Origin of the sequence: Streptomyces sp. NPDC006487 (genome assembly GCF_042870555.1) — a bacterium.
Lineage (GTDB): Bacteria > Actinomycetota > Actinomycetes > Streptomycetales > Streptomycetaceae > Streptomyces.
Genome location: NZ_JBIAHN010000020.1, coordinates 112066 through 167424 on the forward strand (window position 1 = coordinate 112066; position 55359 = coordinate 167424).

General features: G+C 72.0%; 55 protein-coding genes (2 of these 55 cut by a window edge). 28 read left to right on the forward strand and 27 right to left on the reverse strand.

Annotated features, from left to right (window positions below; genetic code table 11):
- On the reverse strand, nt 1-149 hold the 5' end (the start) of the coding sequence (locus ACFYM0_RS31645) for an acetyl-CoA acetyltransferase (RefSeq protein ID WP_388507284.1). The gene continues 1084 nt to the left of window position 1, outside the view; the window shows 149 of its 1233 coding nt (coding positions 1-149); the start codon lies at nt 147-149; the stop codon falls past the left edge of the window.
- Nucleotides 150-288: 139 nt separating this feature from the next.
- On the opposite strand from ACFYM0_RS31645, the gene ACFYM0_RS31650 reads away from it, so the two are divergent.
- Together ACFYM0_RS31650 and ACFYM0_RS31655 are read left to right on the forward strand one after the other, a co-directional pair.
- A complete protein-coding gene (locus tag ACFYM0_RS31650; protein ID WP_388507286.1) occupies nt 289-1527 on the forward strand; it encodes an acyl-CoA dehydrogenase family protein in 1239 nt (412 codons plus the stop codon).
- Nucleotides 1527-2000: a nitroreductase family deazaflavin-dependent oxidoreductase gene (locus ACFYM0_RS31655; RefSeq protein ID WP_388507287.1), complete on the forward strand. Its 474-nt coding sequence runs from the start codon at nt 1527-1529 to the stop codon at nt 1998-2000. Before ACFYM0_RS31650 ends, ACFYM0_RS31655 begins: the two co-directional genes overlap by 1 nt.
- Before the next feature lie 83 nt (nt 2001-2083).
- Here ACFYM0_RS31655 and ACFYM0_RS31660 read toward each other — a convergent pair whose 3' ends face one another.
- On the reverse strand, nt 2084-2731 hold the full coding sequence (locus ACFYM0_RS31660; protein WP_250742709.1) for a TetR family transcriptional regulator: 648 nt from the start codon (nt 2729-2731) through the stop codon (nt 2084-2086).
- Nucleotides 2732-3032: 301 nt separating this feature from the next.
- Here ACFYM0_RS31660 and ACFYM0_RS31665 point away from each other — a divergent pair, with 301 nt between their 5' ends.
- Nucleotides 3033-3833 (forward strand): VOC family protein, encoded by an 801-nt coding sequence (locus ACFYM0_RS31665; RefSeq protein ID WP_388507290.1) that lies wholly within the window; start codon nt 3033-3035, stop codon nt 3831-3833.
- 63 nt (nt 3834-3896) lie between these two features.
- On the opposite strand, the gene ACFYM0_RS31670 is transcribed toward ACFYM0_RS31665, so the two are convergent.
- Nucleotides 3897-5555, reverse strand: a complete 1659-nt coding sequence (locus ACFYM0_RS31670) for a hypothetical protein (RefSeq protein ID WP_388507293.1) — start codon at nt 5553-5555, stop codon at nt 3897-3899.
- 381 nt (nt 5556-5936) lie between these two features.
- Between ACFYM0_RS31670 and ACFYM0_RS31675 the strand changes: the two genes are divergently transcribed.
- Both ACFYM0_RS31675 and ACFYM0_RS31680 read left to right on the forward strand, forming a co-directional pair.
- Nucleotides 5937-8366 (forward strand): PQQ-binding-like beta-propeller repeat protein, encoded by a 2430-nt coding sequence (locus ACFYM0_RS31675; protein WP_388507296.1) that lies wholly within the window; start codon nt 5937-5939, stop codon nt 8364-8366.
- A 101-nt stretch (nt 8367-8467) separates the two neighbouring features.
- Complete coding sequence (locus ACFYM0_RS31680) at nt 8468-8962, forward strand: peptidylprolyl isomerase (RefSeq protein WP_388507299.1); 495 nt, start codon at nt 8468-8470, stop codon at nt 8960-8962.
- Between the two features lie 64 nt (nt 8963-9026).
- Here ACFYM0_RS31680 and ACFYM0_RS31685 read toward each other — a convergent pair whose 3' ends face one another.
- Both ACFYM0_RS31685 and ACFYM0_RS31690 read right to left on the reverse strand, forming a co-directional pair.
- A complete protein-coding gene (locus tag ACFYM0_RS31685; RefSeq protein ID WP_388507301.1) occupies nt 9027-9305 on the reverse strand; it encodes a hypothetical protein in 279 nt (92 codons plus the stop codon).
- 76 nt (nt 9306-9381) lie between these two features.
- Nucleotides 9382-9750 carry a putative quinol monooxygenase gene (locus ACFYM0_RS31690; RefSeq protein WP_388507303.1) on the reverse strand — a complete coding sequence of 123 codons (369 nt, stop codon included), beginning with the start codon at nt 9748-9750 and terminating at the stop codon, nt 9382-9384.
- A gap of 119 nt (nt 9751-9869) precedes the next feature.
- Here ACFYM0_RS31690 and ACFYM0_RS31695 point away from each other — a divergent pair, with 119 nt between their 5' ends.
- Nucleotides 9870-10487: a hypothetical protein gene (locus tag ACFYM0_RS31695; RefSeq protein WP_388507305.1), complete on the forward strand. Its 618-nt coding sequence runs from the start codon at nt 9870-9872 to the stop codon at nt 10485-10487.
- Nucleotides 10488-10579: 92 nt separating this feature from the next.
- Here the strand turns inward: ACFYM0_RS31695 and ACFYM0_RS31700 are convergent, their stop codons facing one another.
- The 3 genes from ACFYM0_RS31700 to ACFYM0_RS31710 are packed head-to-tail and all read right to left on the reverse strand — an operon-like array spanning nt 10580 to nt 13041.
- Nucleotides 10580-11383, reverse strand: coding sequence for an enoyl-CoA hydratase/isomerase family protein (locus ACFYM0_RS31700; RefSeq protein ID WP_388507307.1), 804 nt, complete (start codon nt 11381-11383; stop codon nt 10580-10582).
- A complete protein-coding gene (locus ACFYM0_RS31705) occupies nt 11380-11868 on the reverse strand; it encodes a Zn-ribbon domain-containing OB-fold protein (protein ID WP_388507413.1) in 489 nt (162 codons plus the stop codon). The genes ACFYM0_RS31700 and ACFYM0_RS31705 overlap by 4 nt, the downstream gene beginning before the upstream one ends.
- A 21-nt stretch (nt 11869-11889) precedes the next feature.
- Nucleotides 11890-13041, reverse strand: coding sequence for a lipid-transfer protein (locus ACFYM0_RS31710; RefSeq protein WP_243339290.1), 1152 nt, complete (start codon nt 13039-13041; stop codon nt 11890-11892).
- A 94-nt stretch (nt 13042-13135) separates the two neighbouring features.
- Between ACFYM0_RS31710 and ACFYM0_RS31715 the strand changes: the two genes are divergently transcribed.
- Nucleotides 13136-14860, forward strand: coding sequence for a FadD3 family acyl-CoA ligase (locus ACFYM0_RS31715; protein ID WP_388507310.1), 1725 nt, complete (start codon nt 13136-13138; stop codon nt 14858-14860).
- A 20-nt stretch (nt 14861-14880) separates the two neighbouring features.
- Here the strand turns inward: ACFYM0_RS31715 and ACFYM0_RS31720 are convergent, their stop codons facing one another.
- Entirely contained in the window at nt 14881-15636 is a 756-nt protein-coding gene (locus ACFYM0_RS31720) for an MBL fold metallo-hydrolase (RefSeq protein ID WP_388507313.1), read from the reverse strand.
- A 143-nt stretch (nt 15637-15779) separates the two neighbouring features.
- On the reverse strand, nt 15780-16775 hold the full coding sequence (locus ACFYM0_RS31725) for a GlxA family transcriptional regulator (protein ID WP_388507315.1): 996 nt from the start codon (nt 16773-16775) through the stop codon (nt 15780-15782).
- Nucleotides 16776-17000: 225 nt separating this feature from the next.
- Here ACFYM0_RS31725 and ACFYM0_RS31730 point away from each other — a divergent pair, with 225 nt between their 5' ends.
- Together ACFYM0_RS31730 and ACFYM0_RS31735 are read left to right on the forward strand one after the other, a co-directional pair.
- On the forward strand, nt 17001-17507 hold the full coding sequence (locus tag ACFYM0_RS31730) for a hypothetical protein (protein WP_388507318.1): 507 nt from the start codon (nt 17001-17003) through the stop codon (nt 17505-17507).
- Nucleotides 17508-17652: 145 nt separating this feature from the next.
- Nucleotides 17653-18147: a DinB family protein gene (locus ACFYM0_RS31735; protein ID WP_388507415.1), complete on the forward strand. Its 495-nt coding sequence runs from the start codon at nt 17653-17655 to the stop codon at nt 18145-18147.
- A 98-nt stretch (nt 18148-18245) separates the two neighbouring features.
- Here the strand turns inward: ACFYM0_RS31735 and ACFYM0_RS31740 are convergent, their stop codons facing one another.
- Nucleotides 18246-18722 carry a carboxymuconolactone decarboxylase family protein gene (locus ACFYM0_RS31740; protein ID WP_388507320.1) on the reverse strand — a complete coding sequence of 159 codons (477 nt, stop codon included), beginning with the start codon at nt 18720-18722 and terminating at the stop codon, nt 18246-18248.
- A gap of 203 nt (nt 18723-18925) precedes the next feature.
- Between ACFYM0_RS31740 and sigJ the strand changes: the two genes are divergently transcribed.
- Nucleotides 18926-19867, forward strand: coding sequence for an RNA polymerase sigma factor SigJ (gene sigJ / locus ACFYM0_RS31745; RefSeq protein ID WP_388507322.1), 942 nt, complete (start codon nt 18926-18928; stop codon nt 19865-19867).
- Nucleotides 19868-19885: 18 nt separating this feature from the next.
- On the opposite strand, the gene ACFYM0_RS31750 is transcribed toward sigJ, so the two are convergent.
- Nucleotides 19886-20614, reverse strand: coding sequence for a class I SAM-dependent methyltransferase (locus tag ACFYM0_RS31750; RefSeq protein ID WP_388507325.1), 729 nt, complete (start codon nt 20612-20614; stop codon nt 19886-19888).
- A gap of 160 nt (nt 20615-20774) precedes the next feature.
- Between ACFYM0_RS31750 and ACFYM0_RS31755 the strand changes: the two genes are divergently transcribed.
- On the forward strand, nt 20775-21554 hold the full coding sequence (locus ACFYM0_RS31755; RefSeq protein ID WP_388507328.1) for an IclR family transcriptional regulator: 780 nt from the start codon (nt 20775-20777) through the stop codon (nt 21552-21554).
- 221 nt (nt 21555-21775) lie between these two features.
- Here the strand turns inward: ACFYM0_RS31755 and ACFYM0_RS31760 are convergent, their stop codons facing one another.
- On the reverse strand, nt 21776-21973 hold the full coding sequence (locus tag ACFYM0_RS31760) for a hypothetical protein (protein ID WP_327253338.1): 198 nt from the start codon (nt 21971-21973) through the stop codon (nt 21776-21778).
- 186 nt (nt 21974-22159) lie between these two features.
- Nucleotides 22160-25357, reverse strand: coding sequence for a BTAD domain-containing putative transcriptional regulator (locus ACFYM0_RS31765; RefSeq protein WP_388507331.1), 3198 nt, complete (start codon nt 25355-25357; stop codon nt 22160-22162).
- A 175-nt stretch (nt 25358-25532) separates the two neighbouring features.
- On the opposite strand from ACFYM0_RS31765, the gene ACFYM0_RS31770 reads away from it, so the two are divergent.
- Nucleotides 25533-26753, forward strand: a complete 1221-nt coding sequence (locus tag ACFYM0_RS31770; protein WP_388507334.1) for an amidohydrolase family protein — start codon at nt 25533-25535, stop codon at nt 26751-26753.
- Between the two features lie 109 nt (nt 26754-26862).
- Here ACFYM0_RS31770 and ACFYM0_RS31775 read toward each other — a convergent pair whose 3' ends face one another.
- Complete coding sequence (locus ACFYM0_RS31775; RefSeq protein WP_388507337.1) at nt 26863-27954, reverse strand: alpha/beta fold hydrolase; 1092 nt, start codon at nt 27952-27954, stop codon at nt 26863-26865.
- Between the two features lie 366 nt (nt 27955-28320).
- On the opposite strand from ACFYM0_RS31775, the gene ACFYM0_RS31780 reads away from it, so the two are divergent.
- A complete protein-coding gene (locus ACFYM0_RS31780) occupies nt 28321-28962 on the forward strand; it encodes a trypsin-like serine peptidase (protein WP_388507339.1) in 642 nt (213 codons plus the stop codon).
- Nucleotides 28959-29342: a DUF6086 family protein gene (locus tag ACFYM0_RS31785; protein ID WP_388507341.1), complete on the forward strand. Its 384-nt coding sequence runs from the start codon at nt 28959-28961 to the stop codon at nt 29340-29342. The genes ACFYM0_RS31780 and ACFYM0_RS31785 overlap by 4 nt, the downstream gene beginning before the upstream one ends.
- A gap of 2 nt (nt 29343-29344) precedes the next feature.
- Here ACFYM0_RS31785 and ACFYM0_RS31790 read toward each other — a convergent pair whose 3' ends face one another.
- From ACFYM0_RS31790 to ACFYM0_RS31820, 7 genes are all read right to left on the reverse strand, one after another.
- Nucleotides 29345-29785, reverse strand: coding sequence for an NUDIX hydrolase (locus ACFYM0_RS31790; RefSeq protein WP_388507343.1), 441 nt, complete (start codon nt 29783-29785; stop codon nt 29345-29347).
- 115 nt (nt 29786-29900) lie between these two features.
- Nucleotides 29901-30446 carry a GNAT family N-acetyltransferase gene (locus tag ACFYM0_RS31795; protein WP_388507345.1) on the reverse strand — a complete coding sequence of 182 codons (546 nt, stop codon included), beginning with the start codon at nt 30444-30446 and terminating at the stop codon, nt 29901-29903.
- A gap of 56 nt (nt 30447-30502) precedes the next feature.
- A complete protein-coding gene (locus tag ACFYM0_RS31800) occupies nt 30503-31156 on the reverse strand; it encodes a DNA alkylation repair protein (protein ID WP_388507418.1) in 654 nt (217 codons plus the stop codon).
- Nucleotides 31157-31457: 301 nt separating this feature from the next.
- Nucleotides 31458-32696 carry an ABC transporter permease gene (locus ACFYM0_RS31805; protein WP_388507348.1) on the reverse strand — a complete coding sequence of 413 codons (1239 nt, stop codon included), beginning with the start codon at nt 32694-32696 and terminating at the stop codon, nt 31458-31460.
- A complete protein-coding gene (locus tag ACFYM0_RS31810; protein ID WP_388507350.1) occupies nt 32696-33472 on the reverse strand; it encodes an ABC transporter ATP-binding protein in 777 nt (258 codons plus the stop codon). Before ACFYM0_RS31810 ends, ACFYM0_RS31805 begins: the two co-directional genes overlap by 1 nt.
- Entirely contained in the window at nt 33469-34680 is a 1212-nt protein-coding gene (locus ACFYM0_RS31815) for a peptidoglycan-binding protein (RefSeq protein ID WP_388507351.1), read from the reverse strand. Before ACFYM0_RS31815 ends, ACFYM0_RS31810 begins: the two co-directional genes overlap by 4 nt.
- Entirely contained in the window at nt 34677-35201 is a 525-nt protein-coding gene (locus ACFYM0_RS31820) for a hypothetical protein (RefSeq protein ID WP_388507353.1), read from the reverse strand. Before ACFYM0_RS31820 ends, ACFYM0_RS31815 begins: the two co-directional genes overlap by 4 nt.
- Before the next feature lie 90 nt (nt 35202-35291).
- Between ACFYM0_RS31820 and ACFYM0_RS31825 the strand changes: the two genes are divergently transcribed.
- The 3 genes from ACFYM0_RS31825 to ACFYM0_RS31835 are packed head-to-tail and all read left to right on the forward strand — an operon-like array spanning nt 35292 to nt 38161.
- Nucleotides 35292-35981, forward strand: a complete 690-nt coding sequence (locus ACFYM0_RS31825) for a response regulator transcription factor (protein WP_388507355.1) — start codon at nt 35292-35294, stop codon at nt 35979-35981.
- Nucleotides 35978-37228 (forward strand): sensor histidine kinase, encoded by a 1251-nt coding sequence (locus ACFYM0_RS31830; protein ID WP_388507357.1) that lies wholly within the window; start codon nt 35978-35980, stop codon nt 37226-37228. Before ACFYM0_RS31825 ends, ACFYM0_RS31830 begins: the two co-directional genes overlap by 4 nt.
- Nucleotides 37229-37270: 42 nt before the next feature.
- The gene (locus ACFYM0_RS31835) at nt 37271-38161 is read left to right on the forward strand and encodes a hypothetical protein (RefSeq protein WP_388507360.1); all 891 of its coding nucleotides are present in this window, start codon (nt 37271-37273) and stop codon (nt 38159-38161) included.
- On the opposite strand, the gene ACFYM0_RS31840 is transcribed toward ACFYM0_RS31835, so the two are convergent.
- Nucleotides 38133-38792 carry a hypothetical protein gene (locus tag ACFYM0_RS31840; protein WP_388507362.1) on the reverse strand — a complete coding sequence of 220 codons (660 nt, stop codon included), beginning with the start codon at nt 38790-38792 and terminating at the stop codon, nt 38133-38135. The two genes, ACFYM0_RS31835 and ACFYM0_RS31840, sit on opposite strands and share 29 nt — an antisense overlap.
- Nucleotides 38793-38851: 59 nt before the next feature.
- Between ACFYM0_RS31840 and ACFYM0_RS31845 the strand changes: the two genes are divergently transcribed.
- The 9 genes from ACFYM0_RS31845 (at nt 38852) to ACFYM0_RS31885 (ending at nt 51514) form a co-directional block, all read left to right on the forward strand.
- Nucleotides 38852-40048 (forward strand): FG-GAP-like repeat-containing protein, encoded by a 1197-nt coding sequence (locus ACFYM0_RS31845; protein ID WP_388507365.1) that lies wholly within the window; start codon nt 38852-38854, stop codon nt 40046-40048.
- Nucleotides 40049-40370: 322 nt separating this feature from the next.
- Nucleotides 40371-41600 carry an FG-GAP-like repeat-containing protein gene (locus ACFYM0_RS31850; RefSeq protein WP_388507368.1) on the forward strand — a complete coding sequence of 410 codons (1230 nt, stop codon included), beginning with the start codon at nt 40371-40373 and terminating at the stop codon, nt 41598-41600.
- A 117-nt stretch (nt 41601-41717) separates the two neighbouring features.
- Entirely contained in the window at nt 41718-42959 is a 1242-nt protein-coding gene (locus ACFYM0_RS31855) for an FG-GAP-like repeat-containing protein (protein ID WP_388507371.1), read from the forward strand.
- Nucleotides 42960-43224: 265 nt separating this feature from the next.
- Nucleotides 43225-44172 carry an LLM class F420-dependent oxidoreductase gene (locus ACFYM0_RS31860; protein ID WP_388507373.1) on the forward strand — a complete coding sequence of 316 codons (948 nt, stop codon included), beginning with the start codon at nt 43225-43227 and terminating at the stop codon, nt 44170-44172.
- 31 nt (nt 44173-44203) lie between these two features.
- Nucleotides 44204-44989 carry an SDR family NAD(P)-dependent oxidoreductase gene (locus ACFYM0_RS31865; protein ID WP_388507375.1) on the forward strand — a complete coding sequence of 262 codons (786 nt, stop codon included), beginning with the start codon at nt 44204-44206 and terminating at the stop codon, nt 44987-44989.
- 127 nt (nt 44990-45116) lie between these two features.
- Nucleotides 45117-46238, forward strand: a complete 1122-nt coding sequence (locus ACFYM0_RS31870) for an LLM class flavin-dependent oxidoreductase (protein WP_388507378.1) — start codon at nt 45117-45119, stop codon at nt 46236-46238.
- A 202-nt stretch (nt 46239-46440) separates the two neighbouring features.
- Nucleotides 46441-48180: an amidohydrolase family protein gene (locus tag ACFYM0_RS31875; RefSeq protein ID WP_388507421.1), complete on the forward strand. Its 1740-nt coding sequence runs from the start codon at nt 46441-46443 to the stop codon at nt 48178-48180.
- Nucleotides 48177-49673, forward strand: coding sequence for an aldehyde dehydrogenase family protein (locus ACFYM0_RS31880; RefSeq protein ID WP_388507380.1), 1497 nt, complete (start codon nt 48177-48179; stop codon nt 49671-49673). The genes ACFYM0_RS31875 and ACFYM0_RS31880 overlap by 4 nt, the downstream gene beginning before the upstream one ends.
- A 263-nt stretch (nt 49674-49936) precedes the next feature.
- Nucleotides 49937-51514, forward strand: a complete 1578-nt coding sequence (locus ACFYM0_RS31885) for an APC family permease (protein WP_388507383.1) — start codon at nt 49937-49939, stop codon at nt 51512-51514.
- A 35-nt stretch (nt 51515-51549) separates the two neighbouring features.
- Here ACFYM0_RS31885 and ACFYM0_RS31890 read toward each other — a convergent pair whose 3' ends face one another.
- Nucleotides 51550-51726 carry a hypothetical protein gene (locus ACFYM0_RS31890; protein WP_388507386.1) on the reverse strand — a complete coding sequence of 59 codons (177 nt, stop codon included), beginning with the start codon at nt 51724-51726 and terminating at the stop codon, nt 51550-51552.
- A 126-nt stretch (nt 51727-51852) separates the two neighbouring features.
- On the opposite strand from ACFYM0_RS31890, the gene ACFYM0_RS31895 reads away from it, so the two are divergent.
- Both ACFYM0_RS31895 and ACFYM0_RS31900 read left to right on the forward strand, forming a co-directional pair.
- On the forward strand, nt 51853-52149 hold the full coding sequence (locus ACFYM0_RS31895; RefSeq protein WP_388507389.1) for a hypothetical protein: 297 nt from the start codon (nt 51853-51855) through the stop codon (nt 52147-52149).
- Nucleotides 52150-52223: 74 nt separating this feature from the next.
- On the forward strand, nt 52224-53012 hold the full coding sequence (locus ACFYM0_RS31900) for a DUF4239 domain-containing protein (RefSeq protein ID WP_388507390.1): 789 nt from the start codon (nt 52224-52226) through the stop codon (nt 53010-53012).
- A 130-nt stretch (nt 53013-53142) separates the two neighbouring features.
- On the opposite strand, the gene ACFYM0_RS31905 is transcribed toward ACFYM0_RS31900, so the two are convergent.
- The 3 genes from ACFYM0_RS31905 to ACFYM0_RS31915 form a co-directional block, all read right to left on the reverse strand.
- On the reverse strand, nt 53143-54042 hold the full coding sequence (locus ACFYM0_RS31905; RefSeq protein WP_388507423.1) for a sigma-70 family RNA polymerase sigma factor: 900 nt from the start codon (nt 54040-54042) through the stop codon (nt 53143-53145).
- Between the two features lie 239 nt (nt 54043-54281).
- Complete coding sequence (locus tag ACFYM0_RS31910; RefSeq protein ID WP_388507393.1) at nt 54282-54869, reverse strand: hypothetical protein; 588 nt, start codon at nt 54867-54869, stop codon at nt 54282-54284.
- 24 nt (nt 54870-54893) lie between these two features.
- Nucleotides 54894-55359 carry the 3' portion of a LysE family translocator gene (locus ACFYM0_RS31915; RefSeq protein ID WP_388507395.1) on the reverse strand. The gene runs 173 nt beyond the window's last position, so 466 of the gene's 639 nt are visible here — the last part of the coding sequence; the start codon falls outside the window, past its right edge — the gene reads right to left on this strand; the stop codon is at nt 54894-54896.

The following is a 55359-nucleotide window of genomic DNA, read 5'->3' on the forward strand; positions in this document are numbered from 1 at the left end:
AGGGCGTACGGGGTGGGGCCGTCCACCCGGCCGCAGTCCGAGAGGGCTACGCCGACGACGGCGACCCGGCGGGGCCGGGCCTGAGGGCCGGCGGCGGTGGTGGTGGCGGCGGTGGCGGTGGCGGAGAGGGGTCCAGGCGTGGCAGGCATGGAGCCGACGGTACAACTGACGTACCGTCAGATGCTAGGGGTGCCCCGCCTCCGCCCTCTTCGGAAGGTCCGCCCCCTGTGCTTATGGCGCCGCCCGCCCTAACATGACGGCCCGTCAGATACGGGGAGGAGCCCGACGATGGATGCCGCCTTCACCGCGGAGCAGGACGAGATGCGACGTACCCTGCGCGAGATCCTGGGCAAACGCTGCGGCCCGGACGAGGTCAAGGCCGCCGTCCGCACCGACGCCGGACACGACCGGGAGCTCTGGCAACAGCTCGCCCGGCAGATCGGACTGCCGGGCATCGCCGTGGCCGAGGAGTACGGGGGCGTCGGCTGCGCCCCCGCCGACCTGGTCCTGGCCTGCGAGGAGACCGGGCGGGTGCTGCTGCCCTCGCCGCTGCTGGCCACCGCCGTGCTCGCCGTGCCGCTGGTCACCGCCCTGGGGACCGGCGCCCAGCGCTCCGCCCTGCTCCCGCCGCTCGCGGCGGGCGGGCTCACCGCCGCGCTCGCCGTACCCGGCCCCGCGCTGGCCACCGCCCTCGCGCTGACCGGGGACAACGCCCCGGGCGAATGGGCCGGCGGCGGCCGGGCCGGCGGGGTGCAGGCCCGCGCCGTGGACGGCGGCTGGCGGCTGTACGGGGAGGTCGCCCAGGTGCTCGACGGGCACAGCGCCTCGCTGCTGCTGGTCGCCGCGCACACGGGAGGCTTCGCCCGCAGCCGCACCCTGCTGTTCCTCGTACGGGAGGACGCGCCGGGCCTCGTGCGGGCGCGGCAGACCACCCTGGACGAGACCCGCCCGCAAGGCCGTATCCAACTCCGCGATGTCGAAGCCGAGTTGCTGGGAGGCGAAGACGCCGACGTGGCCGGAGCGCTCGCCGCCACCGGGCGCGGCGCCGCGTCCGTCCTGGCCGCCGAGGCGGTTGGCGCGGCCGGGCAGGCGCTCGCCCGCACGGTGGAGTACGTACGGCAGCGCGAGCAGTTCGGCCGGGCCATAGGCTCGTTCCAGGCGGTCAAGCACCGCCTCGCCGACCTCTACGTACAGGTCCAGGCGGCCCGCTCGGCCGCCTACTACGCCGCCTGGGACCCGGAGCAGGGCGGACTCGCCCTGGCCCAGGCCCTGGAAGCGCTGCGGATCACCGCCGGCGAGGCCATCCAGCTGCACGGCGGCATCGGCTTCACCTGGGAGCACGACGCGCACCTCTACTTCAAGCGGGCGGCCGCCGACGAACTGCTCTTCGGCCCCGTCCACCGGCTGCGCGCCCATGCCGCGGAAGCCGCCGGGCTGTTCGCCCCCGCGACCACCGCCTCGGCACCCGCCCCCGCACCCGCAGCAGCCCCCGCCCCCGCCCCACGGAACGAGAAGGTGGCCGTCTGATGGCGCCCGGAGTCAAGCTGATGCAGAAGGTCTCCTCGACCATGCTGTTCGCCAAGATCGCACCGCACTTCATCCCCGCCATGGACAAGGCGGTGCACAAGCTGACCCGCGGCAAGGTCATCCTCAGCGCCCAGATGCTCCCCGGTGTGATCCTGACCGCCAAGGGAGCCAAGACCGGCGAACCGCGCACCACCCCGCTCGCGTGCATGCCGGAGCAGGGCGGGGCGAGCTGGATCCTGATCGGCTCGAACTTCGGCCGCCCCGGACACCCGGCATGGACCGGGAACCTGCTCAAGAACCCTGACGCGGACGTGAGTTGGAAAGGTCAGGACATCGCCGTGCGTGCCCGCCTGCTGGCGGGTGAGGAACGCGCGGCGGCGTGGCAGGCGGTGCTGAAGTTCTGGCCGCCGTACGCGGCCTACCAGGCGCGCATCGAGCGCGAGATCCGGTTGTTCCGCCTGGAGCGTCGCTGATCGAGGCGGACATGCCGTAAGGCGTGAGGGCGGCGGCGCGAACGGCCGCCGAAGGCGCGGCGGACCCCCTGAGGGTCCGCCGCTTACTTCGTGGGCTTCTTGCCCGTGATGCCGAGGTGGACGAGGAGCGCCAGGTTCGGCTTCAGTTCCGCCTGCTTGACGCCCCAGGTCTGGAAGCCCTTCTGGTGCGAGGCGACCGCCGCGAGCATGGCGACGAGCGAACCGGCCATGGCCGCGGGGCTCACGTCCTTGTCGACCTTGCCCTTGGCCTGGAGCTCCTTCATCGACTCCGTGAGGGAGTTGGTGACGGAGTTGAGGATCTTCATGCGGATCTTGTAGAACCGCTTGTCGCCCTCGGCCGCGCCGAGGTCGACGACCCGCAGGATCGCGTCGTTGCGCCGCCAGAACTCCAGGAAGCCGTCCACGAGTTCCTCGGCCGCCGCCCATCCCGCCTTGCCGACCCACGCGCGCCCCTCGACCAGCGAGGTCAGTTGCGCACCCTCGTTGGCCATGCGCTCCGCGATCTCCAGGACGGCACCTTCGACGTCCGGGAAGTACTGGTAGAAGGTCGCGGGGGAGGTACCGGCCTTGCGGGCGACGTCGATCACTTTGACGTCGCGGTACGGCGAGGAGCTGAGCATCTCGCTGAGGCAGTCGAGCAGCTTCTGCCTCGTCGCCTGACCGCGCCGGCCGGCAACGCGGCCGTCGACGGTGCGTACTTGTCCTGTCATGCCGTCAGCTTACCGAGGGGTGATCGGCGCGCGATTCGGCCGCCTGCAAATGGGGTTACGGGACGCCTGGCCTGGGCGTAAGCCCCTCCAGACCCGTCATCGCGACGGATTCCGGCCGGGCGGGCGCCGCGGGCGCGCCGTCCGGGTTCGGGCCCTATCCCCCGAATAGTCTTATCAACAGGCTGTGGACAAGTTTTCGGGCACATCATGATCCGGAGGACATGGCTGGGCGAGCGGGGCGGAACGTGCGCGGAGGGTGCACACCCTTGCACACCCCCGCACAACGGAAGGAACCGGGCTCATGGCAGCATTCGCGGAAGGCTCACCCTGCTGGGTCGACGCCTCCCTGCCGGACGTGGAAGCCGGCAAGCGCTTCTACGGTGAGCTCTTCGGGTGGACCTTCGCCGACAGCGCGGGAGCCGAGTACGGCCACTACACCCAGGCCTACAGCCGCGGCCGCAACGTCGCCGCCCTCGCCCCCAAGCCCGACGGCCGGATGCCGACCGTTTGGGGGATCTACCTCTACACCACCGACGCGTACGCCTGCGCCCAGCGCATCCGCGCCGCGGGCGGCCAGCTGGTGATGGACCCGATGCCGGTCGGCCCCTACGGGACCGCCGCGATGGCCGCCGACCCGGGCGGGGCCGTCTTCGGGCTGTGGCAGCCCGGCACCCACCACGGCTTCGACGCCCAGAACGAGCCCTACACGTACTGCTGGTCCGAGGTGTACACCCGGGCCCGCGACGCCGTGGACGTCTTCTACGCCAAGGTCTTCGGCTACGTCCCCGAGGACCAGAACGACGACGCGTCGGGCATCGAGTACCGCGTCTGGTCCCCGCCCGGCAAAGCGCCCGGCTCGGAGACCGCCGTCCTGGGGCGCAGCCTCATCACGGACGCCTTCCCGGAGATCATGCCCGCGCACTTCCTCGCGTACTTCGCCGTCCCGGACTGCGACCAGTCCGTGGCGATGGTGCAGCGCCTCGGCGGCCGGGTGACCGCGGACCCCTTCGACACCCCGTACGGGCGCATCGCGGTGGTCGCGGACAACCAGGGCGCGGTCTTCGGCCTGCTCTCGGAGCCGCGGACGAGGACGGGCGGCTAGGGGCGAGGGGCGAGGGGCTGGGGGCGAGAAGCGAGGGGCGGGGGCGAGAAGCGAGGGGCGGGGCTACGGGTTGACGGTGACCTGCTCCCGCCGGCTCTTGGCGTTGAAGTGGTTGCCGTCGACATCGCTGTAGCGGGCGATCCAGGTGCCGGTCCCGGCGGCGGTGAAGGTGTGGGCGAAGGTGCCGTCCGCGGCGGTCTTCGCGTAGCCCTGGTAGACGTGGTCCCGCCTGCCGGCGGGCTGGAAGTAGAAGAGCACCATCCGGTCGCCGTAGGCCTTCGCCGGGCTCTCGTGCCGCAGGGTGCCCTTGAGCGTGAAGGGCCGGCCCTTGCGCACCGGCTCCGGCTCCGCGCCGAACCCCGTGAACTCCGTCTCCGTCCGGGTCAGCCGGACCGGCTCGGTGACGGAACCCTCGATGCGCGGCGCGGCCGCGTACCGGAGCCGCCAGTAGCCGTCCGTCTCGCCCGGCAGGGTCTGGTCGAACCGGTCGGAGCCGGATTCGACGGTGAAGGCCGTGCGCGTGGTCCAGTCCGTCCTGCCGTCGGCCGAGTACTGCACCTCGACACCGGTGACGGTCCGGCTGAGGGGCTTGTGGGCGAGGGCCCCGGTGAACGTCACGCGCCGGGCGGCGTCGATCGTGGCCGTGACGTCCGTGAAGTATCCGCCCTCGACGACCTCGGCCTCCGTGTCGGCGACCGCGTACTGCAGCCACGGGGACCTGCCGCCCGCCCACGTGGTTTTCACCGGGCGGTCGTGGACCATCCGCAGCTGCCGCTCGAACCGGCCGTCCGCATCCGTCCCGGGCTCACCGGTGAGGTCCGCGAGCATCGGCGTGCCCTCCGGGACGGGCTTGCGCGTGCCGTCCCCGGCGATCCTGACGGCCTGCCCCGTGATCTTGGCCGTCGATCCGTAGCGGGCCTTGATCTTCCGGGACCCGGGGTCGAGGACGATCTCGGCCTTCCGGCGGACCGAGCGCGCGGTGTCGCTGCCGCCCCCGGCGCGCAGGTCCGGGGTGTCCAGGACGTCGACGCGCACCTCGGTGTGGTTCTCCGTACCGCGGAAGGCGAACGGGACGGACAGGTGGCCCCGCGCGTCCGTGGTCGCCTCCTGCGAGGTGCGCTCACCGGAGAGGCGGACCTTGGTGTTCTTCAGCGGGGCGCTCGCCCCGGTCCGCGGGTCGAAGGTGGTGACGTCCGCCGACACGGTGGTCTCGAGATCGTCCAGGGACACCCCGTCCGCCGCGTCGACCTTGCCGACCACCGCGCGCAGCCGGTAGTCGAAGTCCCCGCAGACGACGGGCCCGGCCTCGGGGCCGACTTCGAGCGCGTAGATCCCGAGGCCGGCCGGCTTGAGCGGCTCCGAGACCAGCTGGAAGCCGGGGAGGATGCCGTCCGGGTCGGTCACCTTGCGGAACGTGCCGACCGAGGCGACGCGCAGTCCCGTCTTCCCGTCCCGCAGGTGGACGACGAGGCCGTCGGGGACGCCCGTCCCGTCCGACTCGCTGGAGACGACGAGGGAGCCGTCCTGCCGGGCGGACATCTCCGGCGGACAGGGAGCGGACGCGGCCTGCGCCGATACGCCCTGCACCGGCCCCGCCGTGGATGCGTCCTGCGCCGTTCCCCGTACGACGGCGGCCTGCGCCGCCCCCGGTATGGCCTGCGCCGCCTCCGCAACGGCCAGGCCCCCGAGCACGGTTGTGGTGACGACGATGGCTGAAGTCAAACGGTGACGCACGGATCCCCCCGGACAACGACGAGCTGAACGGCTACTAGACCCGCGACACCCCCCATGGGTTGTACGCCTCCCCCCGCGGGCGGGGGCCGGACGGTCGGCGGACACCGGCCGGACCCCGCCCGCGGGAGCGTCCGTGCACACCGCGTACGGGCTCCGCCCGCCGTGCCGGGGCCGGACCAGGCGCGGGCCTGACAGAATCGGGGGTGCGCGACCCGGGCGGCCCCCGGGGGTGAGACGCTGCTCGGGGCAGGGACCCGCGGCGGCTCGCGCGCATCCGGTGACGTGACGGCGATGACGGCGCTGCCACCGGCGATGGCTGGAAGAGCGGGGACCGCGAGGGACCCCGTACGGGGATGGGTGTGGAGGCGAGTGGTGGAGCAGCTGACGCAGCACGACCCGAGACGGATCGGCCCCTTCGAGGTGCTGGGACGGCTCGGCGCCGGCGGCATGGGGCTGGTCTATCTCGCCCGGTCGGCGTCCGGACGCCGGGTGGCGATCAAGACGGTGCGCACCGAGCTCGCCGAGGACCAGCTGTTCCGCGTCCGCTTCACCCGTGAGGTGGAGGCGGCCCGCGCCGTCTCCGGCTTCTACACCGCGGCCGTCGTCGACGCCGACCCGCGCGCGGCCGTGCCGTGGCTGGCGACCGCCTACGTACCGGCGCCCTCCCTGGAGGAGATCGTCCACGAGTGCGGGCCCATGCCCGCCCAGGCCGTACGGTGGCTCGCCGCGGGCATCGCCGAGGCGCTGCAGTCCATCCACGGGGCGGGCCTGGTCCACCGCGACCTGAAGCCCTCCAACGTGCTCGTCGTCGAGGACGGCCCGCGCGTGATCGACTTCGGTATCGCCAGCGGGGTCTCCAACACCCGTCTGACCATGACGAACGTCGCCGTCGGCACCCCCGCCTACATGTCGCCGGAACAGGCGAAGGACTCGCGCAGCGTCAAGGGCGCCAGCGACGTGTTCTCGCTCGGCTCCACGCTGGTCTTCGCCGCCACCGGGCACCCGCCGTACCACGGGGCGAACCCGGTGGAGACGGTCTTCATGCTGCTGCGCGAGGGCCCCAACCTGGAGGGGCTCCCCGACGAGCTCCGCCCGCTGATCGACTCCTGCATGCAGATGGACGCCACGCAGCGGCCGACCCCGGCCGACCTGCAGGCGCAGCTCGCCCCGCACCTCTTCGAGGGCGGCGACGAGAGCGGTACCGCCTCGGCGTGGCTGCCCGAGCGGGCCGTCGCGATGATCGAGGCCCGCCGGGCCGGCCACCGCAACGCCGCCGCGGCGGCAGCGGCGGCCGCGGCCGCCGTGCCGAAGCCGGCGATTCCCCGGGCGGGCATCTCCGCGCCCATCGAGAGCGTCGGGCCCGCGTCCGGTCCCGCCACGCACCGCCGCCAGCGCGGCGGAGCCGACCCCTGGACCGACCCGCGGACCGGCCAGGCCGTCCCGCAGCGGCCCGAGCACCCCCCGATGGCGCCCTCCGGCGAGCCCGTGCGGCTCGGCGGCTCCCCGGTGCCGATCGGCCCGGGCCCGCAGGCCTCCGCCTCGGCCCCGGCCGCCCACGCGGCCGCCGCGGACTCGGCGACCGGCTGGATCCGGCCGCCCGCCGGCACCCCGGTGACGGGCCCCGCGCCCTCCGTCCTCGTACCGAACCCCGGCCCGGCCCCCGACAGCGGCCGCTGGCGGCCCTGGCGGTTCCGGATGTCGAACGAGGTCTGGGGCACCCCGACCGTCGCCGGCGAGCTGCTCTACGTGACCTCCTTCGAGGTGCACGCCCTGGACGTGGCCAGTGGCCGCCGCCAGTTCAAGACCCGCGACGTGGCCTGGTCCATGGCCGTCTCCGACGGGCGCATCCACGCCTCCGACGGCCCTTCCCTCTACGCCCTGGACGCCGGCGACGGCTCCGAGCGCTGGAGGCTGTCCGCCGATGCCTGGGTGTACGCCCTGCGCGCCGACCGGGGCACCGTCGTCACCGCCACGCGCGGAGGCGGCGTACAGGCCTGGGAGTCGTCCAGCGGGCACAAGCTGTGGGAGCTGACCGGCGCGCAGAGCGAGTTCGAGACCGCCGAGGCGGCCCCCGTCCTGCACGACGGCACGGTCTACGTGTGGCAGGACGCCCGGCTGCGCGCCCTGGACGCACGCTCCGGCCGCGAGTCCTGGTCGTACCCGGTCGGAGACGCCGCCTCCTGCGGGAACGTGCCCGTACGGGTCACTCCCGCTCCCGACGGCAACGTCTACGTCGCCGCGGGCACCCGGGTGATCTCCATCGACCGGGCCTCGGGCCGGGTCCGCTGGCACTTCGAGGCGCCCGCCGTGTTCCTCGCGCCCCCCGCCTTCGCCCCCGGATCGGCCGTCACGGGCGGCGGGGTCTACCTCGCGGACTACCTGGGCACCGTCTACGCCCTGGACGCGGCCAACGGCAAGGACCGCTGGCGCATCGCCACCGAGCCCCGGCAGGCCGCCGACCCTGTCCTCGTCGCCGCGGGCAACGTCCACCTGGCCGCGGGCAGCGCCGTGTACACGCTCGACGCGGTCACCGGTACCCCGAAGTGGCGGTTCGCGGCGGGCGGCGAGATCACCGGTTCCCCGGCGGTCGCGGACGGCCGGGTCCACTTCGGATCGGCCGACCACTGCCTCTACACCCTCGACGCGGCGGGCGGCCAGCTCCGCTGGAAGCTGGCCACGGGCGGGGAGATCACCGGAGCCCCCGTGGCCGAGGCGGGTGTGGTCTACGCGTGCAGCAAGGACCGCTGCGTCTACGCGCTGGACGCCGCCAAGGGCACGGGGACCCGTACGGGAGGCTGACCCGGCTCAGCCGCCTCCTGAGCTGGGGCTGAGCCGTTCGGGGGCCCGGTCGCGGCCCCCTCGGGGTCGCGCACCGCACCGGGAGTGACAGGATGGACCCCATGAGCAACGTATTCTTCGACATCAACATCGACGGCAAGCCCGCCGGTCGCATCGTCTTCAACCTCTTCGACGAGGTCGTCCCGCAGACCGCCCGGAACTTCCGCGAGCTGTGCACGGGCCAGAACGGCTTCGGCTACGCCGGCTCCGGCTTCCACCGCGTCATCCCCCAGTTCATGCTGCAGGGCGGTGACTTCACCAACCACAACGGCACGGGTGGCAAGAGCATCTACGGCGAGAAGTTCGCCGACGAGAACTTCACCCTGAAGCACGACCGTCCGTACCTGCTGTCGATGGCGAACGCCGGCCGCAACACCAACGGCTCGCAGTTCTTCATCACCACCGTCGTCACCGGCTGGCTCGACGGCAAGCACGTCGTCTTCGGTGAGGTCACCGAGGGCAAGGAGATCGTCGACGCGATCGAGAAGCTCGGCTCCCCCTCGGGCTCCACCAAGGGCAAGATCGAGATCGCGGCGTCCGGCGTCGTCGAGGCCTGATCCCCACCCCGCCCGCAACGGCTGGCCGGCCCCGCCCCCTCAGGGGGTCGGGGCCGCCGTCATGTCAGGGGGGCGGGAGCGGCGGCACGGCCTGACCGGCAGCCATGAGCAGCCGGGAGCGCAGCACGATCGCGACCAGCGCGAGCACGGCGGCGAAGAGGAACGGCAGCAGCAGCGAGCCCAGCAGGGCGGCCCTGTCATCGGTGATCCCGGCGGAGGAGAAGAGCTCCTCGATGCGGTAGTCGCGTCCGTGACGGCCGTCGTACCAGGCACGGAAGGGGCTCCAGACGGCGGCCGTCGCTCCGATCAGACCCAAGATCGAGCCGAGTACGTTGCGGATCATGCCCGGCCCTCCGGGGGAGTGGGTCTGGATCTCGATCCCGACGCTACGCCCGCCCCCGGAGACCCGCATGCGGAGGCTAGGAAGGCAGAGCCGGGGGGAACACCCGCAGCACCGGTGCCCCGGCCAGCAGGGCCGCCGTGCGGGAGAGGGCCTCCGTCAGGTGCGGGGAGGCCAGGTGTGCCTCCCAGGACGCGGCGTCCGCCCACTCCTCCAGGACGACCCAGGCACCCGGAGCGGTGGGGTCCTCGTACGCGCGGTAGGAGACGTTGCCCGCCTCGGCCCGGGTCGGCGCGACCAGGGACAGGGCCTGTGCGCGGACCTCCGCCTCCAGACCGGGACGTGCCTGGAGGCGGGCGATGGCCGTGATGACGCCGGGACCGGCGGGGTCCGTGGCGCCGGTGGTGCCGGTGGCGCCGGCCGTGGTGGCCGTGGTGTCGTCGGTCATGGTGTGTCCCCCCGGGGAGTGGCCCGGTCGTGGTCCGGGCGCTTGGCGGCCACCGTACCCCCGCGTGTCGTGGCGCCTGGTAGCGTGCCGCCCGTTGTTCGAGGGGGAGGAATTCGGTCATGGTGGTCACGGGGCGACGGGTCAGGCTCACGGCGGTACTGGTGGGCGTGGTGCTCGCGTTGACGGGGTTCTCGTCGACGGGCGGCAGCGGAAAGAGCAAGAGCAAGAGCAGCGGGGGCGGGTGCTCCAGCTCCAAGAGCAAGTCGAAGACGAAGACGAAGAGTTACGGCAGCACCGGCGGCAGCGGCAGCGGCAGCGGCTCCTCGGCCACGGCCACGCCCACCCCGTCCCGGCCGCTCGCGCACGCAGAGGTCGTCACCTGCGCCGGCCCGTCCGTCGCGAAGGCCACCGTCAAGATCACCTCCGACGCGACGGCCGGGTACACCTTCCGCGTCCCGCTGGTCTTCGAAGGGGCGTCCGGCCGGGTCGACTCCGGCTCCGTGGACCTCGCCCTCAAGGCGGGCGAGAGCCGTACCGTCGACCTGCCGATGACGAGCGCGGCCAGGGCGGGCGAGGTCCAGCGCTGCACGGTGGGCACGATCCAGACCCTCTCCACCGCGTCCTCCTCCCCGACCTCGGCCTCCACCTCCGGCACCACGGGATCCGTCACCGGCGGCAGCACGGGCGGCAAGACCACGAGCAAGCCGAAGCCCAGGTCGACGAGGAAGACCCGCTAGCGGCGGGCGGCCGGCGAGGCCACCGGGGCCCGTGGGGCCTGCGGGGCCTGCGGGGGCCCGTGAAAGCGGCCCCCGCCCGGCCTCCCCTGACCTCAGCGGATCCGGGGCTCCGGTCCCGCCCCGCGCCGGCCGGCGAACAGCTCCGCCTGCCGTTCGGGCGGCAGGTTCCCCAGTGCCACCAGCCCCGGAGCCTGCGCCAGTGCCTGCTGGAGGGTGGCCTGCTTCGCCGCCCACAGGGACCGTACGGTGCCCTGCACGGCCTCCGTCGGGAAGCCGGCCAGCGTCTCGGCCGCCCGCAGGGCCGCCGGGAGGAGCTCCTCGGGCTCCGCGAGCTCCGAGACCAGGCCGATCTCGTACGCCCGCCGCGCGGAGAGCCGTTCCGCCGTGCCCATCAGGGACATCCGGGCGGCCTCGCCGAAGGGCATGCGCTGCGCCATGTAGATCGCCTCGTAGGCGCTGACCATCCCGTAGCTGGTGTGCGGGTCGAAGTAGGTCGCGGAAGCGGAGGAGACGATGAACTCCGACTCGCCCAGCAGGTAGAACGCTCCGCCGCAGGCCATGCCGTTGACGGCGGCGACCACCGGCTTCCACAGGTCGTTCGCCTTGGGCCCGATGGCGACGAGCGGGTCGTCCACCGAGTACGGCGAAGAGGGCTGCGGCACCTCCGCGCCCCGGTCGATGCCCGTACAGAAGGCCGCCTGCCCGGCGCCCGTCAGCACGATCGCCCGTACCTCGTCCTCGTAGCGCAACTCCCGCCACACCCGCGCCAGTTCCGCCGCAGTGGCCAGGTCGATCGCGTTGTGCTTGCGCTCCCGGTCCAGGGTGACGACCGCGACCCCGGTGGTCTTGTCCCGATCCACCCGCAGTCCGGGGGCCGGGTCGGCCGTCGCCGTCACGACTTCTCCAGCACCCAGCGCGGCACCGCCATCCCGCCCGTCTCGGTGAAGACCACCTGGACGCGTGCGCCGATGCGCAGCCGTGCCGGGTCCATCGAGTCCAGCGGGGCGCCGGGGGAGGTGACGAGGTTTCCGACGAGGCGGATCTGCGGGGCGTCGGCCAGTTCCACGAGGATCACGTTGTACGGGGCCTGCGCGGCGTACGCGGGCAGCAGCGGCGGGTGCGGCCGTACGTACGACCAGATCCGGCCGCGGCCGCTCATCAGGCGCCATTCGGAGTCGAAGGACCGGCAGTGCGGGCAGCAGGGGCGGGGCGGGAAGCGCAGTTTCCCGCAGGCGGGGGCCGCACAGGCCTGGACGCGGAGTTCGCCCTGGGCGGCGTACTCCCAGAAGGGGGCGCCGTCCCCGTCGGGGACGGGGAGGAGGAGCTCCTCCGGCGTGGTCGCCGGGGCCGCGGGTGGCGCGGGCGTCGTGGTGGGCTGCATCGTCATGGACTCGTCGGCTCCTCAGGCTCGCAGCAGGATGGCGGACGTCGGGACACCCTCGCCCGCGGTCACCAGGCAGGTCGCGGCGTCGGGCACCTGGGCGGTGGAGATGCCGCGAAGCTGCTTGACGCCCTCGTTGATCAGGTTGAAGCCGTGCACGTAGGCCTCGCTGAGGCCGCCGCCGCCGGTGTTGATGGGGAGCCGGCCGCCGATCTCCAGGGCGCCGCCCTCGGTGAAGGAGGCGCCTTCGCCGCGCCCGCAGAAGCCGTAGCCCTCCAGGGAGAGCGGGATCAGGGGGGTGAAGGCGTCGTAGATCTGGGCGACGTCCACGTCCTGGGGGCCGAAGTCGGCCTGCTTCCACAAGTGTCGGGCGGCGGTCCAGGCCGGGCCGGACAGCGGGTCGTCGTTCCAGTAGTTGACCATGCCGTGGTGCTGGGAGGGCAGGCCCTGGGCGACGGAATGGACGTAGACGGGCTTCTGCCGGCAGTCGCGGGCGCGCTCGGCGCTCACGATGACGCAGGCCAGCGCGCCGTCGGTCTCCAGGCAGTTGTCGAAGAGGCAGAGCGGGTCGCTGATCATGCGGGCGGTCATGTACATCTCGCGGGTCAGCGGGCGTTCGTACATCATCGCGGCCGGGTTCTCGTTGGCCCGGTTGCGGCAGGCCATCGCGACGTTGAAGAGGTGGTCGCGGGTGGCGCCGTACTCGTGCATGTAGCGGCGGGCCAGCATGCCGATCTCGTCGGCGGGGCGCAGCAGGCCGAAGGGGCGGGTCCACTGGCCGGGGGTGGGGAGCTGGACGGCCGTGTTCTTCCACGGCCGCGGCCCGGAGCCGCGCTTGCGCGAACGCCAGGCCACGCCGACGCTCGCCTGGCCGGTGGCGACGGCGGCGGCCAGATGGCCGACGGTGGCGCAGGAGCCGCCGCCGCCGTAGCCGATCTTGGAGAAGAAGGTGACGTCGCCGGCGCCGATGGCCTTGGCGACCTCGACCTCGTCGGTCTCCTCCATGGTGTACGAGGAGAACGCGTCGACCTCGGACGGGTCTATGCCCGCGTCGTCGAGCGCCGCGAGAATGGCCCGGCAGGCCAGTTCCTTTTCGGACTGCGGCAGTTGTTTGGCAAAGGCGGTCTGCCCGATGCCGACTATCGCCGTAGCGTCCTTGAGCGTTGCCGCCATCGCCACCTCCGGGGTGCACCAGTACTGACAGCCGCGAAGGCTACAGCTAATCTGACGGATAGTCAGCTACTGGTGTCGTAGTGAGGGGCGGACGATGACCGAGGACACACGCGGGGTCGCTGGCGCGACGGAGAACGGACCGGTCCCCGGGCCCCGGCCCGGACCGACCCGGCCCGGCGGCGGGGTCGTCGGCGCCGAGGCCGCCGGCGGCGAGGCCGCACGGCGCGGGGATCTGGCGTGGGTCAGCATCGGGGGCCTCGTCCGGGACGCCGCCGCGCGGTACGCCGACCGCGAGGCCGTCGTCGACGGGCGGGTCCGGATCGACTACGCGCAGCTCGGCGAGCGCGTCGAACGGGCCGCCGCCGCCTGCATGGCAGCCGGGGTGGAACCGGGGGACCGGGTCGCCGTCTGGGCGCCCAACACCCTCGAATGGATCGTCTCGGCCCTCGGCGCCGTCTCCGCCGGAGCCGTCCTCGTTCCCCTCAACACCCGTTTCAAGGGCTCCGAAGCCGCCTACGTCCTCCAGCGCAGCCGCGCCCGGCTCCTCTTCGTCACCGGCACCTTCCTCGGCACCTCCTACGTCGCCTCCCTGCGCCGCGCCGCCGCCGAGGGCGAGGGCTCCGGGCCGCTGCCGGGCCTGCCGCACCTGGAGCAGGTCGTCGTCCTGTCGGACGACGCCCCGGACTCCTTCCGCACCTGGAAGGAGTTCCTGACCGGCGGGGACTCCGTATCCGCCGAGGCCGTCCGCGCCCGTACGGACGCGATCCCCGCCACCGCCCCCTCGGACATCATCTTCACCTCGGGCACCACCGGCAGCCCCAAGGGCGCCGTGATCTCCCACGCCCAGTCCCTGCGCTGCTACGAGGTCTGGAGCGAGCTCGCCGGACTGCGCGAGGGTGACCGCTACCTGATCGTGAACCCCTTCTTCCACACCTTCGGCTACAAGGCCGGGGTCATCGCCTGTCTGATGCGCGGGGCCACGATGGTCCCCCAGCCCGTCTTCAACGTGGACACCGTCCTCGCCAACATCGCCGCCGAGCGGATCTCCGTACTCCCCGGCCCGCCCACCCTCCACCAGTCCCTCCTCGACCACCCCCAGCGCGACCACCACGACCTCTCCGCCCTGCGCCTGGTCGTCACCGGCGCGGCCGTGGTCCCGCTCCAGCTCGTGGAACGGCTCCGCGGCGAGCTGCACATCGGCACGGTCCTCACCGCGTACGGGCTCTCCGAGGCCAGCGGCATCGTCACCATGTGCCGCCGCGGCGACGAGGCGGAGATCATCGCGTCGACCTCGGGCCGGGCCATCCCCGGTACGGAGGTCAGGATCGTGGACCCGGACGGCGCGGCCCGGCCCACGGGCCGGGCCGGCGAAGTGTGGGTGCGGGGCCACAACGTCATGCGCGGCTACTTCGAGGACCCGGCCGAAACCGCCGAGGCCATCACGCCCGAGGGCTGGCTCCGCACCGGGGACGTCGGCGTGCTCGACGCCGCCGGGAACCTGCGCATCACCGACCGGATCAAGGACATGTTCATCGTCGGCGGGTTCAACGCCTACCCGGCCGAGATCGAGCAACTGCTCGGCCTGCACCCGGACATCGCCGATGTCGCCGTGGTCGGCATCCCCGACCCGCGGCTGGGCGAGGTCGGCAAGGCGTACGCGGTCCGCCGCCCCGGAGCGGTCCTCACGTCGGACGACCTGATCGCCTGGTCCCGCCGGGAGATGGCCAACTACAAGGTGCCGCGCGAGGTGGAGTTCGTCTCCGAACTCCCGCGCAACGCGAGCGGAAAGGTCCTCAAACGCGAACTCCGCACCCGCTGAGGGCGACGGCGGGGCCCGGGTCAGATCGTCTCCTCGGCACGGGTGGCGATCCGGCCCGCTGCTTCGCGCTTCGACAGGCGGGCGTGCTCCCGGTCGGCCCAGCGGCGGACCCGGTCGGGGTCCAGGGGGGCGCCGTGGCCCACGTGGAGCCTGGTCGGGTCGAGGGCGAGCATTCCGCGGAGGCTGGTGAGGTTGCGCCGCGGGTCGTCGTGGAAGGGGGGATTGGCCGGCTTGCCCGGGATGAGACCCATGAAGGAGTTCGCCACCAGGTCACCGGCGACGAGGTCTCCGTCGTCGGTGAGGACGGAGACCGACCCGGCGGTGTGTCCCGGGGTGGGCATGATGCGGGCGGAGACCCCGAAGTCCTCGAGGGGGGTCCGACCGCGGATCAGGATGTCGGGGTCGAGGGGTTCGGCCTGGGCGTGCAGGTCTTTGCTCCGGTCCATGACGCGGCCCATCGGACCGGTGGGCAGGTACGGTTCGCGGACCCGGCCGCTGCGGTACGGCCCGAGGTCGGCGATGTGGCCGGCGACGGGCGCGCCCGTGAGCCGGTGCAGTTCGGCGGCGGAGCCGAAGTGGTCGATGTGGCCGTGGGTGATGACGATCAGGGAGACCTCGCGGGGGTCCACTCCGTGCTCGGTGACCCGGTCGTAGATCTTCCGGCCGCTGCCGGGCGTCCCGGCGTCGACGATCACGGGCCGTCGGCCCAGGAGCAGGTAGGCGTTGATGGCCGTTCGTCCCATGACGGGGATGGGGATGACCTTCGTACGGGACATGGCGTCCTCCATGAGGTGGCAGGCGGCAGGCGGCAGGCAGCGGGCGACAGGTGACTGCGGGCATGCCGGGGATCCGCCGGGCCGCCGGCGGATGGTGCGGGGCGGATATGGGGGTGGGGACGGAACGCGGGGGTGTGCCGGGGCTACCGGAACCGGCGCCGGTATTCGGCGGGAGTGGTCCCCAGCCGGCGCTGGAAGGAGCGGTGCAAGGTCTCCACCGAGCCGAGGCCGCTGGCCGCGGCGACCTCCGGCAGGCTGCCGTCGCTCTCCTCCAGCAGCCGCCGGGCGGCTTCCAGGCGGGCGGATTCCACATAGGCGGCGGGCGTACCGTTCGTACGCAGCCGGAACAGCCGGGAGAAGTGCCGCACGCTCAGGTGCAGCCGTGCGGCCAGGGCCTCCGCGGTGAGGTCCTCGGTGAGGTGGTCGGCGATCCACAGGCGCAGGTCGTCGATCCGGTCCCCCGAAGTGACCGGGGCGGACAGCGGAACGCTGAACTGGCTCTGCCCGCCCGAGCGTTTGACGTACATGACCATCATGCGTGCGGTGGCCAGGGCGAGGGCCTGGCCGTGGTCCTCGGCGACCATCGCCAGCGCCATGTCCAGCCCCGAAGTGACACCGGCGCAGGTCCACACGCTCCCGGACCGGATGAAGATCGGGTCCGGATCCACGGCCACCCGGGGATGGTCGGCGGCCAGCCGTGCGGCGGTGAGCCAGTGGGTCGTGGCGGACAGCCCGTCGAGCAGGCCCGCCGCGGCCAGCAGGTGCGCACCCGCGCAGATCGACCCGGTCCTGCGCGCCGGCGGGGCCGCTTCGCGCAGCCAGGCGGTGACCTCGCCGTCGATCACCGGTTCCACCCCGTCGCCCACCAGCTCGACCGCACCGGCCACGAGCAGGGTGTCGACCCGGCCGTGCACCTCGTCGAGGGACAGGTCCGCCAGCAGCCGGACGCCGCTGGAGGTGGTCACCGGTCCACCGTCGGCCGTGGCGATCCGGACGAGATAGCCGGGGCGGGTGACGCCGGCGACGCGTGTGGCGACCGAGAACACCTCGGCCGGTCCGGTGACGTCCATCAGTTCGGTACCGGCGAAGGCCACGATGACGACTCTGTGCGGTACGGGCGGTACGGGCGGTACGGGCATGCGCCGATCATTTCCCCCCGCATCGATGGCCGCAATGACGAGCTTCTGTCAGATCCGGCCACGCCGTGAGGCCGCGGAGATCCCGCCCGGCGGCTCCCGTCCCGGGCTGCTCCGATCGGTCGGATCTTCCGGTGGGTCGCGCAGGGGCGCCGGGGGCGGCCGCGGAGCCGCGGCTATGAATGCGTGGTCTGACCATCCATGGGCATCGACCTCAGGAGTCACACGATGCGTTCCCTCAGAGCAGCCTGTCTCGGCACGGCCACGGCACTGGTCGCCCTTCTCTGCGCCCCCGTCGCGTCGGCCGTCGCGGCGGACACCGGTTCCGACCACGACAAGGGCAAGGACCGGGTCATCACCCTCACCGGAAAGCTCGCGGAGCAGTCGCGCTTCCCCGTCAACCCCGGCGGCCCGGCCGCCCAGGGCGACCGGACCGTCTTCCGCTCGCTCCTCTTCGACAAGGACGGCAATCAGGTCGGTGAGACCGGCGGTACCTGCACGACCACCCGGGTCTCCGACGGCGGCGCGGAGGCGTGCGTCGTGACCTACACCCTCCCGGGCGGTCAGATCGCCGCACAGGGGATGGTCTTCGGCCACCTCGTCCCGGGGCCTCCCCCTTCGTTCGACAACGCGATCACCGGCGGCACCGGGAAGTACGACCGCGCTCGCGGCTCGATCCACGCCGACACGGTCGCGCCGGGCGAGCGGCGCTTCACGATCGACCTCCAGCGCTGACCGAACCCGCTCGGGCCCGGCAAGACGCCCGCGAGGACCTGGACCTGCCGGGGCTGCCACAGCCTTTGCAGGTCCCGCGCCTGATGGCCAAACCCTCGGGATATCGCCGCCCCCGGCTTCGGGTGCTTGCTACCGTCCCCGCGTGATGGCTTGCACGGAATGCGATTTCGAATACAGGCTCGACCTGGCTCCGACGATGCCGACCCTCATCAGGAGCACCGCGGAGGCGTACGCGCAGGTGCTGCGCGGGGACGCGTCGGCCCTTCGGCGACGTCCGGCCGACGATGTGTGGGCGCCTCTCGAGTACGCCTGCCACGTGCGCGACGTACTGCTCGTCCAACGGGAACGCCTTCTGGCCGCCCGCCGCTGCGACACCCCGGTCGCCGAGCCCATGGGGCGCGACGAGCGCGTCGATCACGACGGCTACGCCGACCAGAATCCCGACGACGTCTCCCGCCAACTCAAGGACGCCGCCTCACTGTTCGCCCATGCGCTGGACCGGCTGTCGCCCTCCGACTGGGAGCGCACGCTGATCTACACCTACCCCGAACCCGCGGAGCGCTCACTGCGCTGGCTCGCACTGCACACGGTGCACGAGCTGCACCACCACCTGGCCGACATCCTCGACCAGCCGAAATAGCCGCCGCCCACTGAGGCACCCCGCTCCCCATCAGCGCACGACAGGCCCGCGGCCGGCCCGCCAGTCGTCGAAGCGGTCAGCCCGTGCGGCGCGCGGGGTCAGTGCTGGAGCTGGCCGGGCTGGTAGTCGCCGGCCGGGGTCTGGACGATGACGTTGCCGCGGTTGAAGGCGTTGATGAGCGCGATCTGCGTGACCAGGGCGGCGAGTTGCTCGTCGTCGAAGTACTTGGTGGCGTTCGCCCAGACCTCGTCGCTGACCCCGCCGGCCGCGTCGGCGATGCGGGTGGCCTCCTCGGTCAGGAGCAGGGCCGCGCGCTCCGCGTCGGTGTACACGGTGGCCTCGCGCCAGGCGGCGACCAGGTTGAGGCGTACCGCGCTCTCGCCGGCGGCCGCCGCGTCCTTGGTGTGCATGTCGATGCATCCGGCGCAGCCGTTGATCTGGCTGGCGCGGAGCATCACCAGTTCGCGGGTGGCGGCGGGCAGGGTCGACTCCCCGAGCGCCTTGCTCGCGGCGATGATGTGCTTCCACGCCTTGACGGCGACCGGGTCGGCGAAGAGGTTCAGGCGAGCGGTCATGGCGTATTCCTTTGCTGGCGGCCGTTGTTCGTGGCGTGTACGGGTATGTGGTCTTCGTTGTTCTCCCTCTAAGACACGGCACCTCCGCATGCTGTGACAGAGGGTGGATGTGACCTGGGTCACGGATGGTTTTCATGATCGATAAGGCCGGAGTCCTCGGATAGCCTGCGGGGCGGCGCGCAGTGAATCGGGGGAGGGTTCTCGTGCACGAATCAACGGGTGTGACGGATGTGGCGGACGCGGTGGCGTACCGGCCGCTGCTGTTCTCCATCGCCTACGGGATGACCGGGTCGGTGGGTGACGCGGAGGACATCGTCCAGGACGCGTACCTCGGACTCACCAGAGCCCATCGGGCCGGGACCGAGATCGCCGCCCCGAAGGCGTACCTGGCCACCTCGGTGACGCGGCTCGGGATCAACCACCTGGGTTCGGCGCGAGTGCGGCGGGAGACGTACGTCGGGGAGTGGCTGCCCGAGCCCGTCGTCGTGTCGGAAGACCGGCCGGGGCCGGCCGAGCACGCCGAGCTGGCCGACTCCCTGTCGATGGCCTTCCTCGTCCTGCTGGAGGCCCTGTCCCCGGTGGAGCGCGCGGTGTTCATGCTGCGCGAGGTGTTCGGGTACGCGTACCCGGAGGTGGCCCGCGCCACCGGCAAGTCCGAGGCGAACTGCCGGCAGATCTTCGCCCGGGCCCGGAAGCGCATCGCCGCCGGTGCGAAGGCGGCCGACGGCCCGCCTCCCCCGGCCCGGCGGGCGGAGGGCGAGGAGCTCGCCCGTACGTTCTTCGAGGCCGCCGCGGGCGGCGAGATGGACGCCCTGCTCGACCTGCTCGCGCCCGACGTCGTCTACCGCGGGGACGGCGGCGGCAAGGTGCGGGCGGTCTCGAAGTCGGTGACCGACCCGCATCGCGTGGGACGGCTGCTCATCGGCGGACTGCGCCGGCTCCGCTCGCTCGGCGCCTCGCTGCGGCCGGCCGTGGTCAACGGCCGGCCGGGAGCCCTGATCGTCGACGCCGAGGGGCGGGTGGCCAGCGTGGTCGAGCTGGACATCCTCGACGGCGTGGTGCGGGCGGTCCACGCCGTGTGGAACCCCGACAAGCTCGGCCACCTCGGGCCGGTCTCCGGCATCGGCCGCCTGCCCGAGAAGTAGGAGCGGAGGGCTCGGGGCTCAGCCCGCCTTGCGCGCCAGCACCAGCCGCCAGCTCGGCGTCCCGTCCGGCCTGCGGCCGAAGTGGTCCAGGGGGAGCGTCTCCACGGTGAAGCCGGCCGCGCGCAGGTCGGTGCGTACGCCGCCCAGCGGGAAGGTGCGGTAGTACATGACGAACGGCGGCCGCCAGACGGCATTGCGCACCCGCATCACCGCGTCGAAGCCGGTCAGGGCCCACCACGCCGGGCGGCTCGGCGGGATCGGGGCGCCGATCGGGAAGGCGAACACGCCGCCGGGGCGCAGGGCCGCGTGCACCCCGGAGAAGACGGCGGGACGCTCGGCCGGGAGGAAGTGGCCGAAGGCGCCGAAGCTGACCGCCAGGTCGTACGAGTCCCCGAGCGCGGCGGGCAGGGCCCGCGCGTCGGCCCGCAGGAGGTCCACCCGCTCCTCGGGATGGGCCAGCCCGGCCTCGGCGAGCATGCCCGAGCTCAGGTCCACTCCGGTCACCCGCCCCCGGCACAGCCGCCGCAGCATGCCGAGGCCGGCGCCCGTACCGCAGCACACGTCGAGTCCGGTGTCGAAGGGGCCCTCGTGGCGGGCGAGCGTCTCCTCGACCGCGTCGAGCATGCGGTCGGGGGTGCGGAAGGGGGTCTGGTCGAACTTCGGGGCCAGCAGGTCGTAGCCCCGCTCGATGGAGGACAGGGCCTGTTCGGCCAGTTCGCGGAGGGTCGGGCCCTGGGAGGTGAACACACGGTCAGCCTATTGACCGAGAGGGCGGGCGGGTGGCATTTCAGGCCCTTCGGCCCCGGGCAAAACGGGCATCCGGTGACGTAGGGTGAATCGATACGTTTTGCCAATCCTTGGGGATTCCGTGGGCAGTGCCCTACGAAGTGAGGTGCCGGGTCGGAGCGTGCGGCAAGGCGCCGGCCGGAGCTCCGCGACCACCGGCAGCAGCGCCCTCGAGAAGACCCTGCGGGTCACGGAGGCGCTGACCGCGTTCGGCGGGCCGCACCGGCTCGCGGAGCTGTCGGCCGCCGCCGGGGTCCCCAAGTCCAGCACCTACCGGATCCTGGTCTCCCTCGTCGAGCAGGGCTACGCCGTCACCGACGGCGAGGGCAGCTACGGGGTGGGCCTGCGGCTGCGCACCCTGGCCGCCGAGATCTCCACGGACCGGCCCGAGGGGATCGTCGAGCTGCTCGAGTTCCTCCGGAAGTGCACCGGACAGGCCGTCCACCTGGCACTGCGCAGCGGCAACGCGCTCACGTACATCCGCAAGATCGAGGGCGCCGGGTCCTGCCGGACCACCTCCCGCGTCGGTGCGCGCATCCCCCTGCACGCCACCGCGATCGGCAAGGCCGTCCTCGCGCACCTGCCGCCCGAGGAGGCCGAGGGCATCCTGCGGGCCACCGGGATGCCCGCCCTGACCCGGTGGACCCTCACCGGCCGGGAGGGCCTCGCGGCCGACCTCCGGACGGTCCGGGAGCGCGGCTACGCCGTCGACGACGAGGAGTACGAGCCCTCGGTCCGCTGCCTGGGAGTGCCGGTCTTCGACCGCGACGGGGTGCCGGTGGGCGGCGTGAGCCTGACCGCCGCCACGTCCCTGATCACGCGGGCGGAGCTGGAGCGGTTCTCGCCGGCCCTGCGGGAGGCGGCGCGGGGCGTGCAGCGGCTACTCCGGCTCGGCGGCTGATCCCTGCCCCTGCCTTCGCCCCCCCCCGCACACACATGCACGCGCACGTACGGCGGCCGCGGTGGTCCCCCTCCTGGCCACCGCGGCCGCCGTTCCCCCGTGCACCCCGCTGATCCCCCCGTGGCCAGCGGCCCCCCGTGGTACGTCCTGCGGTACGGCCCGGATCCCCCGATTCCCCCGTGTTCCCGGGCCGTACGCGTCTGCGAGGCCTACACCCCCACCTACAGGCCGCCACCGGCCGCGTGATTGTCCATCGTCACGATGTCCTCGCCCGCGGCGTGGTTGTCGAGCGGTTTGAGCGGCTTGATCGGCTCGCCCGCCGCGTGGTTGTCCATCGGTGTGATGTCGACATCCGAAGGCTGGGTGTCGAGCGGTGTGATGTTGCCGTCGGTCGGCAGGACGTTCTCGTTCGTCGTCATCGGATCTCCTGATGGTGGGTAGGACCCGTTCGGCAATTCCCCCGCGGATCGCCGAACGGGTGGTCCTGCAGTCAACTCCGGTGCCCCCCCGGCACGTCGAGTCGATGAACCCCATCCTGGCGGATGGTGATAAACGAACGATGAACGCCTCGTTCAGCGCCACGGGGCGGGGCGCGGGGCCGCAGCTCAGGCGGCGATCTCCGCCGCCAGCAGCGCCCGGACCTCGGCCAGTTCCGGCGACCCCAGCTGTGTGAACACCACCTCGGCGTCCCGCCAGCACACTCGGGCCCGGTCCCGCTGCCCCAGCTGGCGCAGCGCCCTGCCGAGCACGGTCAGCACCCTGGCGCGATTCCACTCGCCGCCGATCCCCCGCAGGGCGATGGCCTGTTCGGCGTGCGAGGCCGCCTGGGTGGGCCGGCGCGCCGCGAGGTGGACCATGGCGAGACGGAAGTGTGTCACGCCCTCCCACAAGGGCTGCCGGTTTTCGTGGAACAGCGCGAGCGCGTCGCTGAGCTGGGAGTGCGCCTCGGAGAGCCGCTCGGCTTTCGTGAGGGCGATGCCCAGCGCGTAGCGGCCGTTGGCCAGGCGCAGGGTGAGCCCCATGCGGTCGTAGATGGCGATGCCCTGCTGGGCGAGTTCGATGGCGCTGGCGAGCCGGCCCTGCTCCACGTGGATGCGGGAGAGGTTGCACAGGGCGCTGGCCTCGCCGACGTGGTTGGAGTCGGCACGGAAGTTCGCGATGGCTTCCAGCAGGTAGCGCTCGCCGTCGTCGTAGCGGCCCTCGTAGATGGCGATGATGCCGCGGTCGTTGGGCGCCCAGCAGCTGGGAAGCAGGTCCCCGGCGGCGCGGGCGAGCACCATGGCCCGGCTGGCCTCGGCATCGGCCTCGGCGAACCGGCCCGCGACCAGGTGGGTGTTGGTGAGGGTGGTGCGGGCACGCCCCTCGGCGTACGGGTCCTTCGCGGCCTCGGCGGCGTCGCGCAGCGCGGTCGCGGCCGACTCGTACTGCTTGGAGTTGGCGCCCGACTCGGCGAGGTCCTTGGCCGCCCACAGCAGGTCCACGGCCCGGCGCAGCACGTCCTCGCGCCCGGTCGTGCGGACGGAGGCCTGCCGTACGCACGCCAGCAGTGGGTCTGCCTCGGCGTACAGCCAGTCCTGGGCGGAATGCGGCTCGGTGAAGACCAGGCCGGGGTGGCGGGTGGCCGACAGATGGGCCACGAGCCGGTCGCCGGGCCGCTCCAGGCCGTACACCCCGGCGGCGGTGGCCAGGTAGAAGTCCAGCACCCGGTCGAGGGCGGCGTCGCGCGCGCTCGGCGGCTGCTCGTCGCGCTCCGCGCAGGCACGCGCGTAGAGGCGTACGAGGTCGTGGAAGCGGTAGCGGCCGGGCGCGGCCGATTCGAGGAGGGAGCAGTCCACTAAGGCTTCGAGCAGGTCCTCGGTGTCGTGCTCCGGCCGGTCGAGTACGGCCGCTGCGGCCGCGAGGGAGATGTCCGGCCCGTCGGGCAGCCCCAGCAGGCGGAACGCGCGCTGCTGCGCGGGCTCCAACTGCCCGTAGCCCAGCTCGAAGGTGGCCTTGACGGCGAGGTCGCCGGCCTGGAGCTCGTCCAGGCGGCGGCGCTCGTCGGCGAGCTTCGCGGCGAGCACGGAGACGGTCCAGGTGCGGCGCGCGGCCAGCCGGGAGGCGGCGATGCGGATGGCCAGCGGCAGGAACCCGCAGGCGCCGACCACGTCGAGGGCGGCCTGGCGCTCGGCGCCGACCCGCTCGGCCCCGACGATCCGGGTGAACAGCTGGAGCGCCTCGTCGGGGCTCATCACGTCGAGGTCGACGAGGTGAGCGCCGGCCAGGCCGGCCATCCGGACCCGGCTGGTGACGAGGGCGGCGCACCCCGCGGTGCCCGGCAGCAGCGGGCGGACCTGGGCCGCGTCGCGGGCGTTGTCGAGGAGGACCAGGACGCGGCGGCCGTCGAGGGTGGAGCGGTAGAGCGCGGCCCGTTCGGCGGGGGAGTCGGGGATGGAGGAGTCGGGGGTGCCGAGGGCGCGCAGGAAGGAGCCGAGGACGGCCTCGGGTTCGGCGGGGCGGGCCTCGGTGCCCTGGAGGTCGACGTAGAGCTGCCCGTCGGGGAAGTGCGGGCGGGCGGCGTGCGCGACGTGCACGGCGAGGGTGGTCTTGCCGACGCCGCCGATGCCGGCGAGGGCGGAGACCGCCATCACCTGGCCCTCGGCGCCCGCGAGGACCTGCCCCAGGTCCCGGACGAAGCTGGACCGGCCGGTGAAGTCGGAGACGGTGGCGGGCAATTGGGCGGGCCTCACGTGTACGGGCTCGGCGGCCGGCGCGGGATCTTCGGCGCGGGCCAGTTCGGAATCGGCCCGCAGGATGCGCCGTTGGAGCTCGGCGAGTTCGGGGCGCGGGTCGACGCCGAGTTCGTCGGCGAGGAGCCGGCGGGTGTCGGCGTACACGGCGAGGGCTTCGGCCTGGCGGCCGCTGCGGTACAGGGCGAGCATCAGCAGCTCGCGCAGCCGCTCCCGCAGCGGGTGGGCGGCGGTGAGCGCGGTGAGTTCGGAGACGGCCTCGGCGTGGTGCCCGAGATCCAGGTCCAGGTCGAGGCGGGTCTCCAGCAGCTGGAGGCGCCACTCGGCGAGCCTGGTGCGTTCGGTGTCGGCGTGCGGCCCGGGTACGCCGGCCAGCGGTTCGCCGTCCCATACGTCCAGGGCGCGGGCCAGCAGCGTACGGGCGAGCGCGCGGTCGCCCTTGCCTGCGGGGGCGCCGGGGGCACCCTTCGCGGCGCCGGCGCCGGCGCCGCCCCTGCCGCTGTCGCCCTTCGCCTGCCCGGCGCGGGCGGCCTCGGCGTCGGCGGCGAGGGCGCGCGCGATGCCCAGGTCGAGGGCCTCGGGGTGGGGCAGGCGGATCGCGTAGCCGCCGGACTCGCTGACGAGGAGCCCTGGTTCGAGGACCTTGCGCAGGCGGGAGGCGTACGTACGGATGGTCGCGAGGGCCTGCTGCGGCGGGTCCTCGCCCCAGATGGCGTCGATGAGCTCGGGCGCGGTCGCGGTGCGCCCCTCGCGGAGCAGGAGCACGGCGAGCAGCGCCCGCTGCTGCGGGGTACCGGAGCTCAGTGCCTCGCCGCCGCGCCAGGCCCGGATGGGCCCGAGCACGGAGAACCGGTTGCCTCCGGTGGCGTCGGCGGCGTCGACCGAGGCGTCGGCGGAGGGCGGCGGCGGGGTCCCGGTGTCGGTGGTCGTGGTGGTCGCGGCGGTGGCGGTGGCTTCGGTCCCGGGTTCCGCGGCGGACGCTGCTTCGACTCCGGTTCCCGCGGCGGCGGCAATGGCGGTGTCACCGGACTCGGGGTGGTTCCGCTGGTGCGGGATGGCCGGTGTGCCGTCCATCTGGTCTCCCCCCTGCCTTCCCTAGGTGTAAGGGCCAGTCTGCCCTGTGTTGCGCGTACACGTCAGTCCGTAACGGACCCAGTCCTTACGGATCCGGACCCCCGTCCCCGCGGATCCGGCATCCCGCCCCGCCCAACTAGCTGACGGTTCGTCAGATTGACGCTACCGTGAGGGCATGGAGACCTTCCCGAAGATCATCTCGGTGGACGACCACACGGTTGAGCCCCCCAACGTCTGGCGGGACCGGCTCCCGTCCAAGTACCACGACGTCGGCCCCCGCGTCGTCCGCGCCCCCCTGAAGGAAATGACCTTCCTCGGAGGCAAGTTCGCCCCCGTGATGGGGGCCAAGGGCGACGACGGACCGATAGGCGACTGGTGGGTGTACGAGGACCTGCACAGACCCCTCACCCGACTCGACACGGCCGTCGGCTACGACCGCGACGAGATCAAGCTCGAAGTCATCACGTACGAGCAGATGCGCCCGGGCTCCTTCTCGGTTCCCGACCGGCTCGCCGACATGGACGTCAACCACGTCCAGTCCGCCCTCTGCTTCCCGACCTTCCCGCGCTTTTGCGGCCAGACCTTCACCGAGGCCAAGGACCGCGAGCTCGGCCTGCTCGGCGTGCGCGCGTACAACGACTGGATGGTGGAGGAGTGGTGCGGCCCGGACGCGCGCGGCCGTCTCATCCCGCTCACCCTCGTCCCGCTGTGGGACGCCCGGCTTGCCGCCGCCGAAGTGCGCCGCAACGCCGCGCGCGGCGTCCGCGCGGTCGCCTTCTCCGAGATCCCGCCCCACCTCGGGCTCCCGTCCATCCACACGGACGAGTGGGACCCCTTCCTGGAGGCGTGCAACGAGACCGGCACGGTCATCGCCATGCACATCGGCTCCTCCTCGCGCATGCCCTCCACCTCGGCGGACGCCCCGCCGGCCGTCGGCTCCACCATCACCTTCGCCAACTGCTGCTTCTCGATGGTGGACTGGCTGATGAGCGGCAAGTTCGAGCGCTTCCCGAACCTCAAGATCATGTACGCGGAGGGTCAGATCGGCTGGATCCCGTACATCCTCGAGCGCGCGAACGTGGTCTGGGAGGAGAACCGCGGCTGGGGCGGCGTCGCCGAGAAGGTGCTGCGCCCGCCGTCGGAGCTCTTCGCGGAGCACGTCTTCGGCTGTTTCTTCGACGACGCCTTCGGCCTGAAGAACCTCGACTCCATCGGAGTCGCCAACGTCCTCTACGAGACCGACTACCCCCACTCCGATTCCACGTGGCCCAAATCCCGCGAGGTCGGCGAGTCCCAGATGGGCCACCTGGCGCCGGACGTGGTGGACCGCATCGTCCGCGGCAACGCGATCGACCTCCTGGGACTGACCCCGGAAGGCCTCTGGCCGGGGGCGTAGCGGCCCGGGCCCGCCAGAGCCCGCCAGTGCCAGTGGACAGCCCCGGCCGGAGTCGCTCCGGCCGGGGCTGCTCATCGAGGCGGGAACCTGGAAGGCGGTGCCGTGCCCTCTACGCGCTGCAGGGGCGCCCGCTGGTGACCGCCGGACGGACATGGGCCAGGAGCAGGTCCAGGAAGCGGTCCGGGCGGCTGAACGAGGCGAAGTGACCGCAGTCCTCGATGAGGGCGAACCGCTTCACCGGGGCCTCGACCTCGTCGAAGAAGGCCTTGGCCGCGGCCACCGGAGTGAGTACGTCCTGCTCGCCCTGGAAGACGAAGAACGGGATCTCGAAGCGCGTGCCGTCGGCCCGGTCGTCGAGCTCCGCCGTCCCCTCGGTGATCCGCTCCGAGAACTTCTGCCCGCGGAAGTAGTCCCGCAGATCGCGCAGCGAGTGCAGCGGTGACAGCCACATCGACCCCAGGACCACCTTCTTGAGCGTGGCCAGCGTCAGCGGGTCGCTCTGCGCGCTGATCTTGGCGTACGCCGCCTGCTGCTGCGGGGTCCAGGCGTGCGGGTCGGCTCCGATGGCCTCGACCTGTGCGAGCAGTTTCGCCTTCCCGGCGGCGCGCAGCCGCTCCCGCAGGGCGTCGTGGGCGGAGGTGTCCCGGCCGCCGGTGTGGATGTTCTGGTCGGTGCCCACGTACGCGGAGTACAGCTCGGGGTGGTTGCGGGCCAGCCGCAGTCCGAAGGCGCTGCCGTAGGAGTTGGCCAGGAGCACCACCCGCTCGGCGCCGAGCAGTTCCCGGGCGTGGCGGGTGACCTCCAGGGCGTCCTCGTAGAGCCGCTCGAAGGTGGCCTCGCCCTGGCCCTGCGGGCCGCCGTGCCCGAAGGTCTTGCCGGCGCCGCGCATGTCCCAGCGGACGATCGTGAAGTGCCGTTCCCAACTGCGGGTGCGCGAGGTGTGGATGGAGTTGGCGGCGCCGGGGCCGCCGTGGATCTCGACGACGACGGGATTGGCCCGGTCGTCGCCGCGGACCGAGATCCACTGGTCGATGCCGCCGATGCGGACGAAGCCCTGCTCGTCGATGCCGTGCGCGGCCTCGATCCGCAGGGTCTTGGCGGCCTGTGCGCGGCGCAGGGCGCGGTGGGCCAGGAGGGGGAGGAGAGCGGCCACGGGGGTGGCGAGGGCGGTGGCGGCGACGGTGGCAACGGTGGCGATCATTTTGCGTCCTCCGTAAACTGTTTCCAGTGGATACAGAAGAGTGTGGAGGGTGCCCGGAGCGGTGTCAATAGCCGACGGCGGGGGTCCCCCTTGCGGGGGTTGCCGCGAGCAGGGCATGCTTCGCCGGAGCAAATTGGGGGAGGGTTGTCTGTGATGGACAAGCGGGCCGTGGTGACCGCGGTGTTGTGTGCGGCGGCGGCGCTGGGTGCGTCCGCGGCCATGACGAAGGTGGTCCCGGCCGGCGACGGCAAGGCGGCCGCGCACGTGAACGCGACGCCTTCGACGAGCTCCCCCACCAGCCGTCCATCGCAGTCGCAAACGCCAGAACGGGCTCGGCCCTCCGGTGGGGCGACCCCCGGACCGTCCGTGTCAGCCCCCGCGACTGGCGGGCCCGCGGCGTTCGCCGGGGCGCTGTTCGAGGGCGATGTGACCGGCAACCACTTCTGTACGGCGACCGTCGTGCACAGTCCCGGGCGGAACCTCATCGTCACCGCGGGCCACTGCCTGCTCGCCGGCCGGGCCGGCGAAGGCGGAGCCACCTTCGCACCCGCGTACGCCGACGGGCGGGCCCCGTACGGCACCTGGAAGATCGCGGAGGTCTTCGAGGACCCGCGCTGGGCGGACGGGACGAACGACGACTACGACCTCGCCTTCGCCCGCCTCGCCCCCGACGCCTCGGGCCGCAACATCGAGGACGTCACCGGCGCCGCCGTCCTCGACACCACGGGCCGCACGGACGAGCAGGTCACGGTGACGGGCTACCCCTCGGACCGCAAGGTCCCGCGCACCTGCCTGTCCCGCGCGGTACGGCTCAGCGCCACGGAACAGCGCTTCGACTGCGCGGACTTCCCCGGCGGCACGAGCGGCAGCTCATGGATCGCGGCCGACGGAAAGATCATCGGGGTCCTGACCGGCGGGGACACCGACGACGTCTCGACGAGCACGATCCTGAACGACTACGCGGCGCAGCTGTACGCCCGGGCGACGGGTGGCGGGTCCGGCCGGTGAGCCAGTACTACGACCTCGGCGACGAAACCCTCTGGAACCCCTCGAACGGCGCCGCCCGCCTCTTCCACCGCCAAGTAGCCCTCTTCGAGGCCGAACTCGGCGTCCCGTCGGGCATCGGCCCGATGGAGAACGACGAGTGCCAGATCGACCCGGCCGCCCTCGGCCCCTTCGCCGAAGCCCTCATCACCCGCCACGGACTCACCGGCCACGCCGTGATCCGCGCCCTCTCCGAGGGCTTCGTGGCCGCCGTGCTGGTGCTGGCGGAACGGGCGGGGGCGCGGGTGAAGTGGCCGGTGAGCCCGAGGAATTCCTACGAGTCCACGGCCGCGGACCTGCTGCGCGCGGCCGCCGGGGAGCTGTCCCGGCGGATGCCGCGCTGAGCTCAGGCCAGCAGCCCCAAGTGCACGGGCTCGGCGGGGGCTTCGCCGAGAAGCTCCGCGAGGCGCGGGGGCCACAGCGGCTCCCCGAGGGTGGCGAGGTTGCGCGGGGACAGCCACCGCCAGTGGGCCTCGGGGTACTCCGGCACCGGATCGCGGTGCGGGCCGGTGGTCACGTAGATGTGCTCGTGCTGGCGCACGGGGATGCCCTGGTGCGTGAAGTCGTGCTCCCAGGTGCAGAGCAGCCGCTCCGGCTCCAGGTCCGTCCAGCCCGTCTCTTCCCGCAACTCCCGCCGCACGCACTCCTCGGGCGTCTCCCCGGGATCGATGCCACCGCCGGGCGGCAGCCAGTGGATGCCGACTTCCACATTGTTCTCGCGGAACAGGAAAACGGATCCGGCGGGGTTGAGGACGACGATTCTTGCGGCCTGCCGTGGAGTTCGCATGGATCAGCGTACGACGGGGGTGCGCGGGGCGGGAGAGGTGTGATGGAGGCGGAGGGCCGGCCCGGGACCGGACGCGCTGGCCGCTGCCGAAGCGCGATCGGCCCCGTGACCAGGCCTACAGGGGTGGCTGCGACGGGTTCGCCGGGCGTTCGAAGACGAGGCTGATTCCGTCGGTCTCGTTTCCCCGCTCGGCGACCCGGGTGAAGCCGAAGCCCGCAAGGGTGGCCAGGGAGGCGGTGTTGTCGGATCGGATCGTGGCCCGGACGGTCCTGACATCGGGCTCTTCGGCGGCCCTGGCCAGCAGGGCGGTCAGCATGGCGCGGGCGTAGCCCCGGCGGCGGTAGGCGGACACGACGCTGTAGCCGACCTCGACCACGCCCGCCCCGTCCGGCGGGCCGTGGAATCCGGCGTCGCCGATGACCGTCCCGTCCGGCTCCGACACTGCGGCCCGGGTGGTCCAGGGCGCCGCGGACGGGTCCTCGGCGAGCTGGTCGGCGCGGTAGCCGAAGATCCAGCGGGCGCGGTCGGACACGAAGTATTCGTCGAGGGCCACCCCGGCCTCGGCGCTGCCACCTGCGAGGTCACCGTCGGCAAGGGCCCTGAGGGCCTGTGCGTTGAGCTTGACGAATCGGACGCGTTTGGGGAGAGGTTCATTGCTCATCGCGGAGATGCTCACCCAGTGCCCGAGGGCTGTCCACTGCTTTACGGCCCCTTCGGTCACCCCACCGTCTTCTCGTCCTTCCGGCGCACCAGCTCGGTGATCCAGGCGGGCGCGTACGGAGAGGTGCAGCCGGAGGGTGTCGGATAGTCCTTCAGGACCTCCAGGCGCTCGCCGATGGCGAGTGCGCGGGCGCGGTACTCGGCGTGCTCGATGCCGATCTGGGCCAGGCAGTGGTTCATCGCCCACTGCAGGCGGTCAGGGGCGTCCTTCATCTCCGCCTCGATGACGTCGAGCAGGCCCGCGAGATCCAGACCGTCGGACTTCTTGGCCACCCGCTCGGTGGTCAGCGCCCACCCGGCGCTCGCGACCACGGGATCGGCATCGGCGAACCACACGAGACGCAGCTCTTCGGCGTGCGGGCTCTTCTTGACCACGTAGTTCACGAGCCAGTCGTGCACCTTGGGCCTGCGCGCGTCGCGCAGCATGGCGTCCAGCTCGTCCCGCCCGAAGGACTTCGGGCGGCAGATCAGGATCGCCAGCAGCCGCGCGGCCGTGTCACCCGTCTCCCAGAGCCCGCAGGCCAGTTCCTGCTGCGTTTTCAACCGCTTGGCGACCGCGCGCAGCTTGCCGAGGTTCACACCGTGATCGTCACCGTGCTTCTCGTTCACCGCCCGCGCCTTGGGGTCCTCCAAAGCGGCCAGCTCGGCCATCACCTCGGCCAGCACCGTCCCAGCCACCACGCCCTCCTCTCCCTCACGCACGAGATGCACCCTACGCAGCCACCTCCCCGGATCAGCCACGTCCGGTCCGCAGTCGCCAAGCCGAGCGAGCGTGTGCAGCGATCCGTCGCGCCCACCGACTCCGAGGGGCTGAATGTCACCCTCTCGCTCACACCGGCGGTCGACGGTCGCGGGAAGGGTGTCCAGGCGCCCGGCCCTGGATGCTCCGATCGCCCCGCGCGTCCGTTCCGGCCGAGGTCACGGTCCTGCCGGGGCCGTACCCGGATGCCCCCTACCCCGCCTGCAGCGCCAGCGTCGGCGACAGCCTGGCCGCGCGGACCGCCGGGTAGAGGCCTGCCACCGTGCCGATGGCCAGGGTCGATGCGAAGCCGCCGGTGACGGCCCAGAGGGGGACCACCCAGGGGAGGTCGCCGGCTCGGGCGTAGACCGCCGTGGCCGCGCCGCCCAGCACGATGCCTGCAAGGCCGCCCAGGCCCGACAGGAGCAGGGACTCCGTGACGAACTGGATGCGGATCTGGCCCTTGGTGGCGCCCAGGGAGCGGCGCAGGCCGATCTCGTGGCGGCGTTCCAGCACCGAGATGATCATGGTGTTGGCCACCCCGACCCCACCCACCAGCAGGGCGATGCCGCCCAGGCCGAGGAGGAGGGTGCTGAAGGCGCCCTCGGTGGCGGCCTTCGCCTGGAGGGCCGCCGACGGGTCCGTGACCGCGACCGTGCTCGGGCTCTCCGGGTTGGCCGTCTTGGCGATGAGGCCCCGGACCTGCTGGACGCGATCGTCGGCGGAGCGCTCGTAGACGGACGTGGGGTGGCCGTCGAAGCCCAGGAGGCTCTGGGCGGCGTCCCAGCCGATCAGTGCCGAGCGTTCGATCTCCGGCGCGAGGGGGATGGGCTCCAGGACGCCGATGACGGTGAAGTACTGCCCGCCGATGAAGACCTGCCCGCCCGGCCCTGTGATGCCCAGGCGCTCGGCGGTGACGTGTCCGAGGACCACGGACGGGTAGCGGCCCGTCGCGTCGTTGAGCCAGCTTCCGCTGTGCATCCGGGCCCGGAGCGTCTTCAGGAGCTCGTCCTTCGCCGCTTTGAGGGCGATGCCGTTCGTCTCCTCCTTCGGAATGTTCTCGCTGCGGCGGACGGACTCCTTCACGTCGCCCGTCGAGCCGACCGATTCGACGCCGTCGATCCGGGCGATCATGCCGGGGGCGTCCTTCGGCAGTTTGGTGTCCTGTCCCGAGAACATCGACGGGCCGGGTGTCGCGACCATCATGTTCGTGCCGAGCTTGTCGAGCTCCTGGAGCAGCTTGGCCTGGCTCGACGAGGAGATGCCGACGACCGCGATCATCGTCGCGATGCCGATCGCGATCCCGAGCGCGGACAGGAACACGCGCATGGGCCGCGAGCGCAGCCCCGCCGATCCCACGTGGAACACGTCGCGGGGGCCAAGGCGCGGCGGAGACAGCTTGCGCGCCTTCTTCTCCGCCCCGCGGGACTTCGTACGGGTACCGGAACCCATTACGCACCCACCCCCAGCGTTTCCGGGCCCGCGCCTGAGCCCGCGCCCGCGCCCGCGTCCGCGCCTGGACCCGGGCCCGCACCCGCACCCGCGTTCCACACGTCCGCCACGATCTCGCCGTCGCGGATGCGGACCTGCCGGGGCAGGCTCGCCGCGATCTCGTTGTCGTGGGTGATCACGGCGATGGTGGCCCCGTCCTGGTTGAGCTCGTGCAGCAGTTCCATCACCGACTCGCCGGACGCCGTGTCCAGGGCGCCCGTCGGCTCGTCGGCGAGCAGCAGGTCCGGCTCTCCCGCCACCGCGCGGGCGATCGCCACGCGCTGCTTCTGCCCGCCGGAGAGTTCGTGCGGCCGGTGGTCCATGCGGTCGCCGAGGCCGACGCGCTCCAGAGCGCGTTCCGCCCGCCGTCCGCGTTCGGCGCGGGACAGGCCGGAGTACAGCAGCCCCTCGGCGACGTTCGCCCGGGCGCTGATACCCGGTACCAGGTGGAAGGACTGGAACACGAAGCCGACGTGGCGGGAGCGCAGCGCCGACAGAGAGCGGTCGGAGAGGCTCGCGATGTCGTACCCGGCGATGGCGACGCGGCCGGCGGTCGGCCGGTCCAGCGTCCCCACGATGTGCAGGAGCGTGGACTTTCCCGATCCCGACGGGCCTACGATGGCGAGGAGTTCGCCGTTCAGGACGGTGAGGTCGACTCCGCGCAGGGCCGCGACCCCGCCGGGGTACTCCTTGGTGACTCCGGTCAGTTCGACGACCGCGTGGGCGTGTGTGTTCATGACGCGGGGACTCCCACGAGCATGCCCTCCTTGAGGGCGTCCCCCTTCACCTCGACCCGGCCCTGGCCGAACATGCCGAGCTCGACCTTGACCTCACGGACCTTGCCGTCCTCGACGACCTGGACTCCGAAGCCGCCCTCGGCGAGGGCGAGGAGCGAGTTGACCGGTACGGAGAGCACCCCCGTACGGACCTCGCCCGTCAGGCTCACCGAGACCGGGGACTGGTCGGGGCCCGTGGCTTCGGAGGGTTTGTCGAGGGCGATCTCGACGTCGACCTTCGGCTTCTTGTCCCCGCCGCCCCCGGGTCCGCCGCCCGAGGACGGGTCGTCGCCGTTGGCGGTGGCGCCGACCGAGCTGATCTTGCCCTTGCCCGTGCCCCCGCCGGGCAGGCTCACGGTCACCGGGTCACCGGTCTTGACCTTGCCCGCCTTGGTCACGTCCAGCTGCAGGCGCACCATCCGCTCGGTGCCGGTCAGGGTCATGACCGGCTTGCCGGCGGCGGCCTCGTCGCCGACCGCCATGTCGTTCTTCTGGATCCGCTGGGGTCCGGAGGCGAAGGCGATGTCGCCCTTGCCGACCTCGCCGGTCTCCTTCACCTTGTGGGACTTCTGCCAGCGCTTGACGGCGGTGACCGTCCCGGCGGTGAAGGTGCCGTCCGTGGTGTCCAGGCCGGTGCCGAAGCCGAGGGCCTGGAGGTTCTGCTTGAGCTGTTTGACGTCCTCGCCCTTGTCCCCGGACTTCAGGGACCGGTACACGGGGGTGGTGCCGTACATCAGGCGCACCGGCTTCCCGTTGACCTCGTAGAGCTTGCCGTCGCGCTCCACGGAGGAGCCGGCCGGCGCCACCCAGGTCAGGGTCGCGGAGCCGGAGCCGGAGCCGGAGCCGGCTCCCGCGCCGGGGGTTCCGCCCGTTCCGCCGGCCCCGCCCGCTCCGCCCGCCGAGTCCGCACCCACCGCGTTGAGCTTGCGTTCCTTCGCGAAGCCGAGCGTCCCGTCGACCTTGAACCCGGAGCTCAGGTCGCCGCGCGTGACCGGCTGCGTGGCCCCCGGCAGTCCGTCCGCGCGGTCCTGCTTCGAGCCGCTGCCGTTGCCGCTACCGCCCCCACTGCCGCCGTCCGTCCCGGCCTGGGCGACGACCGCGTACCCGCCGCCCGTGACGGCGAGCACGACGGCCAGTGAGCCCAGGAGCCACCGCCCGCGCTTCCTCACTTGTCCTCGCCGCACTTGTTCAGCTGGGCCATGAAGGCGTCCTTGTCGGCGCCCTCGGGGAGGGAGATACCGGTCCGGGCGTTCCCGTTGAACTCCGGGTCCGGCATGTCGAAGCCGTTGTCCCGCATGCACTTGGCCTGCTTCAGAGCCTTGTCCTTGTCCGCCTGGGATATCTCGCCGCCGGAGCCGGGACCCTTCATCCCGCACTTCTCCATGGCCTTCTTCAGGACCTCCTGGTCCATGCCCGCACCGAGCGTCATACCGCGCGGGTCCTCGCCGGGCTTCGGGTCGGGGGCGTCGACGCCGTTCTCGCGCAGGCACTTGCGCATCTTGAGGGCGTTGTCGGCGTCTGCCCCGCCACCGCCACCGCCACCGCTGCCGCCCGTGCCGCTCGAATTCGAGGAGTTGTCCTTCTCGTCCTTCTTTCCGTCCGAGCCGCCGGCGCCGCCCGTGCACGCGGTGACGAAGAGGGTGAGGCCGGTGAGGAGCGCGGCCGTGGTCATGGTCGTGGATCGCTTCATGGGCCCGAGCGTGCGCGAGAAGCGGGTTTCGCTTCTCTAACGGCTCGTGCTTACAACGGCGAAATGCCGCTCTCCGGTAAAGAGGACGGCATGCGAGTTCTGGTGGTGGAGGACGAGGAGTTCCTGCGGGAGATGATCGCCGAGGGGCTGCGCGGCGACGCGCTGGCCGTCGACGAGGCGAGCGACGGCCTGGAGGCCCTGAGCCGCCTGCGCCTGGGCGCGTACGACGTCCTGATCCTCGACCGCGACCTGCCCGGCCTGCACGGGGACGAGGTCTGCCGCCAGGTGGTGCGCGAGCGGCTGCTGACCCGCGTCCTGATGCTGACGGCCTCCGGGACCGTACGCGACCGGGTGGAGGGCCTCGGCCTCGGCGCCGACGACTACCTGACCAAGCCCTTCGCCTACGACGAGCTGCTCGCCCGCGTCCTGGCGCTGGGGCGGCGCGCCCAGCCGGCCCTGCCGCCGGTGCTGGAGCGGGCGGGGGTGGCCGTGGACGTGGCGCGGCGCACCGCCACCCGCGAGGGGCGCAGGCTGGCGCTCTCGCGCAAGGAGTTCGCCGTGCTGGAGTCGCTGCTGCGCGCCGAGGGCGCGGTCCTCAGCAGCGACGACCTGATCGAGCAGGTGTGGGAGGAGGACACCTCGTACAGCACCAACGCGGTACGGGTGACCCTGAGCAAGCTGCGCGCCAAGCTGGGGGAGCCGCCGCTGATCGAGACCGTCCCCGGCGCCGGATACCGGATCGGTGACGGCGACGACCACCGGATCGGTGATCCACGATGAGAGCAGTGCTCCACTCCGAGCGCGCCCGTCTCACCGTCCTCTATGGCTCCCTGCTGCTCCTCGCGGGCGGCGGCCTCATCGCACTGATCAACATCCTGCTCCGCAACGGCCTCTACACCCGCATCAGCGGCGCCGTCATGACCACCACCATCGTCCCGGCCATCAAGGGCAGTCCGCCGCCCACGGTCCCGGGCTACAAACTGCCCGTCCCCGCCGAGAAGCTCGACACGGGCGCCACCCCCACCCCCGAACAGCTCGAACAGTGGCGGGCCACCCGCAACCTGACCTCGGCCGTCGAGCAGGCCACCCTCCACGAGCTCCTGATCGTCTCCCTCCTCGCCCTCGCCGTCTTCGCCGTCCTGTCCATCTGGCTGGCCTGGTGGATGGCCGGCCGCGTCCTGCGCCCCGTCGGCGTGATCACCGAGACGGCCCGGCGCCTGTCCGCCGCCAACCTCCACGAGCGGATCGGCCTCCGGGCCCCGCCCGGCGAACTCAAGCGGCTGGCGGACACCTTCGACGGGATGCTCGACCGGATGGAGGACATGGTCGGGGCGCAGCGCCGGTTCGCCGCGAACGCCGCCCACGAGCTGCGCACCCCGCTCGCCGTCCAGCGGGCGGCCGCCGAGATCGGGCTGGCGGGGGAGCCGTCGCCGCAGAAGGTGGCCCGGATCCGCTCCAAGCTCATCGAGGTCGCCGACTCCAGCCAGCACCTGGTCGAGTCGCTGCTCCTGCTCGCCGTCTCGGAGGAGGGACTGGAGGCGACGGAACCGGTGGACCTGGCGGACCTCGCGGAAGCGGAGCTCGCGGGCCTCCAGGGGACGGTCCCTCAGGACCTGCTGGTCGTACGGGATCTCGAGCCGCTGACCGTCGCGGGCGACAGGACCCTCCTCGGCCATCTCGTACGGAACCTGCTGGCCAATGCCGTACGTCACAACCGCGCGGGCGGCCGCCTGGAGGTGGCGACCTCCCGGGAGGGCGTGCTGACGGTCTCCAACACCGGCCCGGTGATCGAGCCGGGCGACGTGCCGCGGCTGCTGGAGCCCTTCCGGCGGCGGGCGGAGCGGCAGCATACGGCGGGCGAGGGCGCCGGGTTGGGGCTCTCGATCGTCGCGTCGATCGCGCGGGCGCACGGCGCGGAACTGACGGCCCGGGCCAACCCGGCACCGGGCGGCGGGCTGATGGTCCGGGTCTGGTTCCCGGCCGAGCCGCCGGTGGCGCGACCCGCCGAGGAAACGCCGGGCGCTTGACCGGTCAACAAAAATGAAGATCGGCTGTGTACGGTCGGGTCAATGAGCAAGCACGCCCGAGCCGGCTCCCGCGCGTCCCGTCCGTCCCGCACACCCGGGGCGTCCCGCCCGACCCGGCGCTTCCGCGCCGGTGGTGCGCGGCGCGCCGGCGGTGCCGCGCGCGGCTCCCGGGGTGCCCGCGGCTCGCGCCCGCTCGCCTTCGCGGCCGCCCTGGGGCTGCTCGGCTTCGGTGCGGGCTGGTTGTACCTCGCCCAGGACCCGCCGGCCAACGCCGCGGCCCTGGCCGCCGCCGACGCCCGGCCGCCGGCCGAGGACCGGGCCGCGCGGGCCGCCGAGCGCGACCCCTTCCAGGGCCTGCCCGAGGTCAGCGAGCAGACCCGGGCGAAGATCCCCGCGGACGCCCGCCAGCTCATCCTGGTCACCGGCAAGGCCAGGAACTCCTCGGAGTCCACCGCGGCCCTGTACACCCGGCCGGCGACCGGCGCCGACTGGCTCAAGAGCCACAGCTGGCCCGCGCGCAACGGAGCCAAGGGCTGGTCCACGGAGCGTACGTACGGGGACCTGACCTCCCCCGAGGGCGTGTTCGCGCTGACCGACGCGGGCGGGCTGCTGGCGAAGCCGCAGGGCACGAAGTTCCCGTACGACCAGGACGGCTCCTTCGTGGCGACGGGCCGCGGGGTCAACGGCGAGTCGCTGCTCGGCTCCTTCGACTACGTCGTCGCCATCGACTTCAACCGCAAGACGGGGGTGAGTCCGCTCGACCCGACGAAGCCGGACGGCGAGGAGAAGGGCGGCAACATCTGGCTCCACGTGGACCACGACGGCCCCTCGCAGGGCTGCGTGGGCATCCCGAAGACTGCGATGAAGCAGGTCCTTCAGACGCTCGACCCGGCGGCGAAGCCGGTCATCGTGATGGGGCCGCGGGGCTTCTGAGCTCCGCCGCGACGTCGGGCCGCCCGCCCGCCGGGTTCCGGGCCAGCAGCACGATGTACGCGAGGTCGAAGACCGCGCACATCAGCCCCAGGCCGAGGATGAACGGGGCGTCCTCGACGACGCCGAAGAGGAAGGTCGGCGCGAGCGTGCCGATCCATTTGGCGACCGCGATGACCAGGGACTGTCCGAGGGGGCCGCGCCGGCTCGCATAGAGGGCGATGAACAGCCCGGACATCAGCAGGTTCTGCAGGAACGCCGAGTACCGGCTCGCGTCGTGCGCGCCGAAGTGGGCGAGGAAGAGCCACTGCACGGCGAAGGCGCTCGCGAAGAGGAGCACGGTCCAGGCGGCGAACAGCGGCCGGGTCACGAAGCCGGGCAGCTCGGCCCGCCCGTAGCGCAGGTACGTGTACACGATGACGATGTCGGCGAGGGCCCACACCACGTTGACGACGCCCTGGGCCGAGAGGCCGGTACGGACGTCGTTGACGGCGTAGGTCGACTCCCAGGCGAAGTTCAGCGCGAGCGCCGCGACCGGCATCGCGTACGTCCGGTCCCGCAGCCCCACCCGGATCGCCTCGGCGTACACGAGGGTCCACGCCACCCCGCTGACCAGCGTCAGAAACAGTTCCACGCGCGGCACCCTAGCGGTCGGCCTTGCACCTGCACAGCCTTTTGCGAGGCGCCGCCACGGTGCTCGCCACCACCGGCGGCCTGCTCGCCACCGCCTCGTCCGCCGAGGCGGCGATCGGGTACGACCGCTGCGCCCAGAGGCAGGTCTGCGTGTTCAGCGGGTCGGCCGGCACGGGCTCGATGATGGTCCTCACGAAGAGCCTGCCCAGCCTCGGCGACTGGGACGACCGCATCAGCTCGATCGCCAACTACAGCACGTACACGGTGTGCTTGAGCGCCGGGCAGGACTACGAGGACTACGGCAGGTCGTACCCTGACGAAGAGGTGTCCCTGGCCGAGCGCGACCGCCCGGATCTGGACAACAACATCAGCTCGATCGAGCTCTTTCACGGGCAGCAGGACGATTGCGGTCTGGCCTACTACCCCTCGACATGGCACGACCAGTCGCCGCGGCTGCGGCCCTCCTCCTCGGCCGCCGAGAAGGCCTTCGGCGACCTCAACGGTGACGGCCGCGCCGACCTGCTCGCCCGCAACCGCTACAGCGAGGTCTGGTACTGGGCCCCCGCACATGAGTGGAACGCGACCGAACCGTTCGAACGCATTCGCACCGGCTGGACCGGGATGAGCCAGATGCTGCGCCACGGCGACTACAACGGTGACGGAAACGAGGACGTGTTCGCCCGGGACAAGAGCGGCGCCCTGTGGTTCTACCCCGGCACCGGCTTCGGCACCAGCAAGCGCCTCGGTACGCGTGTCCAGCTCCCCGGCACGTGGAACGCAATGCGTGACATGGCTGCGGCCGGAGACCTGAACGGTGACGGCAAGCGGGATCTGCTCGCGGTCGACGCGGCCGGTGTGCTGTGGTCGTACCCGGGCAACGGGAAGGGTTCGTTCGGTACGCGCAAGAGCCTCGGTGGCGGCTGGGGCGTGATGAACGAGCTGGTCGGTGCCGGTGACATGAACTCCGATCACCGCTCCGACCTCGTGGCGCGGGACACGACCGGCCGGCTGTGGCTCTACCCGGGCAACGGCCGCGGCGGCTTCGGCGACCGGCGCCTGATCGGCACCGGGGGCTGGAACGGCTTCAAGGAGCTGACAGGGGTCGGTGACTACAACGGCGACGGTCACCCCGACCTCCTGGCGCACGCGCACCAGGACAACTCCGTACGCATGTACCCCGGGACGGGTGCATCGGACGGCCACCTCGGCCGCGCGGTGGCCGTCATCCAGACCTCGGACGCGCACTTCGTCTTCTGAGGCACGGCCGCCAGGCCACCCGGTCCCACCACCACCGTTCAGAACGGACTGCATTTCGGACACGGCCGACCGGGTCCGCGTCTTCTGACACCGGGGGATTCGCCCCGAGCATCGAGACCCCCGCGCCTCCGGGCGCGGGGGTCCCGGCCTTCCAGACCGCGCGCCGTCAGCGGCTCCGCCGCCAGAGCCCGATGCCGGCGGCCCCGGGTCTCGGTGGAGGAGGCCGGGGCTATGATCCACACACTCGAATCCGTGTTCCAGGGGGGCCGGCGCCTGCGGGCCTGTGCGAACGCGGCTGTTTCACACACATCCGGGGGGATCTGTGACCCTTTCCGTTCCGCGCGCCGTCCGCGGCGCTCTCCTCGCCGCCGCCACGGCGCTGGCCACCACCGCCGGGCTGCTCGGCGGCGCCTCGGCCGCCCAGGCGTCGGGCGGCTACGACCGCTGCCCCTGGGGCCAGGTCTGCGTGTTCAGCGGTCCCGTCGGCACCGGCGACATGAAGATCGTCAAGAGCAGCCTGGCCCGCCTCGGCAGCTGGGACAACCGCATCAGCTCGCTGGCCAACTTCAGCGACTACACGGTGTGCGTCAGCCCCGGGCCCGACTACGGCTGGGATGGCGCCACGCACTACTACAGCGGTCAGGTGTCCTTCGACGAGAGCATGCGTCCGGACCTGGACAACGCCGTCAGCTCGATCGAGCTCCTGCCGGACGCTGAGGACTGCGGCACCTTCGCCACCTACCCGTCGTGGTGGTACGGCCAGGAGCCGCCGGCGCGTCCGGCGCCCCCGACCCCCGAGACGGCCTTCGGCGACCTCGACGGCGACGGCCGCACCGACCTGGTCGGCCGCACCCGGTACGGCGCGCTGTGGGCCGTGAACGCGAACGAGAACAACAAGACCCACCGCATCGGCACCGGCTGGAACGGAATGACCCAGCTCGTCCGCCACGGCGACTACAACGCGGACGGCAAGGAAGACGTCTTCGCCCGCGACAGGGACGGCGCCCTGTGGTTCTACCCGGGCACCGGCTCGGCCCTCGGTACGCGCACCGCGCTCGGTGGCGGCTGGAACGGGATGCGGGACCTCGCCGCGGCCGGTGACCTCACCGGTGACGGCAAGCGGGACCTGCTCGCCCGCGACACGGCCGGCACGCTGTGGATGTATCCCGGCAACGGCAAGGGCTCGTTCGGCACGCGCAAGAACCTCGGCGGCGGCTGGGGCGTGATGAACGAGCTCGTCGGCGCCGGCGACATGAACTCCGACCGCGTCTCGGACCTCGTGGCCCGTGACACCTCCGGGCGGCTCTGGTTCTACCCGGGCAACGGCCGCGGCGGCTTCGGTACGCGCAGCCTGATCGGCACCGGCGGCTGGAACGGCTTCAAGGAGCTGGCGGGCATCGGCGACTACAACGGCGACGGGCGAGCCGACCTCCTCGCGCACTCGCACGCCGACAACCACCTGATCCTGTACCCCGGAACGGGTGCCAAGGACGGCCACCTCGGCCGCTCGAAGGTCATCGGCAGCGCCTCGGACGCGCACCTCGTGTTCTGAGCCCGCGGCCCGGGCAGTGGCCCGGTTCCTCCCGGGCCGTGGCCCGGCCGCCCGGTTCTCGCCACCCCCTTCAGTCTTCGTACTCCGGACTTCAGTTCAGATCGGACCGCCTTCCCCATGACCCGACCCGGTTCCCGAATCCGTTCCCTGCGCCGCGCCCTCGGCGCGGCCGTCGCCACGGCCGCCTCGGTGGCGGCCCTGGTCACCGCGGCGCCCACCGCCGCCGCGGCCGACAACTCCGAGCGCTGCCCGGCGGGCAAGTTCTGCGTCTTCGCCGGCGACGACTTCACGGGCGAGATGAAGACCTTCTCGTCCCCGCAGGCCTCGCTCGGCACCTGGAACAACAAGATCTCCTCGCTGGTGAACAACAGCGGCCTGTACGCGACCGTGTACCCGGACGCGAACTTCTCGGGCGACTACCTGTACGTGACCCCGTACAACGGGTCCAATGACCTCGAGGGCTCGATCATGGGCCGCTTCGACAACGCGATCAGCTCCATCCGGATCGCCACCACCTCGTACGAGGCCATCCAGGGCGTCCCGTACATGGACTGGACGCCCTGGCCCGACCAGCCGCGGCCCGCGCCGGTTCCGGCCGTCGCGAACTTCGCGGACCTCGACAACGACCGCATCGCGGACCTGCTGGAGCGTGCCGACGACGGCCGCCTGTGGTTCCTGCCCGGAAAGCGGGACGCCCAGGGCCGTACGCAGGGGAAGTTCCTGGGCGGTGGCTGGAACGCCATGACCCAGCTCGTCCGGCACGGCGACTACAACTCGGACGGCAAGGAGGACATCTTCGCCCGCGACAAGGGCGGTGTCCTGTGGTTCTACCCGGGCCTCGGCACCGGGGGCTTCGGCAACCGGGTGAGTCTGGGCGGTGGCTGGAACGCCATGCGCGAGATCAGCGCGGCCGGCGACCTGACCGGTGACGGGCGCGGCGACCTGCTCGCCCGCGACACGGCCGGCACGCTGTGGTCGTACCCGGGCAATGGCAAGGGCTGGTTCGGCACGCGCAAGAACCTGGGCGGCGGCTGGAACACCATGAACCAGCTCGTCTCGCCGGGCGACCTCAACGGCGACGGCCGCGCCGACCTCGCGGCCAGGGACGGCTCTCGGCGGCTGTGGCTCTACCCGGGCAACGGCGCGGGCAGTTTCGGCGCGCGCAAGCAGCTGCCGTACGCCTGGCCGACGGACGCCCCGATCGTGGCCACCGGCGACGCCACCGCCGACGGCATCAGCGATTTGATGCGCCCCATCGACTGGCAGGCCTTCACCTACCCGGGCACCGGGAAGGGCAGCCTGCGCGGCCCGGAGGCCGGCATGCTCTGGGACACGGCCGACCGGGTCCGCGTCTTCTGACCCCCGGGGACCGAGTCCCTCCGGGCATCGAGACCCCGTACATCGAGACCCCGTACATCGAGACCCCGTGCCTCCGGGCGCGGGGTCTCCTGCGTGTCGGGGCCCGATCCACGGCGGACCCGCCGCACAAGATCGCCCGCTCGGCCCGACGGCCACCGGGCCGCCGTCTTCGCGTCAACCCCTTGCCTGACGGACCGTCAGCTACGACGATGGCCCCCGCACCGGTATGACGAATCGGCAGTCGAGGACGAGGCGGGTACGGCCCATGGCGCGCGTGTTTCCGGAAGGTCGGCTGGTCTACGGGATGCAGCTCCCGATCCAGTCGCAGAGCACCATCTACGCCGAGCCCTGGGAGGCGACGGCCGGCGCGGCCGACCTCGCCGCGGTCGCGCGGGCGGCCGACCGGGCCGGCTTCGGGTACGTCGCCACCTGCGACCACGTGGCCATCCCGCGGCACATGGCCGGCCCCATGAGCACCGTCTGGTACGACCCGGTGGCCACCCTCTCCTTCCTGGCCGGGATCACCGAGAACGTGCGGCTGCTGAGCCACGTCGCGATCCTCGGTCTGCGCCACCCGTTGCTCAGCTCCAAGCAGTACGCCACCGTCGACCACCTCTCCGGCGGCCGGCTGATCCTCGGCGTCGGCGCCGGGCACGTGAAGGAGGAGTTCGAGGTGCTCGGCGTGGACTTCGCGCGCCGCGGGGCCGTCCTCGACGAGACCCTCGACGCGCTGCGCGCCGCCCTCGGCCCCGAGGAGTATCCGGAGTTCGAGGGCGAGCTGTTCTCCTTCAAGGACCTGGGGCAGCTGCCCCGCCCCGTCCAGACCCGGATCCCCGTCTGGGTGGGCGGCTCCTCGCCCGCCGCCGTCCGCCGGGCCGCCGTGCGCGGCGACGGCTGGCTCCCGCAGGGCGACCCGCTCGACAAGCTCCCGGCGCAGATCGCCCGGATCAAGGAGCTCCGCGCCGAGGCCGGGATCACCGGACCCGTCGAATTCGGCGCGATCACCGCGCCGCTGTACGTCGGCGAGCCCGGCTGGGAGACCGGCCGGCGGACCCTCACGGGCAAGGCGGAGGCGCTCGCCGAGTCGCTGCGCGCGTACAAGGCGATCGGCATCGACCAGATCCAGGTCCGCTTCCGCAATCGCGACCGGGCCGAACTCATCGACCAGATCACGGCTTTCGGGTCCGAAGTGGGACCCCTTCTCAACGACTAGCGACGAGCGACGAGCGACTAGGGGCAAACGCATGGGCAAGCTGGACGGACGCGTCGTCATCATCACGGGTGCCGCGCGCGGCCAGGGCGAGCAGGAGGCCCGGCTCTTCGCCTCGGAGGGCGCCAAGGTGCTCCTGGGCGACGTGCTGGACGAGCAGGGCACGGCGGTCGCGAAGGAGATCGGCGAGGACCGGGCGCGGTACGTACGGATGGACGTGAGCCGCGAGGAGGACTGGGCCTCGGCCATCGCGGCGGCGAAGGAGGCCTTCGGCCCGGTGAACGGGCTGGTCAACAACGCGGGCATCCTGCGCTTCAACGAGCTGACCGCGACCCCGCTGGAGGAGTTCCAGCAGGTGATCCAGGTCAACCAGGTCGGCGCCTTCCTCGGCATCAAGTCGGTGGCTCCGGAGATCGAGGCGGCCGGCGGCGGCACGATCGTCAACACCTCCTCCTACACGGGCCTGACGGGCATGGCGTACGTGGGCACGTACGCGGCGACCAAGGCGGCGATCCTCGGCCTGACCCGGGTGGCCGCGCTGGAGCTGGCCGCGAAGAACATCAGGGTCAACGCGATGTGCCCGGGGGCCGTGGACACCGCGATGGCCACTCCCGGGAACACGAATCCGGCGGACCTGCCGCAGGAGGCCCGGGACGCCATGGCGGAGCTCTACCAGCGCGTGGTGCCGATGGGCCGGGTGGGGCAGCCCGAGGAGATAGCCAAGCTGGCGCTGTTCCTGACCAGCGAGGACTCCTCGTACATCACCGGCCAGCCGTTCGTGATCGACGGCGGCTGGATGGCGGGCGTCAGCATCCTCTAGCGCCGCTCCGGCGGCTCCCCGGCTATATCTGATGGAGCGTCAGGTATTGACGCTCCCGCCCTCGCGATGGAACAGTCGTGACATCGAATCTGACGCAACGTCAGAAACAGAAGGACGGTGAATCCCCTTGGAATTCGGGCTCTTTGTGCAGGGATACGTGCCTGAGGCGCGGTCCAAGGTCGACCCCGAGGCAGAGCACAAGGCGCTGATCGAGGAGACCGAGTACGTCATCCAGGCGGACAAGTCCGGGTTCAAGTACGCCTGGGCCTCCGAGCACCACTTCCTGGAGGAGTACTCGCACCTGTCGGCGAACGAGGTGTTCCTCGGGTACCTCGCTCACGCCACCGAGCGCATCCACCTCGGCTCCGGCATCTTCAACCCGCTCGCCCCGGTCAACCACCCGGTCAAGGTGGCCGAGAAGGTCGCCATGCTCGACCACCTCTCCAAGGGGCGCTTCGAGTTCGGCACCGGCCGCGGCGCCGGCAGCCACGAGATCCTCGGCTTCCTTCCCGGCATCGAGGACATGAACGGCACCAAGGAGATCTGGGAAGAGACCATCGCCGAGTTCCCCAAGATGTTCCTCCAGGAGGAGTACGAGGGGTTCCAGGGCAAGCACTGGTCGCTCCCGCCGCGCAAGATCTTCCCCAAGCCGTACGGCAAGGCCCACCCGGCCATGTGGTACGCCGCCGGCTCCCCCTCCTCGTACGCCATGGCCGCCAAGAAGGGCCTCGGAGTCCTCGGCTTCAGCGTCCAGAAGGTCTCCGACATGGCCTGGGTGCTGGAGCAGTACAAGACCGCGATCCAGGAGGCGAAGGCCATCGGTGCCTTCGTCAACGACAACGTCATGGTCACCTCGACCGCGATCTGCGCCGAGACCCACGACAAGGCCGTCGAGATCGCCGTCAACGCCAACATGAACCGCTTCCAGTCGCTGGTCTTCCGCTACCACGACACCTTCCCGCGCCCCGAGATGATCCCCGAGTGGCCCGAGATCCTCCCCGAGTACAACGCGGAGATCATCGAGCTGCTGATCGCCGAGGAGCTGCTCATCTGCGGCGACCCGTCCGAGGTCCGCGCGCAGTGCAAGCGCTGGGAGGAGGCCGGCGCCGACCAGCTCTCCTTCGGTCTGCCGACCGGCGTCTCGCCCGAGGACACGATGACCACCATCAAGCTCATCGGAGAGCACGTCATCCCGCACATCGACACCGACCCGGTGCACCGCACCACCCGCTTCCGCGAAGGCGCGTAGCCCGCGGGGGAACGGGGGCGGCGTCTTCCCGGACCGCCGCCCCGCAACCGGCCCCGGCCGGAGTCACGCCGTGGCTGCGGCCGGCCCGGCGGACCCCGACCGGGGCCCTGGGCTGTGGCCCGCAGGTGCGGCGCCGTTCCCGGGGGCCGGGGCGGAGCCCCAGGATGCGGCGCGCAACGTGAACACTGTCGGAGAGGACGTCATGCTCGACCACTTGATCAAGGGCGCCACCGTCGTGGACGGCACCGGCGCACCCGCCCGCGTGGCGGACGTCGGGATACGCGACGGCCGCATCGCCGTCATCGCCGAGCCCGGCACCGTGACCGAAGAGGCCACCACCACCGAGGACGCGACCGGCCTCGTCCTGACCCCCGGGTTCATAGACCCCCACACGCACTACGACGCCCAGCTCTTCTGGGACCCGTACGCGACCCCCTCCATGAACCACGGAGTGACCACCGTCGCGGGCGGCAACTGCGGGTTCACACTGGCCCCCCTCAACCCCGCCCGCCCCGAGGACGCCGACTACACCCGCCGCATGATGAGCAAGGTCGAGGGCATGGCGCTCAAGGCCCTCGAAGAGGGCGTCGACTGGACCTGGTCCACCTTCGGCGAGTACCTCGACGCGCTCGACGGCCGCATCGCCGTCAACGCCGGCTTCATGGTCGGCCACTGCGCGCTTCGCCGGTACGTCATGGGCGAGGACGCCGTCGGCGGCCGGCCCACCGAAGAGCAGATGCAGGCGATGCTCGACCTGTTCCACGACGCCATGAACGCCGGTGCCTGGGGCCTGTCGACCACCCAGTCCTCCACCCACTCCGACGGATCCGGCGCCCCCGTCGCCTCCCGGCACGCGGCGCCCGAGGAACTCCTCGCGCTCTCCCGGGCGGTCTCCGAGCACGAGGGCACCCAGCTCGAGGCGATCGTCGCGGGCTGCCTCGACCAGTTCGCCGACGAGGAGATCGACCTCTTCGTCGAGATGAGCGCGGCCGCCGGACGGCCCCTGAACTGGAACGTGCTCACCATCGACGCCTCCGTCCCCGAGCGCGTGCCGCGCCAGCTGATCCCCAGCGAGCGCGCCCGCAAGGCCGGCGGCCGCATCGTCGCGCTGACGATGCCGATCCTGACCCCCATGAACATGTCGCTGGGCACCTTCTGCGCCCTCAACCTCATCCCCGGCTGGGGCGAGATCCTGGGCCTGCCCGTCCCCGAGCGCATCGCGAAGCTGCGCGACGCCGACGTGCGCGCCGAGATGCTGGTCCGCGCGGCCAGCAAGGAGGCCGGGGTCTTCCGGCGCCTGGCCAACTTCGGGCGCTACGTCATCGGCGACACCTACAGCGAGGCGAACCAGGGCCTGTCCGGCCGCGTCGTCAACGACATCGCGGCCGAACGCGGCCAGGACGCCTTCCAGTGCCTGGTGGAGATCTGCGCCAACGACGACCTGCGTACGGTGCTCTGGCCCATGCCGACCGACAACGACCCGGCGAGCTGGGCGCTGCGCGCCGAGACCTGGCAGCACGAGGACGTCATGCTCGGCGGCTCCGACGCCGGCGCGCACCTGGACCGCATGTGCGGAGCCCCGTACACGACCCGGTTCCTCGGGGACTGCCTGCGCGGCCGCAAGCTGGTGCCGCTGGAACAGGCCGTACGGATGCTCACCGACGACCCGGCCCAGCTCTTCGGGCTGCGCGAGCGCGGCCGGATCACCGAGGGCTTCCATGCGGACCTGGTGCTCTTCGACCCGGAGCGGATCGAGGCGGGACCGGCCACGCTCGTGCACGACCTGCCCGGGGACAGCCCGCGGCTGGACGCGCGGGCGATCGGCATGGTGTCCGTACGCGTCAACGGCGTGGAGACCATCCGCGACGACGAGGTGACGGGCGCGATCCCGGGGATCGTGCTCCGTTCCGGCCGGGACACGAGGACGGTGAGCACCAGGTGAGCAGTGCTACGGACAACCCGCAGAAGCTCTACATCGGCGGCGAGTGGGTCGAGCCGGCGGGCGGGCACTACGAGGTGGTCAACCCGGCCGACGAATCCGTCGTCGGCCTGGCCCCCGAGGCCTCGCGCGGCCAGGTCGAGGACGCGGCGCGCGCCGCGGCGGCGGCCTTCGAGGGCTGGTCCCGGACGAAGCCGGAGGAGCGGGCCGCGATCCTGGACCGGGCCGCGGACATCATCCAGCGCGAGTACGAGCCCTGGACGGCGCTCGCCCAGGCCGAGACGGGCGCGCCCACCGGGATCGCGCGCGGCATGCAGGTCGGGGTGGGCGTGGCCCGCTTCCGCCGGTACGCGAAGGGCGCGCTGGAACCGGTCGAGCGCGGGCTGCCGCCGCAGGTCACCGAGGCCGGGCCGATGGGTGCGGCGAGCATCCTCGGTGCCCTGGAGGTGCGCCAGCCGGTCGGGGTCGTCACCTGCATCACCTCGTACAACAACCCGTGGGCCAATCCGGCGGGCAAGGTGGCCCCGGCGCTGGCCATGGGCAACACGGTGGTGGTCAAGCCGGCCCCGCAGGACCCGCTGTCGGTGTTCCGGATGGCCGAGGCCCTGCACGAGGCCGGGGTCCCGGCAGGCGTGGTGAACGTGGTCTCCGGCACCTCGGTGGAGGTCGGCGAGGCGGCCGTGGACTCCCCGGACGTGGACATGGTGTCCTTCACCGGTTCCACCGGCGTCGGGCAGCGGATCGCCGAGGTGTGCGGCCGCACGATGAAGCGGCAGCTGATGGAGCTGGGCGGCAAGGGCGCGGCGATCGTCCTCGCGGACGCGGACCTGGACGCGGCGGTGATGGGGATCGGCACCACCTTCTCCTTCTACTCCGGGCAGATCTGCACGGCTCCCACCCGGGTGATCGTCCACCGGTCGGTGTACGAGCAGCTGGTGGAGAAGCTGCAGGGGTACCTGGCCTTCATGAAGGTCGGCGACCCGGCGGTTCGCGGCACCGTGGTGGGCCCGGTCATCTCGGCGGCGCACCGGGACCGCGTGGAGTCGTACGTCGAGCTGGGCAAGAAGGAGGGCGCCCGGATCGCCTTCGGCGGCGAGCGCCCGGTGGTGGGTGAGGGTGCCGCCGCGGGGAAGGGCTTCTACGTGGCCCCGACCCTCCTCGTCGACTGCACGAACGACATGCGCGTGGTCCGGGAGGAGATCTTCGGGCCGGTCGTCGTGGTCGTCCCCTTCGACGGAGCTGCCGGGGACGAGGACGAGGCGGTGGCGCTGGCCAACGACAGCGACTTCGGCCTGATCAGCTACGTGTGGTCCGCGGACGCGGCCCGTGCTTTCCGCGTGGCGCGGCGGCTGCGGGCGGGCGGGGTCGGGGTGAACACCATCGGGCGGAACATGGAGGCGCCGTTCGGCGGCTTCAAGCGTTCGGGGGTCGGCCGGGACGTGGGCTCGTACGCACTGCACGCCTACAGCGAGATGCAGTCGATCGTCTGGGCCTGAGCGGAATTCCGGGCCGGAGGTTCTCGGCTTGACCAAATGTTGACCCGGAAAGTTTGAAACCGGTCAAAACGGACAGTGCTGCGGTTTCCGCATGGCGAAATAAAAGGTCCAGGCCTGCCGAAACGATGATCGGCTGGCCTGTGAACCTTGTATTACATCCTCGTGAAGACTCTCGGCCTCGAGATTCCAAGGGCTTTGGCCGTGCGGGGATCCGGACTTAGGTCCTCCAGATGTGGAAAACGCAGCGTCTAACGTCCTGAGGTATGACACAGCTGGACGTCCGGCCCCAGGCCGGAGACACGGTAAACGGAGCCGCCCCCCGGGGTGGCTCCGATGGTGACGTACGGGGCAAGGGCCTCGGCAAGGGCTCCGTCGGCCTCGTGGGAAGCGCCGTCATCGGCATCTCCACCGTCGCCCCCGTCTACTGCCTGACCTCGACCCTCGGGTCCACCGCCGGAGAGGTCGGCGTGCAGATGCCGGCCGTCTTCCTGGCCGGCTTCCTGCCGATGCTGCTGGTCGCCTTCGCGTACCGCGAGCTCAACAAGGCGATGCCGGACTGCGGCACCTCCTTCACCTGGACCGTGAAGGCCTTCGGCCCGCGGATCGGCTGGATGTGCGGCTGGGGCCTGGTGATCGCCACGATCATCGTGCTCTCCAACCTGGCCGGCGTCGCCACCTCCTACTTCTGGCTGCTGGCCGGCGAGATCACGAGCAACCCGGCGATCGCCGCCCTGGACGACAACAAGCTCGTCCACATCGCCACCTGCCTCACCCTGATCGCCGTCGCGACCGCCATCAGCTACCGCGGCATGACGGCCACCAAGGGCGTCCAGTACGCGCTGGTCGGCCTCCAGCTCGCCGTCCTCGCCATCTTCGTGGCGATGGCCTTCCAGAAGGCCTCCGCGGGCACCTTCGACACCGGCCTGGACTTCTCCTGGCAGTGGATGAACCCCTTCGCGGTCGAGTCCATGGCGGCCTTCACCGCCGGCCTCTCGCTCTCGATCTTCATGTACTGGGGCTGGGACGCCTGCCTGGCCACCAACGAGGAGACCACCGGCTCCGCCAAGACCCCCGGCCGCGCCTCGCTCATCGCGATGGTCGTCCTCGTCGGCTCGTACCTGGCCACCGGCATCGCCGCCCAGATGGCCGTCGGCTCCGGCACCGAAGGCCTCGGCCTCGGCAACCCGGAGACCTCCGACAACGTCTTCGCCGCCCTCGCCGGCCCGGTCATGGGTCCCTGGGTGCTCGGCGTCCTGCTCCTCGTGGCCGTCCTGGCCTCCGCGACGGCTTCCCTGCAGACCACCTTCATCCCGGTGGCCCGCACGGTCCTGGCCATGTCCACGTACGAGGCGCTGCCGCCCTCCTACGCCAAGGTCCACCCGAAGTTCAAGACCCCCGGCCGCGCCACCGTCATGGCGGGCGTCGCGACCGGCGCCTTCTACACCGTGATGACCCTGATCAGCGAGAACGTCCTCACCGACACGATCTTCGCGCTCGGCCTGATGATCTGCTTCTACTACTCGCTGACGGCCTTCGCCTGCGCCTGGTACTTCCGCTCCGAGCTGCGCCGCTCCACCCGCGACCTCTTCTTCAAGGGCGTCTTCCCGGTCCTGGGCGGCCTGCTCCTGGCGACCGTCTTCTTCAAGACCCTGATCGACATGTGGAACCCGTCGTACGGATCCGGCTCCACGGTCCTCGGCGTCGGCAGCGTCTTCATCATCGGCGTCGGCCTGCTGGCCCTCGGCCTGGTGGTCATGTTCGTCACCGAACGCCGCAGCCCCGCCTTCTTCCGCGGCGAGGTCCTGACGAAGTCCACCCCGTCCCTGGTGGTCCAGGACTGACCCCGGGGCCCTCAAGCCCCTCCCCCCCCGCTGTGTCATGCACGCCCGCGGCCCCGGATCGATCCTCCGATCCGGGGCCGCGGGCGTTGCCGGCCGAGGGCGTACCGCTCGTCACCGAACTCGGCGACGATCTTCGGCCCCCCGCCGGGGGCGCCTGCACAGGCGGCGAGGGTCCCGCCCTCACTGCGCTCCAGGTGGGGTGTCGGGCTCACGGCGTGGCCTCCTCCTGCTGTGTCAGCTCCACGACGATTGCTTCCCGGTCCACGTACCTTCCCCGATCTCACGCCAAAGGGGGCCGGAGCGGTGACTCGGGGCGCGGCAGGGTCGTTGGGACGGGCATGAACGCCATCAAGCGCAGCCTCGCCGCCCTCGTCCTGTCCGGAGGAGCGGCCCTCGCCCTCTGCCCCGCCGTCGCGCACGCCGCCGACGAGCCCGCCATCCAGGGGCCCCCGATCACCCAGCGCGTCGGCGAGATCGTCGACCACCCCGGAGGCGCCGTCAAGGACGCGAAGACGGCCGTGGAGATCACCGCCGGAGCCGCCGGTTCCGCGTCGAAGGCCACCGACGCCTCCCTCGGCGGAGCCGGGACCGCGCTGTCCGCAGGACTCCCCAAGCCGCCGAAGGTGCGTGCCTGAGGTCAAGCCGCGCGGGGGCCGCTCGCGCTGACTTCCGGGCGGGCCCTGCCGACGGGGTGGTCGTTGGGCAGGACATGATCCTCTGGTTGCTCAATCACCTCAGCACATTCCTCCTCGGTGTCCTCCTCGTCGGCGGCTTCGTCGCCCTCGCCATCGGCGGCAGCATGGCCGCGCGCCGTCGCTTCCCGCACCTCGCGGACGGCGACCACAACGAGATGGTCGGGGTGGCCCTCGGGATGTTCGGCGCGATCTACGGCATCATCCTCGCCTTCGTCGTCGTCACCCTGTGGACGCAACTGGAGAACACCCAGACCATCGTCGCGACCGAGGCCACCGATCTGGCCCTGGTCGTCCGCAGCGCGGAGGTCTTCCCGCCTGCAGAACGCGCCCGCGTGGACCGGGCGGTGGGCGACTACGTCCACGCCGTCGTGGAGATCCAGTGGCCCCTCATGCGCGAGGGCCGGCCCAGCTACGAGGCCACCGCCGACCAGACGCACGCCCTGTACAGGGCACTCCAGGCCTACGAGCCCTCCGGCCCCCGGAGCGAGACCTTCTACGGAGAGGCCGTCGGCCGCCTCAACGACGTGGCCGCACAGCGCCGGGCGCGCGTGACGATGGCCGAGACCTCACTGCCGCCGCTGCTCCAAGTGCTCGTGTACGGCGGTGCGCTGGTGATCCTCCCGCTCACCTTCCTCTTCGGGCTGCGGAGCCTGAAGATGCAGCTGCTGTTCGTCTCGGCGGTGGCGGGACTGATCGGCTTCAGCCTGCTGCTGGTGATGGCCCTCGACCGTCCCTTCGCCGGGGAGCTGAGCGTGAGCCCCGCACCGTACAAGGACGCGGCACTGGCGCAGTTCTGGCGCTAGGGACTGCCGCTTCCGGCGGGCGTCCGCCGCTTCCGGCCCCGCCCGCCGCCGCTCGGCGGCGGGCGGGGCCGGGCCGGGCGATCCGGACGTGCGCACGTGAGTCGATCATGGACGAGAGGGTACGGGCCCGTCAGGTGAGGGGGCCGAGGTCGATGAGGTCCAGCCGGTCGGGATCGGTGAGCACGTCGATGGCGGTGATCCGGCCGTCGGTCACCGTGAAGGCCATCACCGACATCAGCCGGCCCTCGACCACGCACAGCACGCCGGCGGCCCCGTTGACGAGCACGGGGCGGACGAACGGGGCGAGCGTGTTGTAGAGGGCAGCCTGCGACCCCACGGTCCGGGCACCGGTCAGCACCACCGACTGGCCGGCGCGCGCCACGCCGCCGTCGGAACGCAGGACCACGTCGGGGTGGAGCAGGGCGAGGAGCGCGTCGAAGTCCCCGTCGCGGGTGGCCGAGAAGAACGCGCTGACCGCCTCGCGCTGCCGGGCCAGGTCCGGATCCGGCGCGGGCGCCCGGCCCTGGACGCGGCGCCGCGCACGGCTGGCGAGCTGCCGGGTGGCCGTCGGTGTCCTGTCGAGCATCAGGGCGATCTCGTCGAAGGGCACGGAGAACATGTCGTGCAGGACGAACGCCAGCCGCTCCGCCGGAGCGAGGGATTCGAGCACCACGAGCAACGCCAGCCCGACGGAATCGGCCAGCAGCACCTCGTGCTCGGGGTCGACGGTGCCTTCGCGGGCGAGGACGGGGTCGGGCATCCGGGGAGGCCGGCCGACCCCGCCCGGCCCGTCCAGCCGGTCGTCGAGTGAGTCCTCCCGGCGGGTCTCGCGGGCCCGCAGCCCGTTCAGACACAGCCGTGCCACGACCGTCGTCAGCCAGCCGCCGAGGTTCTCCACGTCACTGACGTCGGTACGGCTCAACCGCAGCCAGGCCTCCTGGACCGCGTCCTCGGCCTCACCGATCGACCCGAGCATCCGATAGGCGACGGCCCGGAGATGGGAGCGGTGCTCCTCGAAGCGGAGGGCCAGGAGGTGCTGGCCGTCCGGGTGGAGGTGCGTGGCGCCGTCTGTGTTCCCGTCGTCCGTGTTCCCGTCGCCGCTTGCGTTCCTCTCCCCGTTCGTGTCGACGTTCGCGTTCACGTTCACGTTCGCGTCCACGCGCATGCCCCCGTACTGAGTCCCCGACCGGTCGATTCAGTAGATCATCCGGCCTCGCACGGGGTCTTGTCCGGCCTCGTACGGTCTCATCCGGCCTCGCCGGAACTCCGCTACTTCCAGGGGTCCTCGGTCGGCATGCAGCCCAGCGCGCGGAGCCGGTCGTCGGTCTCCTTGAGTCCCTGGATCCCCTCGCTGATCTCCGCCCAGCCGCTGGCCGCCGCCTCGGCGGCCTTCTCCTTGTTCGTCGGCGACACGGCGAGGCCCGAGGCGTTCAACACCCTGCCCATGCCGGAGGAGAGGTGCTCGCGGGCCTTGGTCCAGGTGTCGTGGGTCTTCTGCTCGGGGATGTAGGCGACGGTGTACCCCCGGGCCTCCTCCAGCCGGTCCGACAAGGGGCCGAGATCGATGATGATCTTGCCGTCCTCGTGCTGGCCCCGGGCGGTTCGCGCTGCGGAGATCAACCCGTGGAGCAGCTTCTCGCCGCCGGTCCCGTACCACTGGATCACGCCGGGGCCGGGGTTGACCGGCCCCGTGGCGCTGGGGGTCGGGGCGGTGAAGGTCGGCGCGGGCTTGAAGCTCACGTTCGTCTTCGGCGGGGTGATCTCGGGTTCCCCCGCGCATCCGGTGAGCAGGACCGCGCCGAAGGCGCAGGTCATGCCGACGGTGACGGCCGAGGCGAGCGGTAAGCGGACGCGCATGGTTCCCCCTGGGGAGTCTTCGGATCAGTCCTTGCGCCCGGTCGCGGCGACGGTCACACCGAGACCGATCATCGCGAGCCCGCCGGCCCCGCCGACGGCGGAGAGCCGCTGCGGCGACCGAGAGAACCAGCTGCGGGCAGTCGCGGCGACCATGCCCCAGGCGCTGTCGCAGACTACGGCGATGAGGTTGAACACGAGCCCGAGAAGCAGCATTTGGGAGGTGACGTGCCCCTGGTCGCGGTCCACGAACTGCGGCAGGACGGCCGCGAAGAACACGATGGTCTTCGGATTGGCCACCCCGACGGCGAACCCTTCCCACAGCGACCGCCAGTTCCCGTACTCGGCTGCGCCCGCCCCGAACTCCGCGCGCAGCGAATGCCGCTGCCGGAAGGCCTTGACCCCCAGGTAGACGAGGTACGCGGCCCCCGCGAGCTTGAGCACCGTGAACACGAGCACGGACCGCTCCACGACCGACCCCACGCCGAAAGCC

Coding starts and splice junctions, on each gene's coding strand:
- ACFYM0_RS31650 (WP_388507286.1), top strand. CDS start 289: ATGGATGCCGCCTTCACCGCGGAGCAGGACGAGATGCGACGTACCCTG.
- ACFYM0_RS31655 (WP_388507287.1), top strand. CDS start 1,527: ATGGCGCCCGGAGTCAAGCTGATGCAGAAGGTCTCCTCGACCATGCTG.
- ACFYM0_RS31660 (WP_250742709.1), bottom strand. CDS start 2,731: ATGACAGGACAAGTACGCACCGTCGACGGCCGCGTTGCCGGCCGGCGC.
- ACFYM0_RS31665 (WP_388507290.1), top strand. CDS start 3,033: ATGGCAGCATTCGCGGAAGGCTCACCCTGCTGGGTCGACGCCTCCCTG.
- ACFYM0_RS31680 (WP_388507299.1), top strand. CDS start 8,468: ATGAGCAACGTATTCTTCGACATCAACATCGACGGCAAGCCCGCCGGT.
- ACFYM0_RS31685 (WP_388507301.1), bottom strand. CDS start 9,305: ATGATCCGCAACGTACTCGGCTCGATCTTGGGTCTGATCGGAGCGACG.
- ACFYM0_RS31690 (WP_388507303.1), bottom strand. CDS start 9,750: ATGACCGACGACACCACGGCCACCACGGCCGGCGCCACCGGCACCACC.
- ACFYM0_RS31695 (WP_388507305.1), top strand. CDS start 9,870: ATGGTGGTCACGGGGCGACGGGTCAGGCTCACGGCGGTACTGGTGGGC.
- ACFYM0_RS31705 (WP_388507413.1), bottom strand. CDS start 11,868: ATGCAGCCCACCACGACGCCCGCGCCACCCGCGGCCCCGGCGACCACG.
- ACFYM0_RS31710 (WP_243339290.1), bottom strand. CDS start 13,041: ATGGCGGCAACGCTCAAGGACGCTACGGCGATAGTCGGCATCGGGCAG.
- ACFYM0_RS31715 (WP_388507310.1), top strand. CDS start 13,136: ATGACCGAGGACACACGCGGGGTCGCTGGCGCGACGGAGAACGGACCG.
- ACFYM0_RS31720 (WP_388507313.1), bottom strand. CDS start 15,636: ATGTCCCGTACGAAGGTCATCCCCATCCCCGTCATGGGACGAACGGCC.
- ACFYM0_RS31725 (WP_388507315.1), bottom strand. CDS start 16,775: ATGCCCGTACCGCCCGTACCGCCCGTACCGCACAGAGTCGTCATCGTG.
- ACFYM0_RS31730 (WP_388507318.1), top strand. CDS start 17,001: ATGCGTTCCCTCAGAGCAGCCTGTCTCGGCACGGCCACGGCACTGGTC.
- ACFYM0_RS31735 (WP_388507415.1), top strand. CDS start 17,653: ATGGCTTGCACGGAATGCGATTTCGAATACAGGCTCGACCTGGCTCCG.
- ACFYM0_RS31740 (WP_388507320.1), bottom strand. CDS start 18,722: ATGACCGCTCGCCTGAACCTCTTCGCCGACCCGGTCGCCGTCAAGGCG.
- ACFYM0_RS31760 (WP_327253338.1), bottom strand. CDS start 21,973: ATGACGACGAACGAGAACGTCCTGCCGACCGACGGCAACATCACACCG.
- ACFYM0_RS31765 (WP_388507331.1), bottom strand. CDS start 25,357: ATGGACGGCACACCGGCCATCCCGCACCAGCGGAACCACCCCGAGTCC.
- ACFYM0_RS31770 (WP_388507334.1), top strand. CDS start 25,533: ATGGAGACCTTCCCGAAGATCATCTCGGTGGACGACCACACGGTTGAG.
- ACFYM0_RS31775 (WP_388507337.1), bottom strand. CDS start 27,954: ATGATCGCCACCGTTGCCACCGTCGCCGCCACCGCCCTCGCCACCCCC.
- ACFYM0_RS31790 (WP_388507343.1), bottom strand. CDS start 29,785: ATGCGAACTCCACGGCAGGCCGCAAGAATCGTCGTCCTCAACCCCGCC.
- ACFYM0_RS31795 (WP_388507345.1), bottom strand. CDS start 30,446: ATGAGCAATGAACCTCTCCCCAAACGCGTCCGATTCGTCAAGCTCAAC.
- ACFYM0_RS31800 (WP_388507418.1), bottom strand. CDS start 31,156: ATGGCCGAGCTGGCCGCTTTGGAGGACCCCAAGGCGCGGGCGGTGAAC.
- ACFYM0_RS31805 (WP_388507348.1), bottom strand. CDS start 32,696: ATGGGTTCCGGTACCCGTACGAAGTCCCGCGGGGCGGAGAAGAAGGCG.
- ACFYM0_RS31810 (WP_388507350.1), bottom strand. CDS start 33,472: ATGAACACACACGCCCACGCGGTCGTCGAACTGACCGGAGTCACCAAG.
- ACFYM0_RS31820 (WP_388507353.1), bottom strand. CDS start 35,201: ATGAAGCGATCCACGACCATGACCACGGCCGCGCTCCTCACCGGCCTC.
- ACFYM0_RS31825 (WP_388507355.1), top strand. CDS start 35,292: ATGCGAGTTCTGGTGGTGGAGGACGAGGAGTTCCTGCGGGAGATGATC.
- ACFYM0_RS31830 (WP_388507357.1), top strand. CDS start 35,978: ATGAGAGCAGTGCTCCACTCCGAGCGCGCCCGTCTCACCGTCCTCTAT.
- ACFYM0_RS31835 (WP_388507360.1), top strand. CDS start 37,271: ATGAGCAAGCACGCCCGAGCCGGCTCCCGCGCGTCCCGTCCGTCCCGC.
- ACFYM0_RS31855 (WP_388507371.1), top strand. CDS start 41,718: ATGACCCGACCCGGTTCCCGAATCCGTTCCCTGCGCCGCGCCCTCGGC.
- ACFYM0_RS31860 (WP_388507373.1), top strand. CDS start 43,225: ATGGCGCGCGTGTTTCCGGAAGGTCGGCTGGTCTACGGGATGCAGCTC.
- ACFYM0_RS31865 (WP_388507375.1), top strand. CDS start 44,204: ATGGGCAAGCTGGACGGACGCGTCGTCATCATCACGGGTGCCGCGCGC.
- ACFYM0_RS31875 (WP_388507421.1), top strand. CDS start 46,441: ATGCTCGACCACTTGATCAAGGGCGCCACCGTCGTGGACGGCACCGGC.
- ACFYM0_RS31885 (WP_388507383.1), top strand. CDS start 49,937: ATGACACAGCTGGACGTCCGGCCCCAGGCCGGAGACACGGTAAACGGA.
- ACFYM0_RS31895 (WP_388507389.1), top strand. CDS start 51,853: ATGAACGCCATCAAGCGCAGCCTCGCCGCCCTCGTCCTGTCCGGAGGA.
- ACFYM0_RS31900 (WP_388507390.1), top strand. CDS start 52,224: ATGATCCTCTGGTTGCTCAATCACCTCAGCACATTCCTCCTCGGTGTC.
- ACFYM0_RS31910 (WP_388507393.1), bottom strand. CDS start 54,869: ATGCGCGTCCGCTTACCGCTCGCCTCGGCCGTCACCGTCGGCATGACC.